This window comes from Bradyrhizobium sp. (assembly GCF_035309285.1).
Lineage (GTDB): Bacteria > Pseudomonadota > Alphaproteobacteria > Rhizobiales > Xanthobacteraceae > Bradyrhizobium.
Genome location: NZ_DATGFH010000136.1, coordinates 1 through 55,186, shown reverse-complemented (window position 1 = coordinate 55,186; position 55,186 = coordinate 1). Strand labels below are relative to the sequence as shown.

Annotated in this window: 56 protein-coding genes (1 of these 56 cut by a window edge); 32 read left to right on the top strand and 24 right to left on the bottom strand. The window is 64.3% G+C overall.

Annotated features, from left to right (window positions below; all coding sequences use genetic code 11):
• A protein-coding gene (locus VKR55_RS25925; RefSeq protein ID WP_324407857.1) for an MDR family MFS transporter crosses the window boundary here: on the bottom strand, positions 1 to 829 show its 5' portion. Its footprint begins 770 nt before the window's first position; the window shows 829 of its 1,599 coding nt (coding positions 1-829); the start codon lies at positions 827 to 829; its stop codon lies off the left edge, out of view.
• Positions 830 to 988: 159 nt separating this feature from the next.
• Positions 989 to 1,501 carry a YcgN family cysteine cluster protein gene (locus VKR55_RS25920; RefSeq protein ID WP_324407855.1) on the bottom strand — a complete coding sequence of 171 codons (513 nt, stop codon included), beginning with the start codon at positions 1,499 to 1,501 and terminating at the stop codon, positions 989 to 991.
• 289 nt (positions 1,502 to 1,790) lie between these two features.
• Here VKR55_RS25920 and VKR55_RS25915 point away from each other — a divergent pair, with 289 nt between their 5' ends.
• The 3 genes from VKR55_RS25915 to VKR55_RS25905 are packed head-to-tail and all read left to right on the top strand — an operon-like array spanning position 1,791 to position 5,245.
• Positions 1,791 to 4,079: a transglycosylase domain-containing protein gene (locus VKR55_RS25915; protein WP_324407853.1), complete on the top strand. Its 2,289-nt coding sequence runs from the start codon at positions 1,791 to 1,793 to the stop codon at positions 4,077 to 4,079.
• A 3-nt stretch (positions 4,080 to 4,082) separates the two neighbouring features.
• Positions 4,083 to 4,661 carry a DUF1214 domain-containing protein gene (locus VKR55_RS25910; protein WP_324407851.1) on the top strand — a complete coding sequence of 193 codons (579 nt, stop codon included), beginning with the start codon at positions 4,083 to 4,085 and terminating at the stop codon, positions 4,659 to 4,661.
• Positions 4,658 to 5,245, top strand: coding sequence for a DUF1254 domain-containing protein (locus VKR55_RS25905; protein WP_324407849.1), 588 nt, complete (start codon positions 4,658 to 4,660; stop codon positions 5,243 to 5,245). The genes VKR55_RS25910 and VKR55_RS25905 overlap by 4 nt, the downstream gene beginning before the upstream one ends.
• Positions 5,246 to 5,257: 12 nt before the next feature.
• Here VKR55_RS25905 and VKR55_RS25900 read toward each other — a convergent pair whose 3' ends face one another.
• Complete coding sequence (locus VKR55_RS25900) at positions 5,258 to 6,085, bottom strand: MBL fold metallo-hydrolase (RefSeq protein WP_324407847.1); 828 nt, start codon at positions 6,083 to 6,085, stop codon at positions 5,258 to 5,260.
• 91 nt (positions 6,086 to 6,176) lie between these two features.
• Here VKR55_RS25900 and VKR55_RS25895 point away from each other — a divergent pair, with 91 nt between their 5' ends.
• Entirely contained in the window at positions 6,177 to 7,034 is an 858-nt protein-coding gene (locus tag VKR55_RS25895; protein WP_324407845.1) for a LysR family transcriptional regulator, read from the top strand.
• 5 nt (positions 7,035 to 7,039) lie between these two features.
• On the opposite strand, the gene VKR55_RS25890 is transcribed toward VKR55_RS25895, so the two are convergent.
• Together VKR55_RS25890 and VKR55_RS25885 are read right to left on the bottom strand one after the other, a co-directional pair.
• Complete coding sequence (locus tag VKR55_RS25890; protein ID WP_324407844.1) at positions 7,040 to 7,798, bottom strand: hypothetical protein; 759 nt, start codon at positions 7,796 to 7,798, stop codon at positions 7,040 to 7,042.
• A 20-nt stretch (positions 7,799 to 7,818) separates the two neighbouring features.
• Positions 7,819 to 8,016, bottom strand: a complete 198-nt coding sequence (locus VKR55_RS25885) for a hypothetical protein (RefSeq protein WP_324407843.1) — start codon at positions 8,014 to 8,016, stop codon at positions 7,819 to 7,821.
• Positions 8,017 to 8,261: 245 nt separating this feature from the next.
• On the opposite strand from VKR55_RS25885, the gene VKR55_RS25880 reads away from it, so the two are divergent.
• The gene (locus VKR55_RS25880) at positions 8,262 to 9,242 is read left to right on the top strand and encodes a DUF2336 domain-containing protein (RefSeq protein ID WP_324407841.1); all 981 of its coding nucleotides are present in this window, start codon (positions 8,262 to 8,264) and stop codon (positions 9,240 to 9,242) included.
• A 99-nt stretch (positions 9,243 to 9,341) separates the two neighbouring features.
• Here the strand turns inward: VKR55_RS25880 and VKR55_RS25875 are convergent, their stop codons facing one another.
• Genes VKR55_RS25875 through VKR55_RS25865 form a run of 3 tightly spaced genes read right to left on the bottom strand, consistent with a single transcriptional unit; the run spans position 9,342 to position 12,267 of the window.
• Entirely contained in the window at positions 9,342 to 9,683 is a 342-nt protein-coding gene (locus tag VKR55_RS25875; RefSeq protein ID WP_324407840.1) for a DUF1491 family protein, read from the bottom strand.
• A gap of 45 nt (positions 9,684 to 9,728) precedes the next feature.
• Positions 9,729 to 10,436 (bottom strand): peptidoglycan-binding domain-containing protein, encoded by a 708-nt coding sequence (locus VKR55_RS25870; protein WP_324407838.1) that lies wholly within the window; start codon positions 10,434 to 10,436, stop codon positions 9,729 to 9,731.
• Positions 10,429 to 12,267, bottom strand: coding sequence for a sensor histidine kinase (locus VKR55_RS25865; protein WP_324407836.1), 1,839 nt, complete (start codon positions 12,265 to 12,267; stop codon positions 10,429 to 10,431). Before VKR55_RS25865 ends, VKR55_RS25870 begins: the two co-directional genes overlap by 8 nt.
• A gap of 398 nt (positions 12,268 to 12,665) precedes the next feature.
• Here VKR55_RS25865 and VKR55_RS25860 point away from each other — a divergent pair, with 398 nt between their 5' ends.
• Positions 12,666 to 13,106: a DUF5330 domain-containing protein gene (locus VKR55_RS25860; RefSeq protein WP_324407834.1), complete on the top strand. Its 441-nt coding sequence runs from the start codon at positions 12,666 to 12,668 to the stop codon at positions 13,104 to 13,106.
• 82 nt (positions 13,107 to 13,188) lie between these two features.
• Entirely contained in the window at positions 13,189 to 13,617 is a 429-nt protein-coding gene (locus tag VKR55_RS25855; RefSeq protein WP_324407832.1) for a SufE family protein, read from the top strand.
• On the opposite strand, the gene VKR55_RS25850 is transcribed toward VKR55_RS25855, so the two are convergent.
• Complete coding sequence (locus VKR55_RS25850; protein WP_324407830.1) at positions 13,618 to 14,031, bottom strand: Ros/MucR family transcriptional regulator; 414 nt, start codon at positions 14,029 to 14,031, stop codon at positions 13,618 to 13,620. It lies immediately after the preceding gene.
• A 170-nt stretch (positions 14,032 to 14,201) separates the two neighbouring features.
• Entirely contained in the window at positions 14,202 to 15,080 is an 879-nt protein-coding gene (locus tag VKR55_RS25845) for a DUF308 domain-containing protein (protein ID WP_324407828.1), read from the bottom strand.
• 305 nt (positions 15,081 to 15,385) lie between these two features.
• On the opposite strand from VKR55_RS25845, the gene VKR55_RS25840 reads away from it, so the two are divergent.
• The 3 genes from VKR55_RS25840 (at position 15,386) to VKR55_RS25830 (ending at position 18,724) form a co-directional block, all read left to right on the top strand.
• Positions 15,386 to 17,035: a glycosyltransferase family 39 protein gene (locus tag VKR55_RS25840; protein ID WP_324407826.1), complete on the top strand. Its 1,650-nt coding sequence runs from the start codon at positions 15,386 to 15,388 to the stop codon at positions 17,033 to 17,035.
• Positions 17,036 to 17,199: 164 nt separating this feature from the next.
• A complete protein-coding gene (locus tag VKR55_RS25835; RefSeq protein ID WP_324407824.1) occupies positions 17,200 to 18,183 on the top strand; it encodes an NAD-dependent epimerase/dehydratase family protein in 984 nt (327 codons plus the stop codon).
• Positions 18,184 to 18,484: 301 nt separating this feature from the next.
• On the top strand, positions 18,485 to 18,724 hold the full coding sequence (locus VKR55_RS25830) for a hypothetical protein (RefSeq protein WP_324407822.1): 240 nt from the start codon (positions 18,485 to 18,487) through the stop codon (positions 18,722 to 18,724).
• 84 nt (positions 18,725 to 18,808) lie between these two features.
• On the opposite strand, the gene VKR55_RS25825 is transcribed toward VKR55_RS25830, so the two are convergent.
• The gene (locus VKR55_RS25825; RefSeq protein WP_324407821.1) at positions 18,809 to 19,918 is read right to left on the bottom strand and encodes a questin oxidase family protein; all 1,110 of its coding nucleotides are present in this window, start codon (positions 19,916 to 19,918) and stop codon (positions 18,809 to 18,811) included.
• A 78-nt stretch (positions 19,919 to 19,996) separates the two neighbouring features.
• Between VKR55_RS25825 and VKR55_RS25820 the strand changes: the two genes are divergently transcribed.
• The gene (locus VKR55_RS25820) at positions 19,997 to 20,683 is read left to right on the top strand and encodes a TetR/AcrR family transcriptional regulator (protein ID WP_324407820.1); all 687 of its coding nucleotides are present in this window, start codon (positions 19,997 to 19,999) and stop codon (positions 20,681 to 20,683) included.
• Positions 20,684 to 20,693: 10 nt separating this feature from the next.
• Here the strand turns inward: VKR55_RS25820 and VKR55_RS25815 are convergent, their stop codons facing one another.
• From VKR55_RS25815 to VKR55_RS25805, 3 genes are read right to left on the bottom strand one after another with little or no spacing between them, the layout of a single operon-like run.
• Positions 20,694 to 22,106: a M20/M25/M40 family metallo-hydrolase gene (locus tag VKR55_RS25815; protein WP_324407818.1), complete on the bottom strand. Its 1,413-nt coding sequence runs from the start codon at positions 22,104 to 22,106 to the stop codon at positions 20,694 to 20,696.
• A gap of 20 nt (positions 22,107 to 22,126) precedes the next feature.
• Positions 22,127 to 23,419, bottom strand: coding sequence for a glycosyltransferase family 87 protein (locus VKR55_RS25810; protein WP_324407816.1), 1,293 nt, complete (start codon positions 23,417 to 23,419; stop codon positions 22,127 to 22,129).
• Positions 23,420 to 23,467: 48 nt separating this feature from the next.
• The gene (locus VKR55_RS25805; protein WP_324407815.1) at positions 23,468 to 25,078 is read right to left on the bottom strand and encodes a helicase HerA-like domain-containing protein; all 1,611 of its coding nucleotides are present in this window, start codon (positions 25,076 to 25,078) and stop codon (positions 23,468 to 23,470) included.
• Positions 25,079 to 25,409: 331 nt separating this feature from the next.
• On the opposite strand from VKR55_RS25805, the gene VKR55_RS25800 reads away from it, so the two are divergent.
• The 12 genes from VKR55_RS25800 to VKR55_RS25745 all read left to right on the top strand — a co-directional run bounded on the left by VKR55_RS25800 (position 25,410) and on the right by VKR55_RS25745 (position 36,872).
• The gene (locus tag VKR55_RS25800; RefSeq protein WP_324407813.1) at positions 25,410 to 25,775 is read left to right on the top strand and encodes a DUF2267 domain-containing protein; all 366 of its coding nucleotides are present in this window, start codon (positions 25,410 to 25,412) and stop codon (positions 25,773 to 25,775) included.
• A 24-nt stretch (positions 25,776 to 25,799) separates the two neighbouring features.
• Complete coding sequence (locus VKR55_RS25795) at positions 25,800 to 26,207, top strand: DUF4332 domain-containing protein (RefSeq protein ID WP_324407811.1); 408 nt, start codon at positions 25,800 to 25,802, stop codon at positions 26,205 to 26,207.
• Positions 26,208 to 26,258: 51 nt separating this feature from the next.
• On the top strand, positions 26,259 to 27,119 hold the full coding sequence (gene folP, locus VKR55_RS25790; RefSeq protein ID WP_324407809.1) for a dihydropteroate synthase: 861 nt from the start codon (positions 26,259 to 26,261) through the stop codon (positions 27,117 to 27,119).
• Entirely contained in the window at positions 27,116 to 27,496 is a 381-nt protein-coding gene (folB, locus tag VKR55_RS25785) for a dihydroneopterin aldolase (protein ID WP_324407808.1), read from the top strand. Before folP ends, folB begins: the two co-directional genes overlap by 4 nt.
• The gene (gene folK / locus VKR55_RS25780) at positions 27,489 to 27,995 is read left to right on the top strand and encodes a 2-amino-4-hydroxy-6-hydroxymethyldihydropteridine diphosphokinase (protein ID WP_324407806.1); all 507 of its coding nucleotides are present in this window, start codon (positions 27,489 to 27,491) and stop codon (positions 27,993 to 27,995) included. Before folB ends, folK begins: the two co-directional genes overlap by 8 nt.
• Positions 27,996 to 28,152: 157 nt before the next feature.
• Positions 28,153 to 30,024 carry a methylmalonyl-CoA mutase family protein gene (locus tag VKR55_RS25775; protein ID WP_324407805.1) on the top strand — a complete coding sequence of 624 codons (1,872 nt, stop codon included), beginning with the start codon at positions 28,153 to 28,155 and terminating at the stop codon, positions 30,022 to 30,024.
• Positions 30,021 to 30,485, top strand: a complete 465-nt coding sequence (locus VKR55_RS25770; protein ID WP_324407803.1) for a GFA family protein — start codon at positions 30,021 to 30,023, stop codon at positions 30,483 to 30,485. Before VKR55_RS25775 ends, VKR55_RS25770 begins: the two co-directional genes overlap by 4 nt.
• Positions 30,486 to 30,521: 36 nt before the next feature.
• Positions 30,522 to 32,675, top strand: coding sequence for a methylmalonyl-CoA mutase (gene scpA, locus VKR55_RS25765; protein WP_324407801.1), 2,154 nt, complete (start codon positions 30,522 to 30,524; stop codon positions 32,673 to 32,675).
• 221 nt (positions 32,676 to 32,896) lie between these two features.
• Positions 32,897 to 33,640 carry a DUF3298 and DUF4163 domain-containing protein gene (locus VKR55_RS25760; RefSeq protein WP_324407861.1) on the top strand — a complete coding sequence of 248 codons (744 nt, stop codon included), beginning with the start codon at positions 32,897 to 32,899 and terminating at the stop codon, positions 33,638 to 33,640.
• A gap of 109 nt (positions 33,641 to 33,749) precedes the next feature.
• The gene (meaB, locus tag VKR55_RS25755; protein WP_324407799.1) at positions 33,750 to 34,733 is read left to right on the top strand and encodes a methylmalonyl Co-A mutase-associated GTPase MeaB; all 984 of its coding nucleotides are present in this window, start codon (positions 33,750 to 33,752) and stop codon (positions 34,731 to 34,733) included.
• Complete coding sequence (locus tag VKR55_RS25750) at positions 34,733 to 35,398, top strand: pyroglutamyl-peptidase I (protein WP_324407797.1); 666 nt, start codon at positions 34,733 to 34,735, stop codon at positions 35,396 to 35,398. Before meaB ends, VKR55_RS25750 begins: the two co-directional genes overlap by 1 nt.
• Before the next feature lie 103 nt (positions 35,399 to 35,501).
• Positions 35,502 to 36,872 carry a TIGR03808 family TAT-translocated repetitive protein gene (locus VKR55_RS25745; RefSeq protein WP_324407796.1) on the top strand — a complete coding sequence of 457 codons (1,371 nt, stop codon included), beginning with the start codon at positions 35,502 to 35,504 and terminating at the stop codon, positions 36,870 to 36,872.
• A gap of 5 nt (positions 36,873 to 36,877) precedes the next feature.
• Here VKR55_RS25745 and VKR55_RS25740 read toward each other — a convergent pair whose 3' ends face one another.
• The 4 genes from VKR55_RS25740 to VKR55_RS25725 form a co-directional block, all read right to left on the bottom strand.
• Positions 36,878 to 37,327, bottom strand: a complete 450-nt coding sequence (locus tag VKR55_RS25740; RefSeq protein WP_324407794.1) for a TIGR03809 family protein — start codon at positions 37,325 to 37,327, stop codon at positions 36,878 to 36,880.
• Between the two features lie 350 nt (positions 37,328 to 37,677).
• Positions 37,678 to 39,411 (bottom strand): S8 family serine peptidase, encoded by a 1,734-nt coding sequence (locus VKR55_RS25735; protein WP_324407792.1) that lies wholly within the window; start codon positions 39,409 to 39,411, stop codon positions 37,678 to 37,680.
• Positions 39,412 to 39,472: 61 nt separating this feature from the next.
• A complete protein-coding gene (locus VKR55_RS25730) occupies positions 39,473 to 40,177 on the bottom strand; it encodes a hypothetical protein (protein ID WP_324407790.1) in 705 nt (234 codons plus the stop codon).
• On the bottom strand, positions 40,174 to 40,740 hold the full coding sequence (locus VKR55_RS25725; RefSeq protein WP_324407788.1) for a sigma-70 family RNA polymerase sigma factor: 567 nt from the start codon (positions 40,738 to 40,740) through the stop codon (positions 40,174 to 40,176). Before VKR55_RS25725 ends, VKR55_RS25730 begins: the two co-directional genes overlap by 4 nt.
• Before the next feature lie 395 nt (positions 40,741 to 41,135).
• Here VKR55_RS25725 and VKR55_RS25720 point away from each other — a divergent pair, with 395 nt between their 5' ends.
• Both VKR55_RS25720 and VKR55_RS25715 read left to right on the top strand, forming a co-directional pair.
• Positions 41,136 to 42,299 carry a GGDEF domain-containing protein gene (locus VKR55_RS25720; protein ID WP_414642454.1) on the top strand — a complete coding sequence of 388 codons (1,164 nt, stop codon included), beginning with the start codon at positions 41,136 to 41,138 and terminating at the stop codon, positions 42,297 to 42,299.
• Between the two features lie 67 nt (positions 42,300 to 42,366).
• Positions 42,367 to 43,488 (top strand): DUF2336 domain-containing protein, encoded by a 1,122-nt coding sequence (locus tag VKR55_RS25715; protein ID WP_324407786.1) that lies wholly within the window; start codon positions 42,367 to 42,369, stop codon positions 43,486 to 43,488.
• 742 nt (positions 43,489 to 44,230) lie between these two features.
• Here VKR55_RS25715 and VKR55_RS25710 read toward each other — a convergent pair.
• On the bottom strand, positions 44,231 to 44,767 hold the full coding sequence (locus VKR55_RS25710; RefSeq protein ID WP_324407784.1) for a hypothetical protein: 537 nt from the start codon (positions 44,765 to 44,767) through the stop codon (positions 44,231 to 44,233).
• 45 nt (positions 44,768 to 44,812) lie between these two features.
• Between VKR55_RS25710 and VKR55_RS25705 the strand changes: the two genes are divergently transcribed.
• From VKR55_RS25705 to VKR55_RS25690, 4 genes are read left to right on the top strand one after another with little or no spacing between them, the layout of a single operon-like run.
• Positions 44,813 to 45,157 (top strand): ArsR/SmtB family transcription factor, encoded by a 345-nt coding sequence (locus VKR55_RS25705; protein WP_324407782.1) that lies wholly within the window; start codon positions 44,813 to 44,815, stop codon positions 45,155 to 45,157.
• 11 nt (positions 45,158 to 45,168) lie between these two features.
• Positions 45,169 to 45,639: an ArsI/CadI family heavy metal resistance metalloenzyme gene (locus VKR55_RS25700; protein WP_324407781.1), complete on the top strand. Its 471-nt coding sequence runs from the start codon at positions 45,169 to 45,171 to the stop codon at positions 45,637 to 45,639.
• 14 nt (positions 45,640 to 45,653) lie between these two features.
• On the top strand, positions 45,654 to 46,073 hold the full coding sequence (arsC, locus tag VKR55_RS25695; protein WP_324407779.1) for an arsenate reductase (glutaredoxin): 420 nt from the start codon (positions 45,654 to 45,656) through the stop codon (positions 46,071 to 46,073).
• Complete coding sequence (locus VKR55_RS25690) at positions 46,073 to 46,744, top strand: MIP/aquaporin family protein (protein WP_324407778.1); 672 nt, start codon at positions 46,073 to 46,075, stop codon at positions 46,742 to 46,744. Before arsC ends, VKR55_RS25690 begins: the two co-directional genes overlap by 1 nt.
• A gap of 94 nt (positions 46,745 to 46,838) precedes the next feature.
• On the opposite strand, the gene VKR55_RS25685 is transcribed toward VKR55_RS25690, so the two are convergent.
• The gene (locus tag VKR55_RS25685) at positions 46,839 to 47,474 is read right to left on the bottom strand and encodes a DUF1109 domain-containing protein (protein ID WP_324407776.1); all 636 of its coding nucleotides are present in this window, start codon (positions 47,472 to 47,474) and stop codon (positions 46,839 to 46,841) included.
• A gap of 2 nt (positions 47,475 to 47,476) precedes the next feature.
• Positions 47,477 to 48,022 carry a sigma-70 family RNA polymerase sigma factor gene (locus VKR55_RS25680; protein ID WP_324407775.1) on the bottom strand — a complete coding sequence of 182 codons (546 nt, stop codon included), beginning with the start codon at positions 48,020 to 48,022 and terminating at the stop codon, positions 47,477 to 47,479.
• Positions 48,023 to 48,371: 349 nt separating this feature from the next.
• On the opposite strand from VKR55_RS25680, the gene VKR55_RS25675 reads away from it, so the two are divergent.
• Both VKR55_RS25675 and VKR55_RS25670 read left to right on the top strand, forming a co-directional pair.
• On the top strand, positions 48,372 to 48,806 hold the full coding sequence (locus VKR55_RS25675; RefSeq protein WP_324407774.1) for a hypothetical protein: 435 nt from the start codon (positions 48,372 to 48,374) through the stop codon (positions 48,804 to 48,806).
• Between the two features lie 82 nt (positions 48,807 to 48,888).
• Entirely contained in the window at positions 48,889 to 49,668 is a 780-nt protein-coding gene (locus tag VKR55_RS25670; protein WP_324407772.1) for an enoyl-CoA hydratase, read from the top strand.
• A gap of 205 nt (positions 49,669 to 49,873) precedes the next feature.
• On the opposite strand, the gene VKR55_RS25665 is transcribed toward VKR55_RS25670, so the two are convergent.
• A complete protein-coding gene (locus VKR55_RS25665; RefSeq protein WP_324407859.1) occupies positions 49,874 to 51,736 on the bottom strand; it encodes an acetyl-CoA hydrolase/transferase C-terminal domain-containing protein in 1,863 nt (620 codons plus the stop codon).
• Between the two features lie 63 nt (positions 51,737 to 51,799).
• Between VKR55_RS25665 and VKR55_RS25660 the strand changes: the two genes are divergently transcribed.
• Positions 51,800 to 52,711: an amidohydrolase family protein gene (locus tag VKR55_RS25660; RefSeq protein ID WP_324407770.1), complete on the top strand. Its 912-nt coding sequence runs from the start codon at positions 51,800 to 51,802 to the stop codon at positions 52,709 to 52,711.
• Here VKR55_RS25660 and VKR55_RS25655 read toward each other — a convergent pair.
• Both VKR55_RS25655 and VKR55_RS25650 read right to left on the bottom strand, forming a co-directional pair.
• Positions 52,696 to 53,592, bottom strand: coding sequence for a methylenetetrahydrofolate reductase (locus tag VKR55_RS25655; RefSeq protein ID WP_324407768.1), 897 nt, complete (start codon positions 53,590 to 53,592; stop codon positions 52,696 to 52,698). The genes VKR55_RS25660 and VKR55_RS25655 overlap by 16 nt on opposite strands.
• A gap of 12 nt (positions 53,593 to 53,604) precedes the next feature.
• Entirely contained in the window at positions 53,605 to 55,029 is a 1,425-nt protein-coding gene (locus VKR55_RS25650; protein WP_324407767.1) for a hypothetical protein, read from the bottom strand.
• Between the last annotated feature and the right edge of the window lie 157 nt (positions 55,030 to 55,186).

Genomic DNA, 55,186 nt, shown 5'->3' with positions numbered 1-55,186 from the left:
GCGACAGCCAGAGATAGCGGTTGCCGCCCCAGGTCAAGACCAGCATGAACACGACGCTTGCGGCCATCAAGAGCACGCCGCCGAGCCAGTCGACCTCGCGGTGGCGGTGAAACACCGGGATCTTGCGCATCTTCGGCAAGAGCAGCGCGAGCGCGGCGAGCGCCAGCGGCAGGTTGATCCAGAAGATCATCGACCAGTGCAGATGCTCAGCGAACACGCCACCCAGCACCGGGCCGCCGATGCCGGCGGCGACCCAGACGCCGGAGAAATAGGCCTGATACTGGCCGCGCTCGCGCGGGCTCACGATGTCGGAGATGATGGTTTGCACGATCGGCAGGATGCCGCCGCCGCCCAGCCCCTGCAGGCCGCGGCCGACGATCAGGACAGGCAGGCTGGGAGCGAGCGCGCACACGACCGAACCCGCGATGAAGAGCGAGAGCGACGCGATGATCATGGCGCGGCGGCCGTAGATGTCGCTGAGCGTGCCGAACACGGGTGCGACGGCGGTGGAGGAGAGCAGGTAGGCGGTGATGACCCAGGACAGGCTGGAGACGTCCTGGAACTGGCGGGCGATGGTCGGCAGCGCGGTCGCGACGATGGTCTGGTCGAGCGCGGCGAGGAACATTGCGAGCATCAAACTCGCGAGAATGGCGCGGACCTCGTCCTTGGTGAGCGGCGCGCGCGGGGCGAGCGGCGGCGCGTCCTCAAGCGCGATCACCTGGGTCGGGAGTTCCGGAAGCTCGGCCTCGATCTCTCGAGCCAATGAGGAACCTTGGGCCAATGAATGAGGTGCGGCAGGACGATGGTTCTGCCGTTCGTGCTTGTTCATGATGAGATGTTTTTGTCCGTAGCGCCGCCCTGGCAGCGCCGATTCGCTAAGTCGTCTGCAACTTAAGGCGCAAATGGCCTTCCAGGCAGCACCTCCAGTGCATGGGTGCATCCCGCAGTGCAGCGTTCGCGAACTCGTGATCGGGCAAGGCGAGCGAAGTCAGGCCGGCCACTTCTTCAGACGCGCCCGTTTCGGCAACAGCATCGGCCAGCGCACGATGTGATCCTCGAGATCGGCATCGGGAATATCATCTTCGGTCCCCTGCACCCGCCCACGCACGGAAACGCCGGCTTCGTGCACCGTGTTGGGATCGCCCGAGACGAGCGGATGCCACCAATAGAGGTCGCGGCCCTCGGCCACGAGGCGGTAGCCGCAGCTTGGCGGCAGCCAGTTCAGGGTGCGGACATTCTGAGGCGTCAGGCGCACGCAATCGGCGACCTTGTCGGAGCGATTTGCGTAGTCCTTGCAGGTGCATAGGCCCGCGTCCAGAAGCTTGCAGGAAACATGGGTGAAGTAGATCTGGCCGGTGTCCTCGTCCTCCAGCTTCTCCAGGCAGCAGCGCGCGCAGCCGTCGCACAGGCTTTCCCATTCGACGTCGGACATTTCTTCCAACGTCTTGGTTTTCCAGAAGAAACCCTCCTGGCTCGATGGCTTTTTCGGCGGCGCGGTCATCGATCAAAAAGCTCCTGAAATGGCTTAACCAAATAGCCTTCCAAAGGCGGTTTTCACACAAGGTGCAAGTGGGCGCAATTTCGGACGTTTCCAGTCCGCCGCGCATTCATTCTGGCGATCAAAAGTCGGAGCGAGACCATTGGTTTATGGCCCCTCGTCGGCTAGAAGAAAATGGCGAGTCCCCGAGGGCGCAAGAAGCGCCTTGGGTTTGCCGCAACATCAGCGCAAGACGTCCCGATGGCGCCCAGCAGGGGCGCTCGAGCGCCTTCGAACCTGACGAAGAGTTCCTGTGCCGCGCCAGATCATCCCGCCGCGATGGAAGACCAAGGTCCGGCACTTCTTCCTGGACCTCGATGCCCGCATCGACTCCACCCTGTTCTCTTCGGGCAAGGGCGCGCGCGAGCTCTATGAGCGCTTTTCGACCTTCATGGACCGCTTCTACGTCGGTCGCTGGAAGCGCTGGGTCTTCATCGAGCCGCTTTCGGAAGCCGCCACCATCGGGCTGGGCGGCCTGATCCTGCTGCTCGCGCTCGCGGTGCCGGCGTTCCGCGAGACCACCGACGAGGATTGGCTGAAGAAATCCGACCTCGCGGTCACCTTCCTCGACCGCTACGGCAACCCGATCGGAAGCCGCGGCATCAAGCATAATGATTCCATCCCGCTCGAGGATTATCCCGACACGCTGATCAAGGCGACGCTCGCGACCGAGGACCGCCACTTCTACGACCATTTCGGCATCGACGTCATCGGCACCATGCGCGCGCTGGTCACCAACACGGAGGCCGGCGGCGTGCGCCAGGGCGGCTCCACGCTCACCCAGCAGCTCGCCAAGAACCTGTTCCTCTCCAATGAACGTACCATCGAGCGCAAGATCAACGAGGCGTTCCTTGCGATCTGGCTGGAGTGGCGGCTGACGAAGAACGAGATCCTGAAGCTCTATCTTGACCGCGTCTATATGGGCGGCGGCACGTTCGGCGTCGACGGCGCGGCGCATTTCTACTTCAACAAGTCGGTGCGCGACGTCACGCTGCCGGAAGCGGCGATGCTCGCGGGCCTCTACAAGGCACCGACCAAGTACGCACCCCACGTCAACCTGCCCGCGGCCCGCGCCCGCGCCAACGTCGTGCTCGACAACCTGGTCGATGCCGGCTTCATGACCGAAGGCCAGGTGTTCGGCGCGCGGCGCAATCCCGCGAGCGTGGTCGACCGTCGCAACGAGGACTCGCCGAACTACTATCTCGACTACGCCTTCGACGAGGTGCAGAAGATCGTCGACACCTTCCCGAAATCCTATAACGAGCGCGTCTTTGTGGTTCGCACCGCGATCGACATGAACGTGCAGAAGGCCGCCGACGAGGCGGTTGAGAACGAATTGCGCCAGTACGGCCGCGACTATCACGCCACCCAAGCCGCGGTCGTGATCGCCGATCTCACCGGCGGCGTCCGTGCCATGGTCGGCGGGCGCGACTATGGCACGAGCCAGTTCAACCGCGCCACTGACGCCTTCCGCCAGCCCGGCTCGTCGTTCAAGCCTTATGTTTACACCACCGCACTGCTCAACGGCTTCAAGCCGAGCTCGGTCGTGGTCGACGGTCCGGTCTGCATCGGTAACTGGTGTCCGCAGAACTACGGCCGCTCCTATTCCGGCCCGGTGACGCTGACCCAGGCGATCACCCATTCGATCAACGTAATACCGGTCAAGCTGTCGATCGCGCTCGGCGGCAAGGAGGGGCCAAAGGCTGGCCGTGCCAAGATCGTGGCAGTGGCGCGAAAGTTCGGCATCATCACGCCGCTGCCGGATACGCCATCGCTGCCGATCGGCGCCGACGCGGTCACCGTACTCGAGCATGCGGTGGCCTATGCCACCTTCCCCAACCACGGCGCGGCGGTGACACCGCACGCCGTGCTGGAAATCCGTACCGGCAACGGAGATCTGGTGTGGCGCTGGGACCGCGACGGTCCGAAGCCGCGGCAGATCATTCCCCCGTCGGTCGCTGCCGACATGGCGATGATGATGGGCCACGTCGTGAGTGAAGGCACGGCGCGGCGCGCCCAGCTCGACGGCATTCCCACCGCCGGCAAGACCGGCACCACGAACGCCTATCGCGACGCCTGGTTCGTCGGCTATACCGGCAACTTCGTCGGCGCGGTGTGGATGGGCAATGACGACTACTCGCCGACCAATCGCATGACCGGCGGCTCGCTGCCGGCACAGACCTGGCACGACATCATGACGATCGCGCATCAGGGCATCGAGATCAAGGAACTGACGGGCGTCGGAATGGGCACGAAGCTGCAGCAGCCCGCCAGGCCACAACTGGTGGCCGGGGCCATTGCGCAGCCGCCACATGCGCCGGAGATCAAGCCGGGACCTCCACCGGTGCTGACCAAGCGCGGGGCGGACATCCTGGTCCAGATCGAGAAGATGCTGGATGATGCCGGCAAGACCGCCGACAAGACAACGTCGGCCACCGAGCCACCGAAGCCGACCAAGCCGGTTTCATCCTCGGCGCTCGCCTTCCCCGAGAACTATGCGGCGGTGACCCCCAACGACGCGGCAGCGCCGCATAAGAATTGAGCCGTGAGACTTCTGTTTGTAGCACTTGTGGCGTTGACGCTGGCCGCGGCCGTTGGCCTCGGCTCGACCTGGATGACTACCACGCGCGGCACCGAGTTCGGCACGCTGACGATCGGCGCCTGGACCGCGCGGCCACGAATCGGCACGGTCGATATCGACCCCTACTCGCGCGCCACGATCACCCGTAATGGCGAGCTGCCGATAGGCGCCGGCGACGGCATCGCATTCGCCGCCACGAGGGACGACAAGAAGAAGCCGCTCGATGGCCGCTGCGACGTCGTGGTCTCGGGCGTCACGCCGGCAGCGCGGTTCTGGACGCTGACGCTGTATGATACAAAGGGTCACCTCGTGGCCAATACCCTGCAGCGCTACGGTTTCACCAGCGAGGAGGTCGTGCGCGGCGCCGACGGCGGCTTCGAAATCCACATCGCGCCGCGCGCGCGCGCCGGCAACTGGCTGCCGACCGGAGGCATCGAGCGCTATGCATTGATGTTCAGTCTTTACGATACGCCCGTCGGGGTGGCGACCCGCAACAGGCGTGATGCGCCGATGCCGACAGTCGCGACAATGGGCTGCCCATGATCCGGATCGTGTTCACGATCATCGCGGGCGTGCTGCTTGGCGGCGTGGTGCATCTTGTCAGCGTGCTGGCCCTGCCTAAGATCGCGACCGAGGATGCCTATGCCCGCCTGGCGCCGATCACGAAGGTAAACACCGTGACGCAGCTTCCTGCCGCCGATCCCTCCAACACGCTGATGCCCTATCTCGATCCGGCCATCGCGGTCGCGGTCTGCCGCTACGACCTCTCGGGCGGATCGATCAAGCTCAGCGTGCCCGTCAGCCAGGCCTACACGTCCGTGTCGTTCTACACCCGCAACGACCTCGCCTATTACGCGATCAACGACCGCTCGGCAGGCAAGAAGGTGATCGAGCTCGACCTGATGACCGAGGCGCAGCACAGCGATTTGCCCGAGGACGAGGATGTGACCGCTGCTGACCGGCTGATCATCGATTCCCCGTCGACGACCGGCCTGATTGTACTGAAGGCGCTCGCGCCGGAGCCCGGGCTGATGGCGCAGGCGCAGGCCTCGCTTGCGGCCTCGAGCTGCAAGGTGCAAACCGACCTGCCGGCCAAGCAGGCCGAGGCGCCGCGCGGCAAGCGGTGAGGCGTCCGGCCCTCAGTGATCGCCGCAGCAGCAATCCTCGTAATGCACGGGATCGTGGCTGTTGATGATCGTCACCGCATCGCCGTGGGCGGCATGCAGCGCCCTGAGCCGTTCCTGATTGGAAATCCGCGCAGCGCTGTCCATGTCAGCGCGTCGCTGGAACACGCCGAGCACGAATGGCATGCGCGGCTTCGCCTGGATCTGCCCGTGGAAGAAATAGGCGTCGCCCGCATGCAGCAGCCACTTGGCCCCGCCGCGCACCGCGATGCCGCAGTGCCCCAGCGTGTGGCCCGGCAGCGGAATCATGAGTATGTCGGGCTCGCGGTCGCCAAGCGCGCGCACGCCCTTGAAGCCGAACCAGTCTTCGCCGCCCTCGCCGTAGATTTCCCAATCGGGACCATGCTTCCACTGATCGGCGATGTAGCGGCCTGGCGGCGCGGCAATCCGATGCGTCACCGCCATCTCATGTTCCTTGCGATGGACATGCACCTTCGCTCGCGGGAAATCCGGAACGCCTCCGGCATGATCGCGGTCGAGATGGGTCAACAGGATGTGCCGCACGTCATCCGGCGAATATCCGAGCGACTTGACTTGCGCCACGGCGGTCTCGCCGCGGTCCAGGCGTGGCGCGGCCTGCCGCACCCACCTGCGGCCGAGCCGCGGCGGGTCGGCAATGTCGCCGAGGCCGATGCCGGTGTCGACCAAAGCCAATCCGTCCTGGGTCTCCGCCAGCAGGCAATGACAGACCAATCGCGCCCGTTGAAACAGACTGCCCGTGCCGTTCACGAGACGCTTGCCGATCGGGCACATGGTCCCGGCGTTGAGATGATGAACACGCATGACCGTCCTCCGCTGCGACAGGCGGATTGCTTGCCACCGATCTTATCATAGGTAAAATATCAATGTTCGATACAATCGATAGGACATACCTATGGATATCCGCGAGCTTCGCTATTTTGCCGCCGTGTTCAGGGAGCGCAACCTGACCGCGGCCGCCAGGCGCTGCTTCATCTCGCAGCCGTCGATTTCGGCGGCGATCACCAATCTCGAAGCCGAGCTTGGCACCGCCCTGTTCATCCGTCACAAGAAGGGGATGGCGCCCACGGAAGCGGCCGAGCGGTTCCACGCGGTCGCGCGGCGCATCATCGACGAAGCGGACGCGGCGAAGAACCTGTTCCGCAAGCCGCCTTCGCAAGAGAGCCTGACGCTCGGCCTGATGCGCACACTCGACGTGGCGCGAACCATCGCGCTGTTAAAGCCGCTGACCGCCCAATCAAACATCGCGCTTCGATTGGTGGGTGCGAACGAGACCGCGGACGCGCGCATCATCTCGAAGACCATGGTCCGCCAGGACGAGCACTTCGTCCCGCTCTGGCGCGAGCGCTACGTCGCGGCGCTGCCTCCCTCGCACCCGCTGACATTGAAGGAACGGCTGCGCAATTCGGATTTCAAAGGTGTTGCGATGATCGATCGCTGCAACTGCGAGCAGAACAAATTCTTCGGCCGGCAGGCGCCTCCGCGCAAGCCCGCGGCGATCGCCGAATCCGAGGATTGGGCGATGGCGCTGGTCGCCGCCGGTGTCGGCGTTGCGATCGTGCCCGAAGGCGTGGCGCAGGCCAATCCCGACGTGGCGGTGCGCGAGATCGAGGTTCGGGTTGAGCGAGAGGTCGGCCTTGCCTATGGCGCAAAGCGGCCGCCCAGCGAGGCGCTGCGGGGCTTCATCGCGAAGCTTCCGAAGCGACGTCCAACCACCGCCCGCTCGCGAGATCGGAGCGGCAGCAAGCGTTGAGAGGATTACCCCCGCGTCGTGACCGGGTGCTCGATCACGGGCCTTGCCGCGACCGGTGGATACGCTGTCTGCGCGGCGAGCTCTGCGATCAGGCGATCTGCGTCGGCGGCCATCGGGTCGGGCGCCTGCAGCACCAGCCGCTCCAGGGCCCAGCGATAGGACGACACGCGCCGCTCCTGGCACTGCTGCACCCACTGCACGATCAGGGAATTCTCCTGCATGCGTGCCACCGCATCCGCGCGCTCGCGCGGCGAGAGCTCACTGATGCGCCCAAGGCTTGCGTTCCGGCGACGGTCGAGCTCGAGCACCTTGATGGCGCTGGGATAGAACAGTTCCAAGCGAGAGATATCGTCGCGCACGTCGTCGATCAGTTGCGCATAACGCGAGGCATGCGAACGGTGCGGCTCGTCGATCAGCGCACGGCCGTACGCAGTGCGGTCGAACACAGGCGCCTGGCGCCAGGGCGAAGGCAGCGGCTGATAGTCGCCGAACACGCTCTTCCAGGCGGGGCGCGAATGCGGCGGTTCGATCAGGGGATAGGCGAGATCGCGAAGCTGGCGTTCGTCGTCGGTGAGCTGGAACTGAGAGGGACGCAGGCCAACGCTTGAGGTCGCCTCAAGCCCGATCCAGCGATGCATATCGTCGTTGCGGAAATCTTCTCTGGTGCGACCGAAATCGCCACCGCTGCAGGCTCCCAACAGGCTGCCCACAACGAGCAGCAGGGCCGGCGCAAAATACCGGATCGGAAATCTCGTCTCCGGCATGGCGTAATATCCTTGCGGTTTCAGCGGCGACGGCGACGGCCGCCCGAGGCGGCGCCCTCTTCGGGTCCGCTGCCGCCGCTCGTGCCATCGTCACCGCGTTCGACGCGAACGACTGGCAGGATCAGAACAGTGCCCATGTCGTCGGCCGAAACGCCATCGATGGGTGAGCCCGGCCGCCGCGAAGCAGCATCCGCCGGAAATTCAATGATGGTCCCCATGCCCATTCTCTCTGGTCGTCACGACCACGATTCGTGCCGCGACACGTCAATTAAGATCAGCACGTGGTTAACGAGGTCTTAAGGCGGCCGCCCGCACGACCGCGGTGGCCGGCAAATGGGCACTGCGTTGCAAGCCGGCATCACCGGCATTTTGCTGGACTTCTTCACAAATTGTTTTCCTTAACGAGCTGTTAAAGCAAGCCACATAGGGTGAGCGAAGAATTCGAAGAGTCGCGTACCCTGACATGACTACAACTCCGCTGTTTCCGGGCTTCGATGGCTTGATGACGCTGTCCCGTCGCGAGGGCGTCGATATCAGACCCACCCTGCTCCGCGTGCTGACCGATCTCTATGTGCAGGCGAGCACGCATTCCGCCGACGAGGCGCGGCAGTTTGTCGAGCTCGCAACGCGCCTGATCGACCAGGTCGATGATGCGACACGCGCGGCCGTGCGCGCGCGGCTTGCGATCTATCCGACGACGCCGGCCGCGATCATGCGGAAGCTCAACCTGAAGCCTGGGCATCCCGACCAGCGCGTACCGTTGGCGGAGGAAATCCTCTCCCCACCACATGAGGAAGCAGCGCCGCCGAGGCCGCTTACGGAAGCGGAGACGCGGATGGCGGCCAATCTTTCGATGCAGCCGACGGATGCAGCGCAGATCCACGACCTGTTCTTCCGCGCAAACACCAGCGAACGCGTCTCGATCCTGCACAGCCTCGCCGACACGCCGCTGAAGGCTTCGCCGAAAATTCCCGAGCGGCGCGCGGCGCGCGCGATCGAGACGCTCGAAATGGCGGCTTTCGCGGCCGACATCGAAAACTTCACGCTCGAGCTCGGCGAGAGCCTGATCCTGCCCGCGCGGCTGGCCGCGCAAGTGGTCGATGATCCCGGCGGCGAGCCACTCGCCTGCGCCATGCGCGCGCTTGGCATGCCCGGTCCGGTGTTCGAGCGCGTGCTGTTGTTCCTCAAGCCAGAATTCGGAAGCTCGGTGAATACGGTGTATCGACTGTCGCGGCTCTACGATCGCCTGAGCGAACGCTCGGCGCTCGTGATGCTCGCCGTCTGGCGCGGCTCGACGATGGCCGTGACAAGAGCGAAATACCGCCCGGGCCTCTACGACGACGAACGCCAGCGCGCACGCACCACGGCGGCTCAGACGCGTCCTGCGGTGCAGCCCGGCACCGCACCGAGTGTGCGCACTGGCACCGACGGTTCGTCGCGCTAAATCGTCATTGCGAGCGAAGCGAAGCAATCCAGAGCCTCACGCGAAACTTTGGATTGCTTCGTCGCTGCGCTCCTCGCAATGACGAAAGGCAAGCTTCGATCATCTTGCCAGATCGAGGAAATGCCGACCTGCCTTGTCCTCGGTCTCGACGATCCAGGCGTCGGGGTCGAAGCGGATTTCTCTGGTGAGCCGCTCTTCCACCGAAGGCTCGGGCTGCGGCTCCTTTGAGACCGGCGTGAACAGCCGCTCGATCGGGCGGCTGTCGTCATAGACCGTCTGCGGCGCCGGTACATACAGCGTGGCGCTGCCGTCCATCGTCGCCACCTTGACGAAGACCGCGCCGGCTTCTTCCGCGCCGCGCCGGCGCACCGCGCCGAACACGCCCGCGCTCTGGCAGCGGCGCAGATAGGCCGCCACCCAGATGCTTGTCTTTAATCGCATGAAAGAGACATAAGCCAGCCCGCATGCTGGCGCTAGTCGCAAGACTCAGTCGATCGGATGGCCAATCATCACGCCAAGCTCGCGCACCAGGCGCTCCGACACCTGCCCTGTCACCGGCAGCCCGCGATGCCGCTCAAATCTCTGGATCGCGGCCTGGGTGTCGGCCCCGATCGTGCCGGTCGCCCGCAACTGGCCGTAGCCATATTCAGTCAATACGCGCTGTACCGCGGCCACGCGACGGGAGCCCGTGACCTGGACCGGGGGAATCGGCGCGGGCGGACGCAGCGCTGTCGACGGCGGTGGCACGGCCGCGGTCGCCGATTGCAATGAACCCGTCGTCGCCTTGACGAGATTGCCGAGCGGATCGGCGGATCTTGCACTGGTAGCCTTGGTGTCGGACAGCCGAGGCTCACTTGGCTTCGTCTCCGCCAGCCGTGGTTCGACGGCTACAGCATCGGCCTCTGCCGGGCGTGGACGCGGCAGCAGGAGATTGGCCGTCGAAACGTTGGCGGCGGGAATGTGGACCACAGAGCCGAACATCGGCGCGGGATGCGGACCGTGCTGGAGAAACAGCGCGTTGGCGACGATCGCGCCCGCAGCCGTCAACGCAAGCAAGCTCGCAACCGTGTCCTTCGGGCTGTAAAGCAGGACGCGCATCAAGAGACCCCGCTCGGATTCCTCTTCGATCGCGGCGGCGGCACCGCGGCGACGGCGCGGTGCCTTGTCATCGTCTGCAATGGCTTTTCTAGGCACTTTTCTTCACCTGGATGATCTGGTCCTGAGATGGCGTTCGCACCGCGGGCAGCAGCGTCGCAATCTTGCTCGATGGCGCAGCCGCTTCGGATTTCGAATAGGCGAGCGGCAGCGTCACGGTAACGGTCGTCCCCTCGTCGATTCTGCTTTGCACGCTCATTTCGCCCGAATGGAGGCCGACCAGGCTTTTCACGATCGAAAGCCCGAGCCCGGTACCCTCATGGCGGCGCTGATAGGTCTTGCCAGCCTGGAAGAAGGGGTCACCGATGCGCTTGAGATCATCGGGTGCGATGCCGACGCCGGTGTCACTGATGCGAAGCACCAGCCGCGATCCCTCCACGTGTGCCGCCGCGGTCACCGTGCCGCCGCGTTCGGTGAACTTGATGGCGTTGGAAACGAGGTTGAGTACGATTTGCTTGAACGCGCGCGGATCGCCGCTCATGAGGGGCAGGTCGTGCGGTACGTCGGTGACGAGGTCGACGCCGCCTTCGCGCGCCTTCAGCGCCAGCAGGTTGCAGCAATTGAGCAGCGCGGCGCGCGGGGCGAACGGCTCGGCGGAGATTTCGAAATTGCCCGACTCCATCTTCGACATGTCGAGGATGCCGTTGACGACCGACAAAAGATGCTGGCCGGAGTCGTTGATGAGCTGCGCATATTCCTTGCGCCGCGCGGCATCGAGCATCAACGACTGCTCCTGCACGATCATCTCGGAGAAGCCGATGATCGCATTCAGCGGGGTGCGCAGCTCGTGGCTCATGGTGGCGAGGAAGCGGGTCTTGGCGGCATCGGCGGCTTCCGCCGCGCTGCGCGCGAGATCGAGCGCCTGCTCCTGGAGCTTGCGGTCGGTGATGCCACGCATGACGGCAACGACCTCGGATTCGAAACGGCCGGAGACCGGCGAGGCCTGCTCCAGCGGGCGGCAGCGCATCTCGACCCAGATGAAATCGACTGCGCCCGCGCCGCGTTCGCCGCGCGGCAGCTCGCGTTTCACGCGAAATTCGACGCTGCGCGCTTCGCCGCCGCGAGCGGCGTCCGAGAGCGCGGTGAGATAGGCGGGACGATCGGCGACGTGGACGCGGTCGAACAGGCCGTGGCCGAGCAACAGCGCCGCCGGCGTGCCCAGCATGGATTCCGCGGCAGGCGAGATGAACTGCACCGCGCCGTTGCGCTGATGGCGAGAGATCACGTCGCTCATATTGCGGGCAAGCAAGCGATAGCGCTCCTCTTCCACCGAGAGCAGCGACACGCTGGTGCGCGCCAGCGACTCTGCGCCGAACGCCAGCCCCGCTGCATAGAGCGTGGCGGAGGCCAGGCCGAACGCCATGCACAGACCATGCAGCGCGGGGGTGACTTCCGGTGGCGGCAGCAGGCCCAGCGTGCCGGATGCGATCAGGATCGCCGCGCAGGAAAGCGCAAGCGCTGACGCGAAGGCGACCACGCGGCGCGACGCCGACAGCGCCGATTCGACGGGAATGACGACGAGCCAGACCGCGGCAAACGACTCGATGCCGCCGGTCGTGACGGCAAACGCCATCACCACGCCAGCCAGCGCCATCGACGACAGCACATGGGCGCCCTCGTAGCGGCCGGTGCGCGACAGAAACCAGGACAGCAGGATCGGCGCGATCAGCCAGGCCAGCGCGGAGACCTCGAGCATGCCGGGCGCGCCGCGCATCGCCAGATAAATGGGGAACACGGCGAAGGCCGCGAGACTGCCGATCAGCCGCGGCGCCATGAAGGCGCGATGCCGCGCGCGGGTCAGCGCATCGTGGTGTGCCGACGGATGCAGCAGCGCATCGAAACAATCGCGGATGGTACTCAACACAGTCACGGCTCTCGCGCCTCGGCTTGTCCGTCAAAAAGACGCGCCGGAACGCCCCCTTGTCGCGGGCCACCGTGTCAGAGCGAAATTAAACGAACGCTAAGGCGGTGCAGCAAGCGACAAAACACCGTGGCGTGGCCGGTGTTTTGGCTCATTTGCACGCGCGAATGGTGAATCGCGGGTTTCCGCGGGCGCGCCCGTATGGTTTCGATTTGGTGGACGCGACCGATGGTTCCATCCTGATCGCGTCAATCGAAAATTTACGCCGAATCAAACTGCCCCGAGTTTTCTGCGATCTTTCGGCGAATTAAGTCCAATTCAATCACTTGCGATTTATCGAGAATGATGAGGTGAAGCCGAACGCGGGGTCGCCGCATCGGCTTGAAGAGACGATACGGAATCGCAAGATGTTCTTCCTGCTGCGCATGGCCTTCTGGCTCGGGCTGGTGCTCGTGCTGTTGCCGAGGGACAAGACGCCCGAATCGGAAAAGCTGCCGCAAATCAGCGTCTCCGATGCCGTGCAGGCTGCGACCGCTGCCGTCTCCGACATGAGCCAGTTCTGCAAGCGTCAGCCGCAGGCCTGCGAGGTCGGCGGCGAGGCGGCCACCGTGATCGGCGTGCGTGCCCAGGACGGCGCGCGCAAGATCTATCGTTCGGTCACCGACGGGAAGACCGACGACCGGAAAGCTGACGACAAGAAATCCGCGACCGACAAGAAGTCGCCGGACCATACCGGCTCGATCGGCAGCACCGACAATGACGATCCGGTCTCTGCCGCCGTGGCGCCGCGCGACACGCTGTCGGCGGACGATCTCGCGATCGATTGGGCCCTGCCGCCGAGCCCGTAAGGACGGAACTTCCCGCCTTCAGGATATCGCTTTCGGCCGCGCACGATCCTATATAAGCGGCATCGGACAAGCGCGAGCCATCATGACGACGATCGAGGAAATCAGGGACAATTTCGAGCTCCTGGAGGAGTGGGACGACCGCTACCGCTACGTCATCGAGCTCGGCCGCACCCTGGAACCGATGCCGGAGGCCGAGCACTCCCTGGAGAACAAGGTGAATGGCTGCGTCAGCCAGGTCTGGCTGTCGAAGAAGCTCGACCGCAGCGGCACGGATGCCGTGCTGAAATATCGCGGCGACAGCGACGCTCATATCGTGCGGGGCCTGATCGCGATCCTGCTCACGCTCTATTCCGGCCGCACGCCGCAGGACATCCTTTCCCACGATGCGATCGCGCTGTTCGACCAATTCGGATTTCGCGAGCATTTGACGCCGCAGCGCTCCAACGGCCTTCGCTCGATGGTCGAACGCATCCGCTCGGACGCGCGGGCCGCGCTGGCGACCGCCTCCTGATTACTTCCGCTTCGGCCGCTGCTGGCCGAGCCCCATCTTCTTGGCAAGCTGCGAGCGCGCGACCGCATAGTTCGGCGCCACCATCGGATAGTCCGGCGGCAGGCCCCATTTGTCGCGATATTGCTCGGGCGTCATGTTGTATTGCGTGCGCAGATGGCGCTTCAGCGACTTGAAACGCTTGCCGTCCTCCAGACACACCAGATAGTCCGGATTGATCGATTTCTTCAGCGACACCGCGGGCTTTGGCGGCTCGGCCGGCGGTTCGGTCCGCCCGCTCGACACGCGCAGCAGCGCCGCGTGAACCTGGCTGATCAGGTTCGGAATCTCGGAGGCCGGCGTCGGATTGTTGGACAGATAGGCCGACACGATGCTCGCGGTGAGATCGATGAAGCTTTTGCCGGCGGCATCAGTCATGAGGCCAAACCTCGCTTGGGCGGCTAACTTGCAGGGCGGATGCGAAAGTATCCGCAAGCCCCATAAACTTTGCGAAAACTTGCGTAGCAAAACGAATATGAGCGGATGACTGCCGAAGTGGCAAGAACATCATCGCTCTATTTGAACATTCCCGATGAAATTGTCGGGAATCACGGACGCTTGTTGAGATGCGCACGGAGCTCGTCGATGGACGCGAACCGCATCATGCCCTCCGGCATCTGCGCTTCGATGGAACCATCGGAGTAGAGCGAATAGGCCATACCGTCGACGACACCGGATTTGAGCACGGTGACGGCCGGTTGCTCCTCGGGCTGCCCGGGCGGCGATGCGGGGCGCTCTGCCGCCGCACTTGGTTCGGACTGTGCCGGGCGACTGCTGCGCCGCTGTGGCGGCACCTCCCCAGGCTTGGGCACCTCGCCCGGCCTGCCGCGATCCGCCCTTGGCCAGGCATCCTCAAAACTCGCTGGTGGCGCCCCGCCCGCAGTCGCTGGCGGCTGCGTGCGCGGATCGCCGGCCGCAGGATCGGAAGCGCCGGCCGGCTGGCGATCCTTGCGCACGGTCGAGGCGAACAGAAGATTCCGCTTTGGTCTTGGGCGCGGCGGCACAGCAGCGGCCGGGACCGGCTCGGATGCCATTGGCTCCTGACGCGTGCGCGGATCCTCATGCCAGGGCACGGGCGATACCGGCGGTGCTATCGAGGGCTCGACCGGGGCCTGCTGATCGCGCGAAAACGTCCCACTGCCTTCCCCCGCGGCGGCGCCGGCCGCAACCGGGAGCGGTGGCAGCGCGGCTCGCGCGCGAGGCTCAGCGGCCTGACGAGGGCCTGCCGCCATGCGGCGGGCCAGCCCCTTCAATTCCATCGCCACCACCGACAGCCCGAGCAGCAACATGCCGGTACAAAGTCCGATCGTGCCCGACATGATCAGGGTGTTGCCGAAGCTGAACTCCTTGACCGGGACGCCGAAGCCGATCGCCGCCAGACCGGCCAGAACGGCGGCGATCCCTGCGATCTGCAAGACGATGATCATCCAAAACACCCCGCGCGAGCACCGCGCACCTCACGTTGCCACGATACCGTCATATTCTGCATAGCGCCAACGGCCATTTGCCTCAGGCGTTCCGAACGGCTGCGCAATCCGTGACTTAGTTAATTGCAGTGACCGGCCAGCGCCAACTTAGCGCCGTTCGATATTGCATCGCATTAAGGCGGCAGAGGCAAATTACGCCACAATTGCCAATTACTTGCCTAGGGAACTGCGCTATATGGATCCCGGGGAACGAGGCCCAAAAGCGCCAAAGCTGGGCCACAGGGGACACCGGGTCACCAATAACCATGTCATCGGTCACGACTTCGGCCATCGAAACGCCGGCGCGGCGCTCGCTGGAACGAACTTGCGACGACCTTGCACTCCTGGTGCTCGCGGCTGTCGCCCTCATCGCAGGCCTCACCTTCCGTGACTACGGTTTGGGTTGGGACGACTACACCCACGCCGAATATGCCGACCTTTTGCTCCGCATGTACGGTTCGGGGTTCAAGGACACGCACGCGCTGTCCTTTGCCAATCTCTACATGTATGGCGGCGGCTTCGACATGGCGGCCGCGCTGCTGCACAAGGTCATCCCGCTCGGCCTGTTCGAGACCCGCCGTCTCGTCGGCGCCATCGTCGGCGTCATCGGGCTTGCGGTGACGTGGCGGCTCGGTCGTCGCGTCGGCGGCCCGCTCGCAGGCCTTGCCTCGCTGCTGCTGCTGGCGCTGTGCCCGATCTATTACGGGCACATGTTCATGAACCCGAAGGATGCGCCCTTCGCGGTGGCCATGGTGATCCTGATGATGGGCCTCGTGCGGCTCGCGGAGGAATATCCGCTGGCCTCGCCGCGCACCATCCTGCTCGTCGGCATGGGCGCCGGACTTTCGCTCGGCTCGCGCGTCCTCGGCGGGCTCGCGCTGATCTACGCGCTGCTCGGCTTCATCCCCATGTTCGTCGACGATTACCGCAACCAAGGGCCGCGGGAGGCGCTCTCCCGCTTCGTGCACGTGCTCTATGTGCTCCTGCCCGGCCTTGCGGTCGGCTACCTGATCATGGGGCTGATCTGGCCGTGGTCGATCATCGAGTTCGGCAATCCCTTGCGCGCGGTGACCTACTTCTCGCATTTCTTCGAGAAGCCCTGGAAGGAGCTGTTCGACGGGGCGCTGGTGTCGGTGCCGGACATGCCCTGGTCCTATCTGCCGACGCTGTTTGCGCTGCAGCTTCCCGAGGTGATGCTCGCGCTCCTCATGGTGGGTATCGTCGGCACCTTCATTTTGCTGCCGCGCAAGGATGTCACCGCGCGCCGCAAGACCATCCTCTTGATGCTGACGCTGGCCGCCACGCTGCCGATCGCGATCGCGATCGTGAAGCGGCCCGCGCTCTATAACGGCATCCGCCACTTCATCTTCGTGATCCCGCCGATGACGATCCTGGGCGGCCTCGCCTTCGCCTGGATCATGAACTGGCTCGGCACCACGCGCCGGAGCTGGCAGCCCGCGCTGCTCGCCGTCTTCATCTTCGGCCAGTCGCTGCCGCTCGCCGAGATGATCCGGCTGCATCCCTATCAGTACACATTTTTCAATCATATCGCGGGCACCGTGCGCGGCGCCGACGACCGCTTCATGCTGGACTATTGGGGCCTTGCCTTCAAACAGGCCTCCGACCGCCTGCGCGAACAGCTTGCAGAAAAGCACGAAGTGGCGCCGCGGGGCCGCAAATGGAAGGTCGCGGTGTGCGGCCCGCAGCGCCCGGCGCAGGTCGCGCTCGGTCCCGACTTCACCATCGGCTGGGACAGCCACGCGGCCGATTTCGCGATGACGCTCGGCGAGTTCTACTGCAAGGGCCTGTCCGCGCCGGTCATGGTCGATATCAAGCGCGACGACGTGGTGTACGCGCGCGTCTACGACATCCGCGGCCGCACCATCTCGAGCCTGCTGTCGATCCCGGCGCCCTAGCGCACGATCCGGGAAGGTGTGCAGCGGTTTCCCGAAAAGATCATGCGCAAGCAAAAAGCGCTTTAGCGCGCGACATTTCTGCGCGCCAACCTTCACGCCTGCATCAATCCGAGCTACAAGGCTTGACCTCAGGCGACGGACGCCAAATCGAAAGGCTTTCGGGCGTGGCTATTCTGGTGACCGGCAGTTCCGGCCATCTCGGCGAGGCGTTGGTGCGCGCCCTGCAAACGCAGCGGCGCGCGGTGGTCAGCATCGATATCAGACCCGGCGCGTTCACCCACCTCGTGGGCTCGATCGTCGATCGCGCGTTCGTGCGCCGTTGCATGGCGGACATCGACACCGTGCTGCATGCGGCGACTCTCCACAAGCCGCATGTCGCTACCCACCGCCGGCAGGATTTTATCGACGTCAACGTCACAGGCACGCTCAATCTGCTCGAAGAGGCGGCAGCCGCTGGCGTCACCGCTTTTGTCTACACCAGCACCACCAGTGTATTTGGCGATGCCCTGGTGCCGCCGCCGGGCGCGCCAGCGACGTGGGTGACCGAGGAGGTGACGCCGATGCCGAAGAACATCTACGGCGCCACAAAGGCGGCGGCCGAGGACCTGTGCCAGCTCTTTGCACGCAACCATGCACTTCCGACCATCGTGCTGCGCACCTCGCGCTTTTTTCCCGAGGAGGACGACGACCGCGCAGCGCGCGAGGCCTATGCCGACGCCAACAGCAAGGCCAATGAGTTCCTCTACCGACGCGTCGATATCGAGGACGTGGTCAGCGCGCATCTCGCCGCGACGGATCGCGCGCAGTCGACCGGCTTTGCGAAATATATCATCAGCGCCACCACCCCTTTCGGCCGCGGCGACGTAGCCGAGCTGCGCGACCATGCGCCACAGGTCGTCCGCCGCTACGTACCGGACTATGCGGGCGAATACGACAGACGCGGCTGGAGAATGCTTCCCGGTATCGAGCGCGTCTATGTCAACGACAAGGCTCGCGCCGAGCTCGGCTGGCAACCGCGCCATGATTTCCGCAGAATAGTTGCGCGACTAAAAGCGAATGGCGATGTCCTCAGCGCGCTGGCGCGGCAGGTCGGATCCAAGGGTTATCACGGCCGCCGCTTCGGCGAAGGGCCATATCCGGTGGAGTGAAATGGGCCGCGAAGCGGGTGGACGAATCCGCACGAATGCGCTACCAATAGCTCACACAGCCTCTACACATTGCGATCAAACGCCGCTCAATTTCGGGCGGCGTTTTTACTTTTCATTTCACGTCTTGGCGGCCTTGGTCCGCTCCGGCCTGTCGAGGATTTTTGGGACGGGAAGAACCAAGAGTGTTCGCCTGTTTCGACGAACTGCCGGAATTTGAGTTAGGACCACGGAAAGTAAGATACCTGGGCCTTTATGAATCATAGCGTGTAGAGGGCAATACGGAACTCGGCGTAACTCGCCCATGAATTATTTTCTGGTGATTCGCGGCAGCAAATCTCCGGGCACCAAGATCGCCCTGTTTTGCGACGACAAGCAGCAGGCTCGGAAAGAGTCGTTGGCGATCTTCACCGACTTGAGCAGAGGTATCTTTTCTGAGTTGGCGCCAGATGATCACTATCAGCTTGATCTCGTTGACCATGCCGAGAAACCGATTTTCGGGCTGCGCATTTGGGCGATGAGTTTTGGAGACGAAGTAAAATAAGGCTTCCGCGTGAAAAGGATGACGCCCGCGCGTCGCACCGAACGCAGCAAGCTGCGCCCTCACCGCGGCATGCCGTAAGCTCCGCTATCCCATAGCCACGGCCCGCTTGCCATCCGACAATCTTGTCCTGATGCCGGCCGCGACCAGCCGTTCGGAACTCCAGTCGCGCGTGTCGACGACGCGATGCACCCAATCGCTCGCCGCCGCACGGAAGCTTGCAGAAGCACGGAGTCCTTCCATGCGACGGCAGGCTTCCGTGAGCTTGATCGCGTGATCGTCGCCGCTCGCGACGGCGAGATCGATGATCTCATCCCACGTTTCATCGGTCGGCTCCCATTGCTCGTTGGAAAGCCCGCTGGAGAAGGCGGCTGCCCATGCCGCGACCGCCTGCCACATATAGGCAAACAGTGTGCTGCGCAGCGCGGGCGAAACCTGTTCGGCAAGCGAGTGCACCGCGGCGGGACCGGTCACAGCGTGCAGAAGCACCGGGGGATGATGATCGGCGTCGCGCAGATAAAGCCGCGCGCCGATTTCGGCCAATTCACCGAGGGCCGACAGCGGGTCGGATGGCTGCGCAAGACGGCTGACGGCCCAGGCAAAGTCCGGACGTTCGTTCAAACGCTCGACGACCTTCGGGGGCGGACCGCGCCGGTCGGTCCCGGGCTCAAGTAGCGGCAACTGCGCCGACGCCGCTTCCAGAGTCAGGGGACCTGCCAGGACCGGCGTGCCCTCGATCGCGCGATAGCGGGCTGCGCAGTAGGCCAGCGCGGCCGCCAGCTCGGTGAGGCGCGGCGGCGTGACAGCATTCTCAAGCGCGCGGGCTGCGTGAGCGCATCTGATGATGCCGTGGGTACCTGCCGCCATGCTGCCGGGAACGAGCCGCGGCAACCAGCGCTCCAGTACGCCGCGCCAGGCCAGTGCTTCCAGCTCCCGGCGAAACAGGTTTTGCCATTCGCCAAGCCGGGCGTAGTCGCCGAGCCGCGGCTGCCAATCCGGACCCAGCGCGGATTCAGCTTGAGGGCTTTCTGCGAGGCGTGGCGCGGCCCGCTCGATCCATTTCCGAACCGCATCCTCGCGTCCCAGCGCGGCGAGAGCCTCGACCACCATCGGCGCGTGATTGGGGGCTCCATTTCGCTGCTCCGGTGCCGCGCGCCGCAGCGCGTCCAGCGCCAGATCGTGAGCTGCATACGACATTCTCGACCTCCATTAGCTTGACACGCAGTAAGTTAGTACATACAAACATGTTAGTTGTTACAAACTTACTTGCAAGCCATGGCTTCGCTTCAGAGATCAAACGATCGTTATCCGACCGGCTCGCGCAAGCAGCAGATCGTTGAAACCGTGTTGCGGCTGGTTGCGGTTCAGGGCACGGAAGCCGTGAGCGTGCAACTGATCGCGGATGCAATCGGTGTCACGCAGCCGGCCGTATTTCGCCACTTCCCGACCAAGGAGGCGATCTGGCTTGCGGTCATGGATTGGCTGGAGGAGCGCCTGGTTGCGATCTATTCAGAGGCTGACGACCCTCACGAGCCGGGTCTCGTTGTGCTGAGCCGCATGTTTCTCGATCACATGAAGCTGATCGAACGCTATCCCGCGCTTGCCAAGCTTGTGCTTTCGGACCACCTGCGGCTTCAGTATCCAAGTCTCCAGGCGCGGTTCGGAAAGATCCACAAGGGCTATTCTCATCGTCTTGCGACACTCATCGAACGTGCCAGGAACGACGGTGCAACTACGGGCCAGATCGCCGGCAAGGAAGCTGCAACTATGTTTCTGAGCCTGATCCAGGGGCTCGGCTTTCAGTTTGCGATCGCGCGTCTGCCCATGAACCTGATGACCGAGGCAGAGCGCGTGCTTGCGCACTATCTGCAGTCGATCACCGCGTCCACCGGCGCCGCAAAAAGCGCGCTCCGAAGCATCGACGCGGCGAAGAAGCGGCGCAAGGTGGCCGCGGCGGTGTAGCCTGCAAACCTCACCGCGGCAAGGCTGCAAGCTCTGCGAGGATGCGCGCCCAGGAGCGGATGCCCTTATGGAAGCTCTTGAGATCGTATTTCTCGTTCGGCGAATGGATGTTGTCGTCGTCGAGGCCGAAGCCAACGAGGAGCGATTCGAGGCCGAGCGTCTTCTTGAAGTCGGCGACAACCGGAATCGAGCCGCCGGACCCGAACAGCACCGCTTCCCTGCCCCACTCCTCCGTCAGCGCTTTCTTTGCGGCACTCAGCGCCTTCATGTCCCACGGCAATGCAATCGCGGGCGCCATGGAATGATCGCCGAACTCGACCTTGCAGTCGCCGGGAATGCGCGCGGTGACGTAATCGCGGAAGGCTTTCCGGATCTTCGCGGGGTCCTGGCCCTCGACGAGGCGGAACGAAATCTTGGCCGAGGCCTCCGCCGGGATCACGGTCTTCGAGCCTTCGCCGGTATAGCCGCCGACGATGCCGTTGATCGAGCAGGTCGGTCGCGAAGAAACCTGCTCGATCAGGAGGCGACCCTTTTCGCCTGCGGGGATCGAAAGCCCGACCGGCTTCAGGAACGTCTCGGGCGTCAGATTGAGCTTCTTCCACTGCGCCAGAATGTCCGGCGGCAAATCTTTCACGCCGTCATAGAAGCCGGGAATGGTGATGTGGCCGTTCTCGTCGAACAGGCCTCCGAGGATGTAGGTCAGCACGCGGATCGGATTGCGCGCGGCGCCGCCGAACAGGCCGGAATGCAGATCGCGTCTCGCCGCCTTGATCCTGACCTCGTCATAGACCAGGCCGCGCAGCGAGGTGGTGATCGCGGGCGTGTTGGGGTCCCACATGCCGGTGTCGCAGACCAGCGCGTAATCGGCCTTCAGCTCGTCCTTGTTGGCTGCCAGGAACGGCGCGAAATTCTTCGAGCCGACCTCCTCCTCGCCCTCGATCAGGAAGGTGATGTCGAGCGGCAGCGACCCCGTTGCCGACTTCCAGGCGCGGCAGGCTTCGATGAAGGTCATGAGCTGGCCCTTGTCGTCCTCGGCGCCGCGGGCGACGATGATCTTGCGGCCATCGGCATGGTCGGTGACCACGGGCTCGAACGGCGGGCGATGCCAGAGATTGAGCGGATCGACCGGCTGCACGTCGTAATGCCCGTAGAACAGCACGTGCGGCCGCGCGCCACCGCCATTTCCCTTGCCGTTGCTTTTAGCGACGACAGCGGGATGACCCGCGGTTGGCCGCACCCTGGCGTCGAAGCCGAGTGAGGCGATATCGCCAGCGAGATGATCGGCGGCCGCCTTGCAATCCCCGGCGAAGGCAGGGTCAGCCGAGATCGATTTGATCCGCAGCAGCGCGAACAGCCGCTGCAGGCTGTTGTCGAAATCGGCATCGATGTGGTCGAGGACTTTTTGCGTCTGGGCGTCGGACATCTTTGTGTTCCCTGCCGTTTCTATGGCGTTGCTTTTAGCTCTGCTGGCGGCGTCGAGCTAGCTGCATCAGGCCTGGGCGGATGCAGAAGATGCCAGACCAGCGTGCCGGCGATGATCACAGTCGCGACGAAATTGTTCCCCCAGGCCTGCAGGTCCCTTGGAAACACCGGCAACGACAGCAACAGCAACAGCCCGACAGCGCCGAGCGCGAGCCAGGTCCAGAGCCGCACCCTCTCGCGCGGGTCATAGGCGCCGCGGTGCATCAGAACGGTCATCGGGAAGATGAGCCACATGAAATAATATTGCCGCGCCAGTGGCGAGGCGACCGTCATCAGGCAGAACAGGAGGCCGAGCTCCTCGGCATCCGACTTTTCCGTGCGGCGCGAGGCCGGCGGCATCACCGTGATATAGCCGAGCCCGATCAAAAGCGAGACCGCGACCACCAGCCAGTTGGCCGCCTTGAAGGAGATGTCGACGACGTTCATCGTCCGCACCGGCCGCGTCGGGTCATCCTGGTTGTAGTTGATCGGCCGCGTCAGCCGATGCGTCATCGCGATGATGGACTGGTTGACCCAGGACCAGTTCTGCTCGTCGCGCTGGCCAAAGCCCTTCTCCGAGCTCGAGGCGACCATGCCCTGGTACCAGGTCTTCAGCTCCGCGACATTCTGCTGGAAGCCACGAACCGGCGCCGGCACGATGAACAGGAAGATGCCGAGGAAGACCAGCATGCTCGCGAGCGCCGTCCATTGCCGCCGCCAGACAAGATAAGGCAGCACCGCGACCGGAAACACCTTGATCGCCGTCGCCAGCGCGAACATCGAGCCTGCCATCCACAGCCGCTGATGCCGCATGGACCAGAACCCGTACAGCATCAGGGCCAGCAGCACGAGGTTCGGCTGACCGAGATCGAACATGTCGAAGACGAAGGTGATGGTGACAAAGCCCGGCAGCGCAAACAGCCACGTGCCGGGCGTACGGTCCGCTCCGGTCATGGCGTTGGTGTAGAGCAGCGTCGCCCACCAGGCCACGATATTCAAGGCGCACAGGCACAGATAGAGCGGGATCTTGCCGAACCACGCCGGGATCGCGAGCAGCACCGCCGACAACGGCGGATAGATGAAATCGAAGATGCGGCCGTCGAGGGGATAGAGGCGAGCGCCGTGCAGCACCTGCTGGCCGGCCCAGTACCATAGCGGATAGTCCTTGGTCTTGCCGCTGCCAAAAATCTCAGGCACCAGCACGAAGGCCGTCAGCACGACGCAGCAGAACAGGAACAGCACCTCGAGCGGCGCCCGCAGCGACGGAAGTCTCATCACATTCGATTTGGGAGAAGTCACGCGACAGCTAGCCTGCGATCATCATCATCGCCGCAGCAGCCCGCCGAGCGCGCCGCGCACCAGCGAGCGGCCGATCGAGCCGCCAAGCTGCCCGCCGACCGATTTGCCGACATCGGCAACCAGGCCGCCGACCACCTTGTCGGTGACCGAGCGCGTGACGTTGCGAGCGATGAGCTGACCGGTCGAAAGCCGGCCATGCCTTGCGTTGGTGCCGAAGACGGTCGAGACGATCGCTCCGACATGGCCCCAGACACCACCGCCGGATGCGCCATCCGCAGTCGCAGCCGCGCCGGCGACGCGCTTCTGCAAGATCTCGTAGGCCGACTCCGCGTCGATCGCGGTGTCGTATTTGCCCTTCACAGGGCTCGCATCCATGATCGCCTTGCGCTCCTCAGGCGTGATTGGCCCGATCCGCGCCGATGGCGGGCGCACCAGCACGCGCTCGACCATCGCCGGCGTGCCGTTACCTTCGAGGAACGACACCAGCGCCTCGCCCTTGCCGAGCTCGGTGATCACCTTGGCGGTATCGAGCTTGGGGTTGGGCCGGAAGGTTTGCGCGGCAGCCGCGACCGCCTTCTGGTCGCGCGGGGTGAAAGCGCGCAGCGCATGCTGCACGCGGTTGCCGAGCTGGCCGAGCACGCGGTCCGGCACGTCGATCGGATTCTGCGTGACGAAATAGACGCCGACGCCCTTCGAACGGATCAGCCGCACCACCTGCTCGATCTTGTCCATCAGCGCCTTCGGCGCGTCGTTGAAGAGCAAGTGCGCCTCGTCGAAGAAGAACACGAGCTTCGGCTTGGGCAGATCGCCGACCTCCGGCAGCTCCTCGAACAGCTCCGACAGCATCCAGAGCAGGAACGTGGCATAGAGCCGCGGGCTCTGCATGAGCTTGTCGGCGACCAGGATATTGATCATGCCGCGGCCATCGCGGTCGGTGCGCATGAAGTCCTTCAGCGACAGCGCCGGCTCGCCGAAGAATTTGCTACCGCCCTGGTTCTCCAGCACCAGAAGCTGGCGCTGGATGGTCCCGACGGTAGCCCTGGTGACATTGCCAAAGCCCTGCGCGGCCTTGCGCAGCGGCGCCAGCGGATCGTCCTCGCCATCGCCCTTCTCGCCGCCTTCCGGCACAATCGCGTCCAAAAGCGCGCGCAGATCCTTCATATCGATCAGCGCGAGCCCGTTGTCGTCGGCGACGCGGAAGGCGACGTTGAGCACCCCCTCCTGCACGCCGTTCAGATCGAGCATGCGCGCGAGCAAGAGCGGGCCCATCTCGGTGACGGTGGCGCGTACCGGGTGGCCCTGCTCGCCGAACACGTCCCAGAAGATCGTCGAAAACTGGTCGGGCTGGAAAGTCAGGCCAATCTCGGCTGCGCGCTTGAGGATAAAATCCTTGGCTTCGCCGACCTCCGAGATACCCGACAGGTCGCCTTTGATATCGGCCGCGAACACCGGGACGCCGGCGCGCGCAAAGCCTTCCGCCATGACCTGCAAGGTCACCGTCTTCCCGGTACCGGTCGCACCGGTGACGAGGCCGTGGCGGTTGGCGAGCGCAAACGCAAGCCAGGCGGTCTCCTCGCCCTTGCCAACGAAAATCTTGTCGTCGGTATCAGCCACCTTGTTGTCGGAAGGTACCATTACGCTCCGCCTGCTCTCGCTCATCCGGGTTTCATTCGCAATCATACTTCATCTTGCAATGCGATTGAAACGGTTCAAAGGCAGCCTTTCCGTGGCGCGCGAGGAACGACGCCGCGATTTCCACCCTCCAAAAGTCGGAACGCACGTATCGCCTGCGACGAATTTGCGCGAATTTGATGCCCGCTCTTGCATTGCTGCAACACTCGCGAGGCGATTGAAGATGGAATGGGGTTTCGCAAGTGGTCATCGCTTGTATTTAGGTTTTTGGAAGCCCAAGATGATTTTGGCTGAGATAAAGGCCGGTCAAACAACCGGTTGAGGACGGGGCAAGATGGACGAGTTGATAGGGCGGCTGGCCTCAAAGGCCAGCATCGATAGTGCTGTCGCTGAAAAAACCGTTGGCATTATCCTGAACTTCCTTCGCAACGAGGGTCCTTCCGACAAGGTTCAGGCACTGATTGACCAAATTCCGGGTGCGGAAGCTGCGATCGCGGCATCCGACAACAACGGCGGCTTTGCACGATTGATGGGCGGCGGATTGATGGCAGTCGGCACAAGGCTGATGGGTCTTGGGCTTGGCATGGGTGAGATTCAGAGCATCGCCCGTGAACTTTTCAGGTTCGGCCGCGACAAAATCGGAGCGGATCGAATGGGCGAGATCATTGCGGGGACACCGGGGCTTAGCCAGTTCGCCTAGAGCACCTTCTTGATATCGAGCATCATGACATATCCGATCTCCGAGATTGAAGGCATGACCGCCTTCTCCGCTTCCAAGCTCAAATCGCTGGGCATTCGCACGACTGACGCGCTGCTGGAAGCCGCCCGTACGGTCAAGGGACGCAAGGCGCTCGCGGTGAAGACCGGGATCAGCGAGCAGCAACTCCTGGAGTGGGCCAATGTCTCGGACTACATGCGCATTCCTGGCATGGGCAGGGCCAAGGTGGGGCTGGTGCGCGCGGCCGGCGTCACTACGGTGCGGGAACTGGCGCTGCGCAATCCGGCGCGGCTTGCGCAGAACATCAAGGAAGTGAACATCAAGCGGAAGCTGGTCCGGGTGCTGCCGTCGGAAAAGTCCGTGGAGCAACTCATTGCGCAGGCCCGCAAGCTGCAGCCAAAAATCACGTATTAGCACCGCTTCCCCCGATCTTGACTCCCATGCGGGGACCGCGCAAAGCGACGCATGGTCAAGATCACCTCCCAATATGCGGTCGCTCCGGCCGAGGTGCTTCATCCGGTGCTGCGGACGCTATTGTCGCGGCCCACGCCGGCCGTGATGGGCGTGTTGAATGTCACGCCGGACTCCTTCTCGGATGGCGGCCAGTTTCTGGAGCCCGACAAGGCCCTGGCGCAGGCCAGGCGCCTGATCGCCGACGGCGCCGACATCATCGACATCGGCGCCGAATCCACCCGCCCCTATGGCGGCGCGCAACCGGTCTCCGCCGACATGGAATTGCGGCGCTTGCAGCCGGTGCTGGCCGCCATCGTAGCGCTCGGCGTTCCCGTCTCCATCGACAGCATGAAGGCCGACGTCATCGCCTGGGCCCTGGACCAGGGTGCCGTGATCGCCAACGACGTCTGGGGCCTGCAACGCGACGGTGCCATGGCGGGCACGATCGCCGCACGCAAGGCTCCCGTGATCGTGATGCACAACCGCGACCGTGCCGATCCCGGCATCGACATCATGGCCGATATCGCCGCCTTCTTCACCCGCTCGCTCGAAATCGCCGCGCGCGCCGGCATCGCCAGGGAAAACATCGTGCTCGATCCCGGCATCGGCTTCGGCAAGACGCAGGAGCAGAGCCTGGTCGTGCTGGCGCAGCTTTCGGAGCTCGACGTATTCGGCCTGCCGCTTCTGGTCGGCGCTTCACGAAAAGTCTTCATCGCCTCCGTCTCGCCGTCGGAGCCGCAGCAGCGCCTCGGCGGATCGATCGCTGCGCACCTTCTTGCGGCCCAGCGCGGAGCGCGGATCATCCGCACCCACGATGTCGCGGAAACCGTGCAGGCGCTGCGGGTGGCGGCGGCCATCGAGGACAGGCAATGACGGATACGATCTTCATCACCGGCGTCGTGATCCATGCCCGCCACGGCGTGATGGAGCACGAGACCGAGGTCGGCCAGCGCTTCGTGATCGACCTCGAATTGTATACGGACTTGGCGGAGTCCTCCCGCACCGATCGTCTCGCCGATACCGTGTCCTATTCCAATGTGGTGACCACCGCGACGGCCGCTTTCCGGGGTGCCAATTACAAGCTCCTCGAACGTGCCGCCGGGGCGGTGGCGGATGCGATATTGGCTGCCTTTCCGCGCATCCGCGCCGTCAAGGTCACCGTGCACAAGCCGCATGCGCCGATCGCCGCGATCTTCGAGGATGTCGGCGTGGTGCTGACCCGCAGCCGGCATCCGCTCCAAAATGGCTAGCGTCCTGATCGCACTCGGCGGCAATGTCGGCGACGTTCGCGCGACCTTCCCCAAGGCGATTGCAACGATCTGCGGCATGGCGCACGCGACCTTGCTGGCGCGCTCATCGGACTATGCCACCCCGCCCTGGGGCGAAGAGGATCAAGCGCGCTTCGTCAATGCCTGCATCGAGATCGAGACCAGCCTCGACCCGCATGCGCTGCTCGTGGCCCTGCACCGGGTCGAGCAGCAGTTCGGCCGCGACCGTGCAGGTGAGCGGCGCTGGGGCCCGCGCACGCTCGACCTCGATCTGATCGCCTATGACAACGTCGCGATCGACAAGCCGGACCTGACGCTCCCGCATCCTCGCCTGTTCGAGCGCGCCTTCGTGCTGGTGCCGCTCGCCGAAATCGCGCCCGATCGCGTGATCCGCGGGCGCCGTGTCGCCGAGGCGCTGGAGGACCTTTCGACCGAGGGGATCGAGCGGCTGCCGGACAGCGCATGGTCTGGAAAAGCATGAAGCGGTTTTCCGCAAGCATGCCCTCGGGCTTGACCCGAGGGATCATGCGCAAAACAAGCGACTAGACACAAAAACAACCGTTTGGCTTGGCCGCGGCGACGTGGCAATTTCCGCGCCAACGAAAGCAGAACTGGCACGCCGGGAGCAGACCTGCCGAATGACCTCCGTGACTGACGATCTCAGCCTTGCCGCCGACTTTCCTCACGCCACCGAGGCGGACTGGCGCAAGCTGGTCGATGGCGTGCTGAAAGGTGCGCCGTTCGAGAAGCTTACGGCGAAGACCTATGATGGCCTGAAGATCGAGCCGATCTATCCCCGCGCGAAAGGCGCGAACCTCGTCGCCGGTCGCGCGCCGGCTTCGCCCTGGCAGATCATGCAGCGGGTCGATCATCCGGATGCGGCGAAGGCCAATGCGATGGCCCTGCTTGATCTCGAAAACGGCGCGACCGGCCTCGAAATCGAGTTCGAGGGCGGACCCGGCGCACGCGGTTTTGGCATTCCGGATGCTTCAGCCGAAACGCTGAAGCGCCTGCTCGACGGCGTCCTCCTCGATGCCGGCATTTCGATCTCGATCCATCCCGTGCTCGGGCGCAGCAATGCGGGCGAAGCCCTCGCCGATCTCATCGAAGCTAGGCGCATCGATCCGGCCAAGGTCGATCTTCGCATCAACTACCAGGCGCTCTCGACGCTGGCGGTGCGCGGACGTGCGGCCGCGACATGGAGCGAGATGGAAAAGCCGTTCGCCAAGGTGGTGAACGGATTGATCGGCCGCGGGCTCAAAGGACCATTCGTGCTGGCCGACGGCCGGCCGGTGCATGATGCCGGCGGCTCCGAGGCGCAGGAGCTGGCGTTTGCGCTGGCGCTCGCGGTCGCTTACTTGCGCACGCTCGAAGCCGGCGGCGTTCCGTTCGACGGGGCGCGTGCGGCAATCTCCTTCCGCTTGATCGCGGACGCCGATCAGTTCCTGACCATGGCAAAATTCCGCGCGCTCCGCCTGCTCTGGGCGCGCGTTGAGGAGGCTTGCGGGCTTCCGCCGAAGCCGGCCTTCATCGCCGCCGAGACCGCCTGGCGGATGCTGACCCAGCGCGACCCCTACGTGAACATGCTGCGCGCGACCATGGCGACCTTCGCGGCAGGGCTTGCCGGCGCCAACGCTATCACCGTGCTGCCGCACACGCTGGCGCTGGGCCTTCCGGACGCATTCGCGCGACGCGTGGCACGCAACACGCAGCTCGTGCTGCTGCAGGAATCCAATCTCGACAAAGTCTCCGATCCCGCTGCGGGCTCCGGCGGCATCGAACGCCTGACAAAGGACCTTTGCGAGTCGGCCTGGTCGTTGTTCCAGGAGATCGAAAAGGCTGGCGGCGCGTTCGCGGCGCTACAGCAGGGCCTGATCCAGAGCAAAGTCGCAGCCACGCGGAAAGCGCGCGAAGCCAATTTATCGAAGCGCCGCGACGTGCTCACCGGCGCGAGCGAATTTCCCAATCTGCACGAGGCACTGGTCGTCATCGAGGACGTAAAGCCGGTGGCATCCGCGCCCGCGAACGAGGCGATCAACTTCGAGCCGATCGCAGCCGTGCGGCTTGCCGCGCCGTTCGAACGCCTGCGCGATCGTTCCGACCAAATCCTCAAAGCCACGGGCAAGCGGCCCCGCGTGTTCCTGGCCAATCTCGGCACCGCAGCCGACTTCACCGCGCGCGCAACCTTCGCCAGGAGCTTCTTTGAGGCCGGCGGTATCGAGGCCATCGATGGCGAAGGCTTTTCCGATCCGGCTACGCTCGCCGCGGCCTGGAAGGCCTCTGGCGCGCCACTGGCCACCCTTTGCTCGTCCGATCAAATCTACGCCCGGCGCGCGATTGACGCCGCAAAGGCCCTGCAAAGCGCCGGCGCGAGGAATATCTATTTGGCAGGACGGCCTGGCGAGCAAGAGGCCGCGCTGCGCGGAGCTGGTGTGGCTGACTTCATCTTTGCCGGAAGCGATGCGCTTGCCTTGTTGCAACGGGCCTATGAGCTGATGGAGCGGATATGAGCGAGGATGCAAAACCTGTTCTCACCGGCGGCTGCCAATGTGGCGCCGTCCGCTTTGCGGTGAAGGCCGCACCGGTCAAGATCAGCATCTGCCATTGCCGGATGTGCCAGAAGGCATCGGGCGCCCCGTTCGCCTCCTTCGCCGATATCGACAAAGGCGATTTCGCCTGGACCAAGGGCAAGCCCGCAGCGTTCCGATCCTCCACCATCGCCGAGCGCGACTACTGCGCCGATTGCGGCACGCCGTTGAGCTTCCGCCGCATCGACGGTCCGCACATCGAGATCATGACCGGCGCCTTTGACCGGCCCGACCGGGTGATTCCGACCCGACAATTCGGTACCGAATCCCGCCTCGGCTGGGTGGTCGGAATCGCCAACCTGCCGAGCCAAACCACGTTGCAGAATTACGGCCCGGACAAGATGGCCACCATCGTCAGCCACCAGCATCCGGATCATGATTAACCTGGCGACGCCGCTAAATATGCTAAGATAAGTACCATGAGCCGCATTCCTGATTTTGCCAATGTCGCATTCGAGCCGGTGGCCGCTGCAGCCCCTGCCGGCAAGGCGGAGCCGTGGCTCACGCCGGAAGGCATCCTGGTAAAGCCGGCCTATGGCGAGGCCGATCTCGCTGATGTCGACTTCCTCGACACGTGGCCCGGCATCGCACCGTATCTGCGCGGCCCCTACCCGACCATGTACGTCAACCAGCCATGGACGATCAGGCAATATGCCGGCTTCTCCACGGCGGAAGATTCCAACGCCTTCTACCGCCGCAACCTCGCGGCCGGTCAAAAAGGCCTGTCCGTCGCTTTTGACCTTGCCACCCATCGTGGCTACGATTCCGATCATCCCCGCGTCTCCGGCGACGTCGGCATGGCTGGCGTCGCGATCGATTCGATCTACGACATGCGCACGCTGTTCGCGGGCATCCCGCTCGACCAGATGAGCGTGTCGATGACCATGAACGGCGCGGTGCTGCCGATCCTCGCGCTGTTCGTGGTCGCCGCCGAAGAACAGGGCGTGCCGCCGGAAAAGCTGTCGGGCACCATTCAGAACGACATTCTGAAAGAGTTCATGGTGCGCAACACCTATATCTATCCGCCCACGCCGTCGATGCGGATCATCTCCGACATCTTCGCCTACACCTCGCAGCGGATGCCGAAGTTCAATTCGATCTCGATCTCTGGCTATCACATGCAGGAGGCCGGCGCGACGCAGGACCTCGAGCTCGCCTATACACTCGCCGACGGCGTCGAGTACTTGCGCGCCGGTCTCGCCGCGGGCCTCGATGTCGACCGGTTTGCGCCGCGGCTGTCGTTCTTCTGGGCAATTGGCATGAACTTCTTCATGGAAGTCGCCAAGATGCGCGCGGCGCGCCTGCTCTGGGCAAAACTCCTCAAGCCGTTCAATCCAAGGGATCCGCGCTCGCTCTCGCTGCGCACGCACTGCCAGACCTCGGGCTGGTCGCTGACCGCGCAGGACGTCTACAATAACGTCGTGCGCACCACGATCGAGGCGATGGCGGCAACCCAAGGCCATACGCAATCGCTGCACACCAACGCCCTCGACGAGGCGCTCGCGCTGCCCACCGATTTCTCCGCGCGCATCGCGCGTAACACGCAATTGTTTCTGCAACAGGAAAGCGGCACCACGCGGATCATCGATCCCTGGGGCGGCTCCTATTATGTCGAGCGCTTGACGCGCGACCTCGCAGCCAAGGCGTGGGGCCATATCCAGGAAGTGGAAGAGCTTGGCGGCATGGCGAAAGCGATCGAGGCCGGCGTGCCGAAGCTGCGCATCGAGGAGGCCTCGGCCAAGACCCAGGCCCGTATCGATGCCGGCCGTCAGGCCGTGATCGGAGTCAACAAGTACAAGCCGACTGACGAGGCGCCGATCGAGATTCTCAAGGTAGAGAATTCCACGGTGCGCCGGCTGCAGATCGACAAGCTCAAGCGCCTGCGTTCCGAGCGCAACCAGAAGGACGTCGAGACCGCGCTCGCGGCATTGACCCGCGGCGCCGAGGGAGGCGGCAATCTGCTCGCGCTCGCGATCGACGCAGCGCGCGCGAAAGCGACAGTCGGCGAGATTTCGGACGCGATGGAGAAGGTGTTCGGTCGCCACCGCGCCGAGATCAAATCCATCACCGGCGTCTACAAGCGGGAGGCGTCCGCGATGTCGAGCAACGTTGAAAAAGTGCAGGCGCTGATCGACGCCTTCGAGGAAGTCGAGGGACGCCGTCCCCGCATCCTCGTCGCCAAGATCGGCCAGGATGGCCATGACCGCGGCCAGAAGGTGATCGCGTCGGCCTTTGCCGATGTCGGTTTTGACGTCGATATCGGGCCGCTGTTTGCGACCGCCGACGAAGCCGCGCGGCAGGCCGTGGAGAACGACGTACATATTCTTGGCGTCTCCTCGCTTGCCGCCGCGCATCTCACGGCAGTGCCCGAACTGAAGGCAGCGCTGAAGAAGCACGGCCGCGAGGACATCATGATCATCGTCGGCGGCGTCGTGCCGCCGCAGGACTATGACGCGCTCTACAAGGCCGGGGCGGAGGCGATCTACCCGCCCGGCACCGTGATCTCGGACGCCGCCGAGGAATTGATCCACAAGCTCAACGCGCGGCTCGGCCATAGCGAGGCGGCGGAATAACCTACCACTGCGATCTGCCATCCCGATTGAACCCTTCGTCCCGGGCCGCGACCAACGATCGTGCTGTTGACCCGCGCGGCAATGTGCAGTGTTCAGCAAGAGTTCAACGAAAACGTGTTGAACTGATCGAACCGGATGAAGTGTCGGAAAGGCAGGACAAGTACATGACGCGGACGAGACTTGTGCGGCATACCGCCATCGCCATCGGATGTCTTGCGGCGATGGCCCTGTGGTCGCCGTTGCGCGCGGACGACCCCAAGCCCGACGCGACGCTCAAGACCAAGGCGAGCGAGGCCAGCGTCTTCCTCGACGCCAGGATCAAAGCCGATCCCGCGCTCGCGGCGGATTGCCTCGCCGAAGGCAAGAAGTGGCTCGACAAGAATGCCGCCGACGCCGCCAAGGAGATGAAGCAGGACCCGAAATTCTTCCATCTCGGCGACGGCGGCTGGTCGTTCGAGCGCAAGTACTGGATTCGCTCCGTGGCTGCCGATCGCTACGTCTCGATCGTCCGCGACGACTACATGGACACCCACGGCGCCCATCCCAACACCGACGTCAACACCATCCTGTGGGACAAGGCCGAGAACAAGCGCATCAGCATCCGCCCGTTCTTCACGGAAACGGCCGACGGCGGCCCGACCATGACCGCGATGCAGAAGGCCATCATCGCTTCGCTGAAGGTCGAGAAGAAGAAGCGCGACTCCAGCGCGACCGCGACCGCCGAATGGTTCAAGAGTGTCGAACCAAGGCTCCTCAAGATTGGCGCGGTGACGCTGGCGCCATCGACCGTGGCCGGCAAGAGCTCCGGTCTCACCTTCCACTATCCGCCCTATGCCGTCGGCCCCTACGCGGAAGGTGACTATGTCGCTTTCGTGCCCTGGGAGACGCTGAAACCCTATTTGACGCCGGAGGGCCAGCGCATCTTCGGCGGCGCACGCCCGAAGCGCGATTCCGAGGACCAATAACAGCCCGTGGCGTGTTGGCTGGATTGAGCGCACGCTGCCGGCGTGTGTGACCGGGGATAGCCGGGGCTGAGGCCCTCGCACACGCCACGCGCCCGGTGTACACCAAGCCATGGCCCCGCCTAAGGTCCCCGACATCAAAGCCCTCGCCAGGGAGCTCCGCGCCGGCGACCGCGCCGCGCTTGCCCGCGCCATCACGCTGATCGAGAGCCGGCGTGCCGATCACCAGGCGGCCGCGCGTGATCTGGTGCAGGCGCTCTTGCCAAGCACCGGCAAGGCGATCCGCGTCGGCATCACTGGCTCGCCTGGGGTCGGCAAATCCACCACCATCGACGCGCTCGGCATGTATCTGATCGAGCACGGCCAGAGGCTCGCGGTGCTGGCGGTCGACCCTTCCTCCGCGCGCACCGGCGGCTCGATCCTCGGCGACAAGACGCGGATGGCGCGCTTGGCGGCGTCGGAACACGCCTACATCCGCCCCTCGCCCGCTTCCGGCACGCTCGGCGGCGTGGCCGCCAAGACCCGCGAGGCGATGCTGCTGTGCGAGGCCGCCGGCTTCGACGTGATCCTGGTCGAGACCGTCGGCATCGGCCAGTCAGAGACCGCGGTCGCCGACATGACCGACTTCTTCCTGGCCCTGATGCTGCCCGGCGCCGGCGACGAATTGCAGGGCATCAAGAAGGGCCTGGTCGAGATCGCCGACATGATCGCAATCAACAAGGCCGACGGCGACAACGTCAAGAGCGCCAATCGCGCCGCGGCCGACTATCGCAGCGCGCTGCATCTTCTCAGCTCGCGTTCGGAACGCTGGCATCCGCCAGTCGTCACCTATTCCGCGCTGACCGGCGCCGGTATCGCCGAGCTCTGGCAGAAGATCCTCGACCATCGCACGGCGATGACCGCGTCCGGCGACTTCGCCGCGCGGCGACGCGAGCAGCAGGTGAAGTGGATGTGGTCGATGCTAGAGCAGCGCATGCTGGCGCGGCTGCGCGCCGACGCATCCACGCGCGCCAGAGTGAAGAAGATCGAAAGCGATGTTGCCGACGGCCGCCTCGCGCCGGCGGTCGCCGCCGGTCAGATGATGGAGTTGCTATGATGGGCGACAAGCTCAGGATTCTCGTCACGGGCTTCGGCCCGTTTCCAGGCGCGCCGTTCAACCCAACCATGCCGCTGGTCGAGCGGCTCATACATCTGCGCCGTCCGGCCTTCGACGATCTCGAGCTGTCGAGCCACATCTTCCATGTCACCTATGCCACCGTCGATCGCGAGCTACCCAAGCTGTTGGCAAAGCAGCGGCCGCACGCACTGTTGATGTTCGGCCTCGCGTCGCGAACGTCTTATCTGCGCGTCGAGACGCGCGCGCGCAATGCGATCACCACGATCTGGCCCGATGCCGACGGCACACGCGTCCGTAAGGGATCGATTGCCGCGAATAGTGACGCCCTGACGTTCGGCCCGCATACCGCAAAGCTGTTGCGCGCCGCGCTCGCGACCGGGATCGATGCGCGCGCCTCGCGCGACGCCGGCAGCTATCTCTGCAACTACCTGAGCTGGCGCGCGATCGAGGCGACGCACCAGAAGGACGGCCCTCGCCTCGCGGCCTTCATCCATGTTCCCCTGCTCGCGCGCGATGGCGCGGTAAAGGCGGGCCGCATCGGCCTGGAGGATCTGGTCGATGCCGGCGAAGCCATGCTCTCGGAACTGGTGCGGCTTACGCGCGGCGCGGTGCGCGAAAACGGCCTGATCCTGAACCTCCGTTAACCCTACCCCCAACTATCGCACTCGCCGCGACAGCGTTCCGCCGCGCGCGAACGCATTTATGGGGTACGTCACGGCATTGCGCCCCTTTTGCGGGAAGACGGTCATGGACCTCAATCGCCGCCATCTGATCGGAGCCACGGCTGCCGGCGTCGCCGGCGCCGTTACCGCTTCGCCGGAAGCCGCACGCGCCACGCAATTGACGTCCGCGCTCGGCCGCAATGTCACTCAACATGGCGTGCGGCCCGGCAGTCCGGACGACCAGACGGGCGCCCTGCAACGCGCAATCGATGATGCCGCGCGCAGTGCCGTGCCGTTGGCACTGCCGCCCGGAGTCTATCGCGTGGGCACGCTGCATCTTGCGAATGGCACGCACCTCCTCGGCGTGCGCGGCGCGACGAGGCTCGTCTTCAATGGTGGCGGATCGATGCTGCTCGGCGAAGGCGCCGGCCACATCGGTATCGACGGCATCATTTGCGACGGCAGCAACATCCCCCTGCCCGCCCGGCATGGGCTGATCCATTGTCTCGGCGGCCAGGACATCCGCATCACCGATTGCGAGATATTGAATAGCGGCGGCAACGCCATCTGGCTCGAGCAGGTCTCGGGCGACGTCTCCAACAACATCATCTCCGATACTGCGGTGACGGCGATCACCTCATTCGACGCGCGGGGCTTGATCGTCTCGCGCAACACCATCACGCGCACCAGCGACAACGGCATCGAGATCCTGCGCTACGAGATCGGCGACGACGGCACGCTGGTCGCCGACAACCGCATCGAGGACATCAAGGCCGGTCCCGGCGGCTCCGGACAGTACGGCAACGCCATCAATGCATATCGCGCGGGCAACGTGATCGTGCGCGGCAACCGCGTCAGCAATTGCGACTACTCCGCGGTGCGCGGCAATTCAGCCTCCAACATCCAGATCGTCAACAACAGCATCAGCGATGTCCGCGAGGTGGCGCTTTATTCGGAGTTCTCGTTCGAGGGCGCGGTGATCTCGGGCAACACCGTGGACGGCGCCGCCTTTGGCGTGTCCGTCTGCAATTTCGACCAGGGGGGACGCATCGCCGTCGTCCAGGGCAACGTCATCCGCAATCTCTTGCCCAAGCGGCCGATCGGGACTGCGCCCGACGACGAGGCCGGCATCGGCATTTATGTCGAGGCCGACAGCGCCGTGACCGGCAATGTCATCGAGAACGCGCCCGCCTTCGGCATCGTCGCCGGCTGGGGCAAATATCTGCGCGACGTTGCGATCACAGGCAACGTGATCCGCAAGGCCTTTGCCGGCATCGGCGTGTCGGTGACGGCGGGCGCGGGCACAGCGCTTGTCAACAACAACATGATCTCGGAAGCACCGCGCGGCGCGGTTGTCGGCCTCGATCACGCCCGCGCAGTCACCGCGGATTTGTCCGCCGACGGCGCCCAGCGCTATGCGCAGGTCGTGATCGGAAACAACGCGGTGCGGCGCTGATCCGCTCAGAGCGTGTTGCGGAGCAGCGGATAGCGCTGCTCGATCGCGCTCAAATCCAGCACCTGCTCGGCGGTCCCGAGCGCCCGCTCCAACGCCAGCATGTCGATCACCGGGCTGGCCGACGCCTCCTCCGCTGCGACCGCGGCGGGCGGCGGCACGATCGGCCTGGGCGCGACCGCGGACGATGGCCCGGCGATGGGAGGCCGTAGCTCTCGCGCCGGCTCGGGCCGCCTCACCTTGATCACGGGTTCGGCCGCCGCGCGAGGCGCCGAGAGGCCGCGCCAGGTTTCGACGGCGACCTTGGCTTCCCTGATATTTTCGAGAAAAGCCACCTCGCCATAGTAGCGGCGCCAGCGGCCGCTTTCGAACAGCTCGGTGAGATGCTCCAGCCGCTGCTCTGCGAGCATGCGCCAGCGACCGAGCACATCGCTCGTCGCGTTGTTGCGATCTGTCATGAATCAGCCCGTAAAAGAAGGAACGGACGCAACAGCAACGCAACGAATCAACGAGACGTGGCATCAAGATTTTGTGGAAAAGATTCGCGTTGTCCAGAGCGGTTCACCGCTTTGCCACGAACTCCGTAGTCGACCGGATTCGCGAGGCGGAAAAATGAAGACCCGTCCGGGGGGACAACCGGACGGGTCAAGCCATATGGGCGCTTGGGGTGGATGGGCGCTCGCGCCTGATATAGCCATGGGGAGGGATTACCGCTCCCACATGCATTGGTCGCCACTCTCTCCCGGTCCGTTCAAAGCGGCGGCTATTTTTTTAACCCTTTTCGAACGGCCATTTTGTCGCACGAGCTTTATCGCTCGGCCGGCTCATGCGGCGCGGCGCTGGCCGGCTTTTCCGACGCCGCGGTCGAAACCTGCGGCGCCAGAGCGCGAACCGGCTGGGTTTCGTGCTGTTCCGCACTGTTTTCGTGGGATACCTCGCCAGGTGGCGACGACGTGGAGGCGACCGGCGCGGACTGCTCGCCGATCACAGCCTGGACAGCGGCATAGGCGTCGGCTTCACCGGCGCCGAACAGATCATCACGTCCTGGTGAACCGAGGTCACGCGCGGTGCGCAGCAGAATTGCCCGCAATTCCTCAGGCTTCAACGCCAGATTGCGCTGAAGCATCAGCGCAGCCGCGCCGCTGACAAAGGCGGCGGAGAACGACGTACCGGACGTCACCTGATACTTCTCCTCCGGCGCCGGCAGGAACACGTCCGAGCCGGGCGCTGCCAGCGCGATATAGCTGCCGCGATTGGACGCCGCGAACAGATGGTCCCGTGCATCGGTCGCGCTGACCGCAATCACGTTCGGGTTGGCGGCCGGGTAAAGTGGTGGCGACTTCGCACCGCCATTGCCCGCCGCCGCCACCATCGTGATGCCCTTCGCCGCCACTGCGTTGATGCCGCGCTCGATCAGCGGGTCCTTGGGACCGGCAAAGCTCATGTTGATGATCCGCGCCTCTTTGCGGAAGGCGTAGTCGAGCGACTTCAGAATGACGAAGGAATTGCTCTGTGCGCCGTTCGAGGTGCCGCTGAAGGCGCGGATCGCAATCAGTTGCGCCGCGGGCGCGCTGCCCATCAGCCGGGCGTGGGCCACGATCGCACCGGCAATGCCGGTGCCGTGCACATGCGGGCCTTCGCTGGAGCCCAGAGCATCGAAACTGTCGATGACCGAACCCGCGAGCTCGCGATGCCTCACGTCGATCCCGGAGTCGATCACCGCGACCTTGATGCCCGTGCCGCGCGCGAGCGTATGCGCCTCCGGCAGGCGCATCTTTGCAAGTACATATTGCGCGGGATCTCCCTCGGCCGGCACTTTGGCCTTCTGCTCCTGCACGAAATAGCGATAATTCGGCTGCACCGAGCGCACGCTGACGTCGCCGGAGAACTCGCGGCTTGCCGTCTCGAAAGCGCGGCCATCGGTGATGCGGAACAGGCCGATCGTCGCATCGATCACCGGAAAATGCTCAGATCCGATGCGCCTCAGGCCATGACGCCGCGCCAGCGCGTCGGCCTGCTCGTCGGTGAGCGCGCCGTCGATCTCGGCGACGATCTCGTCGCTGACGGTAAGCAGATTGGCTGCCGCCAGCGCGGCATTGCGGCGCGAACCGCCGCGCCTCGCCCTGTGCTTCGCATTCGAACCATTGCCGGCGGCGTTGGCAAAGACATCGACGCAATCGCCATCGCCTCCGCGCTCGGCTGCTTCGCAAGCGGGATAGAGGTTCGGCGAGGTGTGCAGATAGGGAAATTGCGGACGCACCACCGTCCGTCCGACCAGTGTCGGTGGCGGCGGCGTGCGGATCACCGGTGTCACGTGGCCGACATTGATGCCGGGGTTGGCGTGAGGCGCCACCACCGGATTGACGTGGGTCGCCACGCCCGGGTTGACATGGGGCGTCACAATGGGACCCGGACTCGCACTGATGTTGGGGATGCGGGGTGGTGTATTGATGGTGGGGAAGTGCATGATGCTCTGGGCATCGGCCGCGGGGGCCAGCACGATCGCGAACGCGGCAACCGCGCCTGCACGACAAAGCTTCATCCAAAAGTTTGCACGATCGTAGCGCATGGGACCTCCGACTGCGGCGGACGTCGCGCGCACTCTAATTCGCCGCGACCGCAAGGTTGACGATCTTCTCGCCCTGCAGCTTGCTCATCAGGCTCGCGACTTCGTCCTTGCTCATCGCCCTGTCGCCGAATTGCAGCCGGAACAGGCCCCCCCTCGCGTCGACGATCGAGGCCTGATAGCTGGCGAGCAGCGCGTTGATCTCGGAGACCTTGGCATCCTCCGCAAAACGCACCAGCGCGCGCGGCGGAGCCGAGGCTGCGCCAGCCCCCAGATCGCGTGTCAACGGATCGTTCATGCTGAGTGAAGCGGTCTGAAAGGTCGAGCCCTGGTTCTTCATGAGGACCGCGCCGATCACGCCCGCCTGCAACAGCAGCGCGAGCGCGCCGAGGCTGGCCGACCAGGCGAGCGTGCGCGGCGACAGGCTAGCGAAAAAACCGGAAAACCTCGCCGAAAGCTTCGAAAGCACCGAGGCCTTGCGCTCAGGCTCAGCATCGATCGCCGCGAACAATTTCTGCATGGCGCGCGCGGACGGCGCGCCGAGCGTTTCGTTCAGGTTGATCGTCTCGGCATATTCCTCGCGGATCACGGCGTGTTGCCTGGCGAGCTCGGGGTCGCGGGCCAGCGCCTCCTCGACGCGGCGCGCGTCGCGCGCGTTCAACGTGCCGGCGGCATGCCAGGGCAGCAGCATCTCGATGTCACTGGGATCCCGTTCCAGCATTTTTTTGCTCAATGCCATCATGGCCAGCCTCGTTCCACGCCGGCTGCCTTCAGCAGTTCGGCCAATTTCTTGCGCGCGTAAAACAGGCGCGTCTTCACCGTGTTCTCCGGGATTCCCACAATCTCGGCCACCTCCTCCACGCTCTTCTCGTGGTAGTAGACAAGATCGATGATCTCCCGGTGTTCCGCCGATAGTGCCGTCAGACACTTACGCAACGCATCACCGGTATTCTTCTTCGTGACCGCCACTTCGGGATTGTCGGACGTGTCCTCGATCGCGTTGGCGGCCTCGTCTTCCAGTTCAGCGTCCTTCCTGCGCCGGAGCGCAGAGAGAGCCTTGAACCGAGTAATCGCCAGGAGCCAGGTGGAGACGGCGGATCGGCCTTCGAACTTGCCGGCCTGACGCCACACATCGAGAAAAACCTCGCTGATGAGGTCCTCCGCAATCTGCTCGTCCCGAACGAGCCGGAGCCCGAAGCGGAACACCCTGACTTGGTGCCGTCCGTACAGCACCTGCATGGCGAGCCGGTCGCCTTGCGCGATTCTCGCGATAAGGACTTCGTCCGTAGCCGCAGTTGCGCTCAATGGCCGTCTCGCAGGGTTGGTCGGGTGGGGTAGGCCGACGGTTCGATCGCGGCGGCAAGATTCTTTAGGCTAGCCGTATACCTTGCCAGCATATGTGACTTACCGCACAGAATCGGAAATTCAAGCTCCGCGCGACAGCGTGGTAAGCGACGAGTCGACAACAACGGTATCATAGTATGCGCCACTTTCATTGAGCGCCGCCTTGCACACGACGGACACTCCGATCGAGCGGCCGCCGTGTCGCCCCTCAATCCCGGCAGGTCGCCAAATTTCCCTTGCCGATCAAGGGCTACAGTTGGTGTCGCATGGCACCGGAATCGGGTTCCGAAAGATACCAAACCTAAAGGCTTTACCACGTAGATTTTAGCCGCTGATTTTCCTTGAGTGGCGAGACAATGGGCACTGTTGCGCCGTCCTTCCTGGATCCGACCACGGCTGAAATGTTCCTTGAGGGGCGCGCGCTGAGTTCCAGCCCGATCACCCGCGAGGTGACGGCGCGCCGCGTTCGGCAACGCCGACAGATGCATCTCGTCCAGGCGTTCAGTTACTCGCTGGGCACCCTCGATCTCTTGCTCTATTCCTACGCCGGAACGGTCTCGATCAGCGTTCCGTCCGTCTTCTGGGTGAGCGGGCTCGTCCTGATCGGCTTCTTCGCCGTGCTGTCGGACATCGGCTTCAACGACAGGTTTGAGGATCACTATCTCACTGTCTTTCAGGTCAGCGGCCATCTCGCCTTGCAGCTCGGCTTTCTTGTCGCTGTGCCGAAGATCGGCTTCGCCTTCATCAGCGTGCTGTTCCTGGTCTTCGCCTTCGGCGCGCTGCGGATGACCTCCCGGCAGGCGGCCATCACCTGGACGCTCCTGACCGCCGGCCTCATTGCTATCTTCCTCTTCTCCGATCTGCCAATCGGCATGCCGCTCACCAACAAGATCGAGCGCCTCGCAGCCCTGCTGTGCGTTGTCCTCGTCATCGGACAGTGCGCATTTCTGGGATTGTTCGGCAGCACGCTTCGAAAGACCCTCTATCGGCGCAGCGTCGAACTCAAGGAAGCCTATCGGCGCATCGAGGAGCTCGCCGAGCTCGACGAATTGACCGGCTCGTTCAACCGTCGCTCGATCATGCGCATCCTGGAAGAGGAACTGGTCCGCACCCAGCGCAGCGATGCGCCCTGCTCGATTGCGCTGATCGATCTCGACTTTTTCAAGCGCATCAACGACGCCTACGGCCATCCGACCGGCGACGAAGTGCTGCGCACCTTTGCCATCACCACGTTCGCCAACATCCGCACCATCGACAGGTTCGGTCGCTACGGCGGCGAGGAGTTTCTGCTGGTGCTGCCCGATACGTCCGAGGATGCGGCCTTTCGCATGCTCGACCGGCTGCGCGCCATCATCGCCGAGCTCGACTGGAGCGCGTTCTCGCCGGGCATGCGCGTCACGATCTCCGCGGGCGTTGCAACGCTGCGCGGAGGCGAGACGTCCGACAACTTCCTCGCGCGCGCCGACAGCGCGCTTTACGCTTCGAAAGCGCGAGGACGCAACCGCATCACGAATGCCTAGGACCAAAGCCATTTCCGTTTCCGCGGGCCAGAAAGCGCCGGCGGCTCAACGCTCCAGGACAGAGACCATGAGTTCGAATTCTGCCGCGACCCCGGAAAGCCTGCTCGACGAGCTGCAATCGACGCTCGCACACGGCACGGTGGCGCGCCGTGTCCAGACACTCCGCCGCGTCACCGACCTGTTCATCAACGGCGCGGTGGATTATTCCGACGAGCAGATCGGCCTGTTCGACGACGTGTTCCAGTGCCTGATCCGCCACATCGAGGTGTCCGCCAGGGCCCTGCTCGCGAGCCGCCTCGCACCGATCGATACGGCCCCGCCGCAGACCATCCGCACGCTCGCCTTCGACGACGTCATCGAGGTTGCCGGCCCCGTGCTGACGCAATCCGCGCGGCTCGACGACGACACGCTGATCGAGACCGCGCGCAACAAAAGCCAGGCGCACTTGATGGCGATCTCCAAACGCAGGGTGCTCTCCAATGCCGTCACCGACGTGCTGGTGCTGCGCGGCAATGACGAGGTGGTGCAGAGCACGGTCAACAATCCCGGCGCGGAGTTTTCCGAGCGCTGTTTCACCCGCCTCGTCAACCGCGCCGAAGGCGACGACGAGCTTTGCACCTGCCTCGGCCTGCGGCCGCAGATGCCGCGGCATCTGTACCTGAAGCTGCTCGCGAAAGCCTCCGACACCGTGCGCCAGCGGCTTGAGGCGGCCCATCCGAAGCAGTCTGCCGAGGTGCCCGGCGCGGTGCGCGAGGCGACGCGGCGGGCGCGCTCGTCGAAATCCTCGATGACGCAGCAAACCGCGATCGCGCACGCGCTGGTGAAATCGCTGTTCGAGGATGGCCGCCTCGACGAGCACCAGGTGGCGCAGTTCGCCGAAGCCGGCAAGTTCGACGAGGCCAATGCGGCGATCGCAGCCCTTGCCAACCTGCCCGTGACGACCGCCGAGAGCATGATGGTGGAATCCCGCTCCGAGGGCGTGATGATCCTGTGCAAGGTCTCGGGGATGTCGTGGTCGACCGTGAAGGCGATCATCAACATGCGCGACGATCTCCTGGGCGGCGAGCCGACGGACCTGCAGGCCAGCAAGGAAACCTATGAGCGCCTGCGGCCGTCCACCGCCCAGCAGGTGCTGCGCTTCCACCGCATGCAGCAGACCTGGTCGCCGCCGACCGCGCCGGCGGCGTGAGCTTCCCACGGAGATGATTGTAGCCCGCATGAGCCGGGATATCGCTTCCGTCTTTGCTCTTCGAGCTACGGCGGACAAGTCGCTCATCCGGGCTAGAGCTCGATGCATTTTCAAATATTCAAATAGCCTCTCCGTCATTGCGAGCCAACGGGTCCGCGCGAACGCGCGGCCCCGTTGGCTCGCAATGACTAGAGGGCACACCTTCGCATTCCCGCGACATGATTGGCCCGAGCTTTGCGTCAGCTTACCCTCATCAAAAGTCAGGGCGCAGGGAATGCCGGGTGCAGGCCGCACCCGCGAGCTTTGCGTGCAAAGAAAGTGCACTTACGCACGCAAGCAACAACAGGGCAGCCAGAACAACCGGCATTCCCCGCGCAATGGTTTACGGCTTATACGCGATCTCCCCGGTGTGCCGGGCTTGTTAGCCACCGTCGCCTGACGGGTTCGTCGCCCGCAAGCTTGACACCAGCGTCGGGGTGCCAGGACCACGCGATTTCGCCGTCCGCGTCAGCCGCGTTCGTCTCACGCAGCTCACGCGTCCATCGCATCCCGCCCCACATCTCGTGACGATCGGCCGAAACGCCCCTCTTGCCGGAGCGGGATGCGCGCAACAAATCATGATATTCCGAAAAACGGAAGCAGAATATTTTTGCGCCGAGGGCTTGACTTCGCTTCTGATAAGGCGAAGTCACGCGAAGTGATTTGCCCGTCGATGCAAAATCGGTTGCGGCAGCGGGTCCAATCAAGGCTTCCGGGCTCCGAGAACCAGGGGATGGTACAGCAACGCCCGAAGGAGGAACGGCGCCATGACGAGCAAAGGCAACAGCCAGTAGGTAACGTGCGGAAGATCCCTCCACACCGGCAATTGTTTTCCGTTGTCAACATAGAAGGCGATCAGCATCAGGACATAAGACAGGCTCATTCCGGTCATGTGCAGCCTGATCCATTGCTTCCAACGCAGTCGAAGCGCCGAACGGCCAAACCAGGCGCAAGCGAAGGAGCAAGCTCCCAAAACGAACAGGTGGTAGTTTTCGCGCCAGCGCATGACCGAGAGAAATGTCGCGGAGGCGAACAACGCCAGCACGCACCAGAAGTAGATACTGCCGAACGTGGAATGGCGCCCCCGCCTTTTGCGCAAGAGCATCGCAACCGCGCCCGCGACAACGCAGGCGATCCCCAGCGGGATATGCACGCCGGCAATCACGGCCAGGAAAGCCGGATCGGTCGAGGGAATGACAATTCCCGCAATCGTGGTCGTATCTCCGCCCATGCCATCCATTGTCGTTGCTTGACAACCAGTCGACAATTCAATATTCGTTGAAATATGGAAAAGACAGATGCCGTGGCGGCGCTTGCGGCGCTCGCGCAGGACAATCGCCTCGACGTGTTCCGCCTCTTGGTGCAGACCGGCCCCGACGGCATGCCAGCGGGCGCAGTCGCCGACGCACTTGGTCTTGCGCCCAACACGCTGACCTTTCATTTCGACCGCCTGCGAATGGCGGGCCTCGTCACCGCGCGCCGCGACGGCCGCTCGATCATCTATGCCGCGCGGTTCGACACCATGAATGCGCTCGTCGGCTTTCTCACAGAAAACTGCTGCGGCGGGGTTTCCTGCACCCCTGCTGTGGCCTGCAAACCCGCGCGCAAGCGCTCGAAAATTCCGGCCTGAAAGGACACGCCATGAAGCGCCTCCATGTTCACGTCTCCGTCGAGGATATCTCGCGTTCCGTCGGATTCTATTCTGCGCTGTTCGCGGCGAAACCGACCGTGGTCAAACCCGACTATGCGAAATGGATGCTGGAGGATCCGCGCGTCAATTTCGCGATCTCCACGCGCGGGCGCGAACCAGGTCTCGATCATCTCGGCATCCAGGTCGAGAACACCGACGAGCTGCACGAGGTCTATGCGCGCTTGCGTGAGGCCGGCGGCAACGTCATCGAGCAGGGCGAGACCACCTGCTGCTATGCCAAGTCCGAGAAATCCTGGATCGACGATCCCGCGGGTATCGCGTGGGAGACGTTCCACACCAAGGGCGAAAGCACCGTCTATGGCGACGGGAGTGGCGAGAACACCGCCCGCATCGCCCATGAAAAAGCGAGCGCATGCTGCGCGCCGCAGCCCACGGCGAAACCCGCCTCCGCCTGCTGCTAGCAGAGACCGCATCAATGGACGTCATCATCTACCACAACCCCGATTGCGGCACGTCGCGCAACACGCTCGCGATGATCCGCAATGCCGGCATCGAGCCGCATGTCGTCGAATATCTGAAGACGCCGCCATCCCGCTCGCTCCTGAAACAGTTGATTGCGCGCATGGGTGTTCCGGTGCGCGATATCCTGCGCGAGAAAGGCACGCCGTTTCATGAATTGGGGCTCGGCAATCCGAAGCTGGGCGATGATGAGTTGCTGGACGCGATGATGGCGCATCCGGTCCTGATCAACCGGCCGATTGTCGTAACGCCGAAGGGCGTGCGGCTGTGTCGCCCCTCCGAGAGGGTGATGGACTTGCTGCCGCCGCAGCACGGCGCGTTTGTCAAGGAAGACGGCGAGCGCGTCGTCGATCCGCGAAGCCCGGCGGCGGCGTGATGGCCTCGCTCACTCAGCGTCTTGTCGCCGAGTGGCTCGGCACGGCATTCCTGCTCGCCGCCGTGGTGGGGTCGGGAATCATGGCGCAAAGGCTTGCCGACGGGAATGTTGCGCTGGCGCTGCTCTGCAACACCATCCCGACCGGCGCGATCCTGGTGGTGCTGATCCTGATTTTCGGTCCGCTCTCGGGCGGGCATTTCAATCCGGCCGTGACGCTGGCCTTCGCCTGGCGCGCTAAATTGCCGTGGGCGACCGCAGCCCTCTACATCATCGCGCAAATCGCCGGCGGCATTGCCGGCGTGTGGGCCGCACATCTGATGTTCGAGCTGCCGCTGTGGCAGTCCTCGCTCACCGTGCGCACCGGCACCGGACAATGGTTTGCCGAGGGCGTCGCGACCTTCGGCCTCTTGCTGACGATCTTCGGTTGCGTCGCTCGCGCGCCAAGTGCCGTCCCCTACGCCGTCGGCCTCTACATCACTTCGGCCTACTGGTTCACGGCCTCGACGTCGTTCGCCAATCCCGCCGTAACGATTGCACGCTCGCTATCGAATACGTTTGCCGGCATCGCGCCGAGTAGCGTCCCCGCCTTCATCAGCGCGCAATTGCTTGGAGCCGCGCTCGCTGTGGTGCTTTCGGGATGGCTGTGGGAACACAAGCCGAAGCCGGCGTAGATCGTAGGGCGGGTTAGCGGAGCGTAACCCGCCGCTGTCGAACCGCGGATCCAGTTGGCGGATTACGCTAACGCTAATCCGCCCTACGAATCCCTCAAAACCTTAGCACCCGCGATCCCACCACGGCGCCGATCGCTGTGACGATGGTGGTTGCAAGCGTGTACCAAGTGGCGACGAAGAGCGGCGAGTCGTCGGTGCAATGCGAGGCGTAGAGGGTTGCCGCGAGGCCCGACGACAACAGGCCGGCCATCGCGCCTGCCAGCGCTGGCCTACTCGGCGCGCCGTGGCGCAGCCCGATGAGCGAGGCCGCCAGGAGCGGCAGCGACATCAGCGGCACCGTACTCATGCATATCCTGGAATTGTGCCCCACCAGCCGCGTCATCATCGGCAGCCGCTGCGGCATCATCATCTCGCCCGAGATGCCGGCGACCAGAAGCAGAGGCGGAATCGCGAGCAGCCAGACAAAGCCGCGCAGCGAGGCCTCGGGCCGCGACAGATGCAGGCTGATGGTGATCGCCGCTGTCGCGAGCGCCAGTGTCACCGCGAATTTCAGATCGAAGAACGGATTATGCATCGCGGTCTCGACGTCGGGCCGCACACCGAGCGCCGCCACGAACATCAGGATCGATACGGGTGCTGCCGCAAACAGCGCCATCGCCAGCACATGGCTGACGGGACGCGCGCGCGTATTGTCCACCGCGAGGGTCTTGATGAGCTGATCGGTATCCATTCTCACTGTTCCCTCAGTTTCGCGGTGAGGCTCGCGAGCCCCCGATGCAGCGCGACGCGCACCGCACCCTCGCTCATCGCGAACTTTCTCGCCGTATCCCTGATCGAGGCGCTGTCGACTGCGATCGACTGCAGCACGTCGCGCTGGCGCGCCGGCAGCGTCTTCAGTTGCGCGGCTACTTCGCTCGGCGACGCCGTCGCCTCCGCCGGCGTGCCGGCCAGCGTCTCGGAAAACTCGTCGATGTTGACGAACACGCGTTTTCCGCGCCTGCGCAGCGCATCGATCAGCTTGTTGCGCGCAATCGCAAACAGCCACGGCGCGAACGGCGCAGCCGCGTCCCATGTATGCCGTTTCAGATGCACCGCGAGCAGAATGTCCTGCACGATATCCTCGGCTTGATCGACCGGTTGACCCGCGCGCGCAAGGCCCCGGCGCGCAGCCGCCCGCAGCACCGGCGTGACCGCCTTGAGCAGCCGATGATACGCCGCGCTGTCTCCGGATATGGCCGACCGCATCAGGCCGGTCCACTCATCTTCACGTTCGCGCACGCGCGCTCCAGTATTTCAATTCGGTCGATGTTTCAGATTGTTACGGGGCAAACTTCTAATCACGAAGTCGTGATAACGACGCCGGACCGCGCCACCACCGATTCCCGCGATGACGCATCTCACCGTTGCCGATCGCTCATAACATCGATTGCGGCTGCTCGCACCGTGGCATTGATTTCAAACACGATTCACTCACGAAATTTCGATTGTGACTCACGCTGATTCGCATCTGCCCAGCTTTCGCCCGTTGTGGGCCAAAGATTCCCTTTTTCCGCCCCGCTGCGGACATGTCGCCGGGTCTCTTTCGCTTCACTGGGACAGGGACTGGCACTTTGGGGAGATCTGCCAAATGACCAAGAAACTAAGCGGGCGCACCGCCGTCATTCTCGCGTTCGGAGTTCTCATGGGGTCTTCCGTTTTGGGGCTTTCAGGGCCGTCGTTCGCCGGGCCTGCCGAAGCACCGCCCGACAATGCCGCCGTGACGGCACCCGCCAATCCCGCCGACACGCAAGCCGCTCCTGGGGACCAGGCGGCACCCACCAATCAACTCTCAGACAGCGACCGCTCTGCCCATCAGGACGACCTGCGCCAGCCAGTCATCGTGACACAACAAAGCGAGACGCAGGTCCCGCAGGCCGAGCCTCAGCAGGCCCCGCGCGCCGCGCCCGTCGTCGCCGGCAGCCAGAGCGCGACCTGGGACGAGACCTCGCTGATCGGAAAGATCTTCATCGGTTTCGGCGCGCTGCTCACGATCGCCTCTGCCGCGCGCATGTTCATGGCGTAGTTGGGCAAGCAACCTCACCCACTTGAAGCCCACCCCGCCAGGGGGCACATTGCCCGCGCAATTGCTTGATGCGGGGTGGGTCATGAGCACATTCGAACACATCATTGTTGAAAGCCGCGGGGCCGTCGGCATCATCAGGCTCAACCGGCCCAAGATGCTGAATGCGCTGTCGTTCGGCGTGTTCCGCGAGATCGCCGCTGCGGTCGACGATCTCGAGGCCGATGAGACGATCGGCTGCATCGTCGTGACCGGCAACGACAAGGCGTTTGCCGCCGGCGCCGACATCAAGGAAATGCAGCCGAAAGGCTTCATCGACATGCTCTCGAGCGACTTCGCCTCGATCGGCGGCGATCGCGTCGCCAAATGCCGCAAGCCGACCATTGCCGCGGTCGCCGGCTACGCGCTTGGCGGCGGCTGCGAGCTTGCGATGATGTGCGACATCATCATCGCCGCCGACACCGCCAAATTCGGCCAGCCCGAAATCACGCTCGGCACCATCCCCGGTATCGGCGGTACGCAGCGGCTGACGCGCGCGGTCGGCAAATCCAAGGCTATGGATCTGTGCCTGACCGGCCGCATGATGGATGCGGCGGAAGCCGAGCGAAGCGGGCTTGTGAGCCGCGTGGTGCCGGCGGACAAGTTGATGGACGAGGCGATGGCGGCGGCAGAGAAGATTGCGTCGATGTCGCAGCCGGCGGCGGCGATGGCGAAAGAGGCCGTCAACCGCGCCTTCGAGACCACATTGAGCGAGGGCATCAACGTCGAGCGCAACCTGTTCCACTCGACCTTTGCGCTCGAAGACCGCTCCGAAGGCATGGCCGCCTTCATCGAGAAGCGCAAGCCGGCGAACAAGAACAGGTAGCCGTCGCTTCCTTCGTCATTGCGAGCGAAGCGAAGCAATCCAGAGCAACCCGCAAGGTGTGGATTGCTTCGTCGCTGCGCTCCTCGCAATGACGAGCCAAATTGCTGATTCGTAGAGTGGGCAAAGCGAAGCGTGCCCACCGATCAAAGGGGCGCTGTTGGTGGTGGGCACGGCGCAAGAGCGCCTTTGCCCACCCTACCGGAGCCTACCCCGCCCTGCTCTCTTCCAGCGCCGCGCTCACCAGCGCGCGGTACATGCGCTCGGCGAATGTCGCGGGCTTGTCGAGCCCGAGCCGTGCCAGGCATTCGGAATCGGCCGGACCCGGCGGATGTGTCACGCCGCGCCAGAGGAGATGGGCCAGATGCAGCGGCGCGTGCTGGGCGTCCTGCAATATCTGCAGTGCCGGGATCAGGCGCTGCTCCACTTCGGTGAAATCACTGCCGAACGGAAACGACGGCAAGAGGCCCGCGTCGCGCGCGGATTTTAGTGCTGCGGCGATCCACTCGGGCGTGTTGTCGCGATGCGCGCGTGGAATCTCAAATCCCTTCGGCAGCTTGCCGGCATCCTTGGCGGCGCGCGCCAGTTCCTCCTGGAAGCGTGAATCTGCGATCGACAGCATCGCCACGATCACGTCCGCGTCGGACTTGCCGCGAAGATCAGCGACACCGTATTCGGTAATGATGACGTCGCGCAGGTGCCGCGGGATCGTCTCGTGCCCGTAGCTCCAGCGGATATTCGACTGCACCGTCCTTCCCGCCTGCCGGGTCGCCTCCAGCGCCAGAATTGACCGCGCGCCGGAAAGCGCGAACGCCTGTGCCACGAAATTGTATTGACCGCCGACGCCGCTCACGACCTGCCCGTTCTCCAGTCCGTCGGAAACCACGGCGCCCATCAGGGTAACCATCATCGCATTGTTGATGAAGCGGGCGTCGATGCGCGCGCGGCGTTTCGTCTCCTCATCGCCATAGAGCTCGTTGGTGAAGGACACCGGCATCATCCGGATGCGCGCGATGTCTTCGGGCGTCATCTCGCGAAACGCGCGATAGAACGCTTTCGGCCCGAGGAAGAAGGCCCCGTGCAACACGACACCATCGACCGCGCGCTTGAGGATGCCGGCCTCGATCAGGGCGACAAAGCCTTCCGTGATCATCTCGCTGACGCCATAGAGGCCCTTTTCGAAAGAGGCCGTCTCCGGCGTTCCCTGCGCAGGCGTCGCAGGCGCAAGCCGCCGGACAAGGCTAGCGAACTGCCCACTGTCCCGATGGCGAAGGATCAGCGCCTGCGCCACCGCATCGCCGATCTGCCCGATGCCGATCTGTAAGGTGCCGCCGTCGCGCACGAGGCCAGCCGCATGCAGGCCGATCGCATAGCGAACGTCACCGATCGGCTCGGCCGGCGGTGCGAACAGCGAAAAATCGCAGGCCGGGCTGTCGAGCACTGCGCTGAACTCGTCGCCGGAGAGATCGCCCGGCCCCGGCATGAACGGCAGCTCGGAATTGACCTGCCCAATCAGCTTGAAGGATGCGCGGCCTTCGTTGCGCGCCCGCAACACGTCGAGGGTGGTGTCGGTGTTGCAGGACAGGCTATAGCGCGGCACGCCGTCAGTGACGCGCTTGGCCACGAGCTGCAGGACGACGTTGAGCCCGGAGGCGAGCAGGTAGGGCGCTGCATGGGTATAGTTTGCCGAGATATAGTTCTGCTGCGCCTGGGCGACATGCAGCCAGCGCCCGGCGAGAAAGAAGAACTCTATAACGCGGATGTTGGGCGGCAGGCGACCTGCCCGCAACGGCGCCGCATAGGCGAGATCGGGATAGTCGCCGAACAGGCGATCGATCACCGGCGCGATGAAGCGCCATTGCACCAGATTCTTCGGTGTCGGCTTCTCCAGCGTCAGCGCGGTGAAGAAGGTCAGATCGATCGAAGGGTCGGCGGCTGCGCGCGCATAGAGCGCGTTGACGATGTGGTTGGCCTTGCCGAGCCCGAGCGGCAGTCCCACCACGAGTTTCTTGCCGACGTCGCGGATGATGTCGTCGGCGATCGCGTCAGGATCGGTGAACAGTTTTGGCATCAGGTGAAGGACCGTGCGAAACAAGAGATTCTCAGCTATAGCGCATTAGAACGCGGAGCGGCCATGAACAAGCCAGACGTCTTTGCCGGACCATCCCAACCTTCGACGCCCATCAATTTCGATGTCCCGCCCGGCGCCTGCGACTGCCACACCCACATTCACGGCGATCCGGAAAAGTTTCCGTACGCCCCGGACCGGGTCTATACGCCCGAGCCTGCCAGCCCCGAACAGATGTCGGCGCTGCACAAGGCGCTGCATATCGAACGCGTGGTGATCGTGACGCCGAGCGTCTATGGCTCCGATAATTCGGCCTCCCTGCTCGGGATCAAGGCGCGCGGGAGAACCGCCCGCGGGGTTGCCGTGATCGACGACAAGACCAGCGAAGTCGATCTCGACGCCATGCATGCCGCGGGTTTCCGTGGCATCCGGCTTAACCTCGCGACGGGCGGGGTCAACGATCCCGATGTCGGGCGGACGCGGTTTTCGGCCGCCGTCGAACGCATGAAGGTGCGGGGCTGGCATGTGCAGCTCTTCACGTCGCTGGCCATGATCTCGGCGATCAAGGACCTGGTGGCAGCCACGCCCGTGCCCGTCGTGTTCGACCATTTCGGTGGCGCCGTGGCGGCAAAAGGCGTCGGGCAGCCCGGCTTTAACGATCTCCTTGCGCTCGTGAAATCCGGCAGGGCCTATGTGAAGGTCTCCGGTGCCTATCGCGCCTCCAGGCTCGCGCCGGACTATCGCGACGCTGCGCCGCTGGCGCAGGCACTGATCGCGGCCAACCCTGATCGCATCGTCTGGGGCACCGACTGGCCGCATCCGGATGCGATTGCGGGGCGAAAGGCGACCGACGTGACGCCGCTGCTCCAGATCGACGATGGCGCCATCCTGAACCAGGTACCGGCGTGGGCGCCGGATGCGGCGGTGCGCAAGAAGATCCTGGTCGACAATCCCGCGCGGCTCTACGGGTTTGGGTGAGCGGACGAGGAAAGCGCTTGAGGCGCGTGACGCGCCGCTAAAGGGTATTCGCGCAACCAGTTGCGAGACTTGCGTAATCCGCCGAAGGGAAAGAGGTGGAAGCCTGCGATCGCGCTCGTTGCGGCGGCTGGCGCGGCTTCCAGCGCGCGCATGACGTCGTCCGGACCTGTGTCGATAAGAAGGCGGCCATAACGGCCGATCTGGCCGCGCAACGCGCGCATGGAATTGCCGATGCCGCAGCGGAGCGCGAATTTTGTCAGGGTCGCCGGCGTCGCGGGTCCGGCGAGGCCGATGATGACCGGCAGGTCGATGTTGCGGGCCTCGAGCTCGCCCAAAAACCTCAGGATCGGCGCGCCCTCGAAACAGAATTGCGTGACGATGTCGACGCGGACACCAGTCTCGTGCGTCCAGTCGCGCCAGGTCTGCAGGCCGCGGAAGGCCGCCTCCCCGTCCAGAAACGGATGGCCCTCGGGATGGCCGGCGACGCTGACGCGCGTGATGCCGTGGGCCTCCAGGAGCCCTGTCGCGGCGACGTCCCGGCTCGACTTGAACGGGCCCTTCGCTCCCGCGACATCGCCTGCGATCAGGAGCACGCGGCGAACATCGGCGTCGCTGCGCAGCCGCGCGACAAAATCGTTCAAGCCATCGCGGGACGGGATCTCGCGCGCAGCGATGTGCGGCACCGGCTCGTAGCCCAGGCGGCGCAAGTCGCGCGCGGTTTCGACATTGGTGCGGACATTGTCGCCGGGAAGAAAGGTGATGGTGACCTCGGTGCCGGGAGCGAAGCTTTCGCGCAACGCCTGCAACTGATGGCCATGCGAGGAGATTTCCACCGAGGCGGAGGCAAGCAGCGTGACAAGGCCTTCGGAGCACGCGGTCATCGGCTGCCTCCGTCAGGCCGGCGCCCGGCGGCGCGAGATGACATAGGTCTCGTCGTTGAACCAGAGGCCGCCATGCTTCTTCAAGACGCGATCGGTCGCCTCGAGATAGCGGCCGTCGCGCACGACTTCGGACAGGCGGTTGTCCTCGATCTGCGCCACGTAGATCGCCGCATTCCAAGCCGCAAACAGCGTCGAGGTGCCGATCGGGCCGCTCACCTCGTCGGGCAGCGTGTGCATGTGGTAGCGGAAGATCGAGCGCGCGTCGGATGACGCGTTGAAATTATAGTGGCGCGCAGCCGAGCCCAACTCGTGCTTGACCTGGCGCAGGAGCGCATAGCGATCGGTCTTGAAGGGATCCTCGTCGGGCCAGACCTGGTCGATGATCTCCATGCCGGGGTCGTGGCCATGCGAATGGATGCCGATCAGCCGGCCGCCGGGCCGGAGCGAGCGCACCAGCGGCGTCACCACCTTGGAGGCCTTGAACTCGACACCGATGCGGGCGCGATAGGGCTGCGAGGCGATCACGAGGTCGTAGTCGGCCATGACGCGGCCCGGCCGTGGCATGATCGGGTCGAGCAGGAAGGAATGATCCTCGCGCCGCAGCGTCAGCACGATCGGCCGCTGGTAGACGGGATTGCCGGTCCTGGCGCTGATGCCGGCGCGCCAGTTCTCGGCCAAAAACTTTTCGAGGTCCCCGATCTGCTCGGCAAAGCCGTGCGCGCTATTGCCGGACAGCATCACGTCCTTCCAGATCAGGCCTTGCGCTGATGTGACCGAGCGCGGCGTCAGCCACGGCGCCTCGGCATAATAGAGGTTGGTGACGACGAGCACGGTCGCGGGATGCTCGAACAGGCGGTCGGCCATCTTCTCCAGCATCATGCGCACATCTTCGTAGGAAATCTCCTTGGCGACGACGTAAAGCGGCATGGTCGGAAAGCGCGCGTGCAGCGCCCGCATCACCCGCGACAGCACGGTGCCGTCGCCGACGCCGGCATCGAACAGGCGCAGCGCCGGCGGCGACGGCTGCAGCGTTGCAAGCTCCAGCGAGACGCGGTTGGCGATCTCGGTCTTCTCGCTGCAGGTCGAGACGAACAGGAGATATTTTTGCCGGTTGTCGAAGAAGCGGAAGCCCGGCGGCACGACATCGGCGGTTGTGGCGGTGCCATTGGCGGGTCTGGCGGCAACGGCGGAAGCGCCGTTGCCATTGCCCGCATGATCGGGGCGATGCTCCGAGAGATAGGCGCGGACCTTGTCGAGCGTGCCGGTCGTGATCTTGGCGCCGTCACGCAGGCGCGACACCAGCTTGCCGTCATTGACGACGAGGCGGCCGAAGGTCGACTCCGCCGTCTGCGTCGCGCGGCAGTACTCCCTGATCTCGCCAAGGATCTCCTCCGAGGTCCCGCCCGGAGCGCGCGGCTGGTGCTCTTCGATCCGCATGGTTGCTCCCCGCGGTTTCCTTATGCCGAGTGCTCGATTATGCCGAGCACCCGGCTTTATCGCGTCGATTCGTTCGGTGAATGGAGCAATTTCCTGTGCACGACTCGGGATAATCCAGGGCCTTTCTCGAATAATCTAAGAGCTTTCCCGGTTGGCC

What these genes read in the sequence shown, in the direction of transcription:
- VKR55_RS25920 (WP_324407855.1), bottom strand. Translation starts at nt 1,501, where the DNA reads ATGACCGCGCCGCCGAAAAAGCCATCGAGCCAGGAGGGTTTCTTCTGG.
- VKR55_RS25905 (WP_324407849.1), top strand. Translation starts at nt 4,658, where the DNA reads ATGATCCGGATCGTGTTCACGATCATCGCGGGCGTGCTGCTTGGCGGC.
- VKR55_RS25900 (WP_324407847.1), bottom strand. Translation starts at nt 6,085, where the DNA reads ATGCGTGTTCATCATCTCAACGCCGGGACCATGTGCCCGATCGGCAAG.
- VKR55_RS25895 (WP_324407845.1), top strand. Translation starts at nt 6,177, where the DNA reads ATGGATATCCGCGAGCTTCGCTATTTTGCCGCCGTGTTCAGGGAGCGC.
- VKR55_RS25890 (WP_324407844.1), bottom strand. Translation starts at nt 7,798, where the DNA reads ATGCCGGAGACGAGATTTCCGATCCGGTATTTTGCGCCGGCCCTGCTG.
- VKR55_RS25885 (WP_324407843.1), bottom strand. Translation starts at nt 8,016, where the DNA reads ATGGGGACCATCATTGAATTTCCGGCGGATGCTGCTTCGCGGCGGCCG.
- VKR55_RS25880 (WP_324407841.1), top strand. Translation starts at nt 8,262, where the DNA reads ATGACTACAACTCCGCTGTTTCCGGGCTTCGATGGCTTGATGACGCTG.
- VKR55_RS25875 (WP_324407840.1), bottom strand. Translation starts at nt 9,683, where the DNA reads ATGCGATTAAAGACAAGCATCTGGGTGGCGGCCTATCTGCGCCGCTGC.
- VKR55_RS25860 (WP_324407834.1), top strand. Translation starts at nt 12,666, where the DNA reads ATGTTCTTCCTGCTGCGCATGGCCTTCTGGCTCGGGCTGGTGCTCGTG.
- VKR55_RS25855 (WP_324407832.1), top strand. Translation starts at nt 13,189, where the DNA reads ATGACGACGATCGAGGAAATCAGGGACAATTTCGAGCTCCTGGAGGAG.
- VKR55_RS25850 (WP_324407830.1), bottom strand. Translation starts at nt 14,031, where the DNA reads ATGACTGATGCCGCCGGCAAAAGCTTCATCGATCTCACCGCGAGCATC.
- VKR55_RS25845 (WP_324407828.1), bottom strand. Translation starts at nt 15,080, where the DNA reads ATGATCATCGTCTTGCAGATCGCAGGGATCGCCGCCGTTCTGGCCGGT.
- VKR55_RS25840 (WP_324407826.1), top strand. Translation starts at nt 15,386, where the DNA reads ATGTCATCGGTCACGACTTCGGCCATCGAAACGCCGGCGCGGCGCTCG.
- VKR55_RS25830 (WP_324407822.1), top strand. Translation starts at nt 18,485, where the DNA reads ATGAATTATTTTCTGGTGATTCGCGGCAGCAAATCTCCGGGCACCAAG.
- VKR55_RS25825 (WP_324407821.1), bottom strand. Translation starts at nt 19,918, where the DNA reads ATGTCGTATGCAGCTCACGATCTGGCGCTGGACGCGCTGCGGCGCGCG.
- VKR55_RS25820 (WP_324407820.1), top strand. Translation starts at nt 19,997, where the DNA reads ATGGCTTCGCTTCAGAGATCAAACGATCGTTATCCGACCGGCTCGCGC.
- VKR55_RS25815 (WP_324407818.1), bottom strand. Translation starts at nt 22,106, where the DNA reads ATGTCCGACGCCCAGACGCAAAAAGTCCTCGACCACATCGATGCCGAT.
- VKR55_RS25810 (WP_324407816.1), bottom strand. Translation starts at nt 23,419, where the DNA reads ATGAGACTTCCGTCGCTGCGGGCGCCGCTCGAGGTGCTGTTCCTGTTC.
- VKR55_RS25805 (WP_324407815.1), bottom strand. Translation starts at nt 25,078, where the DNA reads ATGGTACCTTCCGACAACAAGGTGGCTGATACCGACGACAAGATTTTC.
- VKR55_RS25800 (WP_324407813.1), top strand. Translation starts at nt 25,410, where the DNA reads ATGGACGAGTTGATAGGGCGGCTGGCCTCAAAGGCCAGCATCGATAGT.
- VKR55_RS25795 (WP_324407811.1), top strand. Translation starts at nt 25,800, where the DNA reads ATGACATATCCGATCTCCGAGATTGAAGGCATGACCGCCTTCTCCGCT.
- folP (WP_324407809.1), top strand. Translation starts at nt 26,259, where the DNA reads ATGGTCAAGATCACCTCCCAATATGCGGTCGCTCCGGCCGAGGTGCTT.
- folB (WP_324407808.1), top strand. Translation starts at nt 27,116, where the DNA reads ATGACGGATACGATCTTCATCACCGGCGTCGTGATCCATGCCCGCCAC.
- folK (WP_324407806.1), top strand. Translation starts at nt 27,489, where the DNA reads ATGGCTAGCGTCCTGATCGCACTCGGCGGCAATGTCGGCGACGTTCGC.
- VKR55_RS25775 (WP_324407805.1), top strand. Translation starts at nt 28,153, where the DNA reads ATGACCTCCGTGACTGACGATCTCAGCCTTGCCGCCGACTTTCCTCAC.
- VKR55_RS25770 (WP_324407803.1), top strand. Translation starts at nt 30,021, where the DNA reads ATGAGCGAGGATGCAAAACCTGTTCTCACCGGCGGCTGCCAATGTGGC.
- scpA (WP_324407801.1), top strand. Translation starts at nt 30,522, where the DNA reads ATGAGCCGCATTCCTGATTTTGCCAATGTCGCATTCGAGCCGGTGGCC.
- VKR55_RS25760 (WP_324407861.1), top strand. Translation starts at nt 32,897, where the DNA reads ATGGCCCTGTGGTCGCCGTTGCGCGCGGACGACCCCAAGCCCGACGCG.
- meaB (WP_324407799.1), top strand. Translation starts at nt 33,750, where the DNA reads ATGGCCCCGCCTAAGGTCCCCGACATCAAAGCCCTCGCCAGGGAGCTC.
- VKR55_RS25750 (WP_324407797.1), top strand. Translation starts at nt 34,733, where the DNA reads ATGGGCGACAAGCTCAGGATTCTCGTCACGGGCTTCGGCCCGTTTCCA.
- VKR55_RS25745 (WP_324407796.1), top strand. Translation starts at nt 35,502, where the DNA reads ATGGACCTCAATCGCCGCCATCTGATCGGAGCCACGGCTGCCGGCGTC.
- VKR55_RS25740 (WP_324407794.1), bottom strand. Translation starts at nt 37,327, where the DNA reads ATGACAGATCGCAACAACGCGACGAGCGATGTGCTCGGTCGCTGGCGC.
- VKR55_RS25735 (WP_324407792.1), bottom strand. Translation starts at nt 39,411, where the DNA reads ATGAAGCTTTGTCGTGCAGGCGCGGTTGCCGCGTTCGCGATCGTGCTG.
- VKR55_RS25730 (WP_324407790.1), bottom strand. Translation starts at nt 40,177, where the DNA reads ATGATGGCATTGAGCAAAAAAATGCTGGAACGGGATCCCAGTGACATC.
- VKR55_RS25720 (WP_414642454.1), top strand. Translation starts at nt 41,136, where the DNA reads ATGGGCACTGTTGCGCCGTCCTTCCTGGATCCGACCACGGCTGAAATG.
- VKR55_RS25715 (WP_324407786.1), top strand. Translation starts at nt 42,367, where the DNA reads ATGAGTTCGAATTCTGCCGCGACCCCGGAAAGCCTGCTCGACGAGCTG.
- VKR55_RS25710 (WP_324407784.1), bottom strand. Translation starts at nt 44,767, where the DNA reads ATGGATGGCATGGGCGGAGATACGACCACGATTGCGGGAATTGTCATT.
- VKR55_RS25705 (WP_324407782.1), top strand. Translation starts at nt 44,813, where the DNA reads ATGGAAAAGACAGATGCCGTGGCGGCGCTTGCGGCGCTCGCGCAGGAC.
- VKR55_RS25700 (WP_324407781.1), top strand. Translation starts at nt 45,169, where the DNA reads ATGAAGCGCCTCCATGTTCACGTCTCCGTCGAGGATATCTCGCGTTCC.
- arsC (WP_324407779.1), top strand. Translation starts at nt 45,654, where the DNA reads ATGGACGTCATCATCTACCACAACCCCGATTGCGGCACGTCGCGCAAC.
- VKR55_RS25690 (WP_324407778.1), top strand. Translation starts at nt 46,073, where the DNA reads ATGGCCTCGCTCACTCAGCGTCTTGTCGCCGAGTGGCTCGGCACGGCA.
- VKR55_RS25685 (WP_324407776.1), bottom strand. Translation starts at nt 47,474, where the DNA reads ATGGATACCGATCAGCTCATCAAGACCCTCGCGGTGGACAATACGCGC.
- VKR55_RS25675 (WP_324407774.1), top strand. Translation starts at nt 48,372, where the DNA reads ATGACCAAGAAACTAAGCGGGCGCACCGCCGTCATTCTCGCGTTCGGA.
- VKR55_RS25670 (WP_324407772.1), top strand. Translation starts at nt 48,889, where the DNA reads ATGAGCACATTCGAACACATCATTGTTGAAAGCCGCGGGGCCGTCGGC.
- VKR55_RS25665 (WP_324407859.1), bottom strand. Translation starts at nt 51,736, where the DNA reads ATGCCAAAACTGTTCACCGATCCTGACGCGATCGCCGACGACATCATC.
- VKR55_RS25660 (WP_324407770.1), top strand. Translation starts at nt 51,800, where the DNA reads ATGAACAAGCCAGACGTCTTTGCCGGACCATCCCAACCTTCGACGCCC.
- VKR55_RS25655 (WP_324407768.1), bottom strand. Translation starts at nt 53,592, where the DNA reads ATGACCGCGTGCTCCGAAGGCCTTGTCACGCTGCTTGCCTCCGCCTCG.
- VKR55_RS25650 (WP_324407767.1), bottom strand. Translation starts at nt 55,029, where the DNA reads ATGCGGATCGAAGAGCACCAGCCGCGCGCTCCGGGCGGGACCTCGGAG.